This is a genomic window from Pseudarthrobacter sp. NPDC092424 (assembly GCF_044754925.1).
GTDB lineage: Bacteria > Actinomycetota > Actinomycetes > Actinomycetales > Micrococcaceae > Arthrobacter.
The window spans coordinates 168,027-223,795 of sequence record NZ_JBIVQC010000001.1 but is presented as its reverse complement, the minus strand read 5'-3'; the positions used below and the strand labels follow the sequence as shown (position 1 = coordinate 223,795).

Below are 55,769 nucleotides of genomic sequence, written 5' to 3'. Positions count from 1 at the left end.
ACGGCGAGCGTCGGCGTCTCGAGGTATCCGGGGTCCGCGCCCGCGGCGGTTTTGAGGGCGGCCGCGAAACCGGGCCACCGGGAGGAGGATTCCAGCATCAGCTCCAGGAGGGCTTCCTCCTGGTAGTGAAGTTCGCTGACGGGGGCGAGCATTCCGGCCGCCGCCCAGCTGGCGCCGGTTCCGGGGGCATCATCCACCAGCACCACGGATCGGCCGGAGCGGCGGGCCTCCCACGCGATGCTGTGGCCTATCACCCCGCCTCCGACGACTGCCACGTCGGCACGCATTACGCCGTCGTCGGCCGCGCCGGATCCGCTGGTGGGGTTGCCCATATGGTTCCTTCCCTACGCCGGTATTAGCCGGATCAGGTCAAGCGGTCGGCTCTGACGCCCTCTCAGCCCGGCGCTTTTGTGACAGCTGCCGCAGGCTCCCGCAGTACGAGGCCAGTTTAGAGGAACTAGGCTTGCAGCCATGAATGTGTCCCCCGCTGCCGCCCTGGCGTCCGCGCGCCTGTACCTTTGCACCGACGCCCGCCGCGCCCACGGCGATTTTGCCCGGTTTGTCGATGCCGCGTTCGCCGGCGGCGTGGACATCATCCAGCTCCGGGATAAGGCCCTGGAGGCCGCGGAGGAGTTGGAGCTGCTCGAGGTGCTGCGCGAGGCTGCCGTCCGGCACGGCCGGCTGTGGGCCGTCAACGACCGGGCGGACATCGCGTCCCTTTCCGGGGCGCCCGTTTTCCACATCGGGCAGAAGGACCTTCCCCTCAAGGCAGCGCGCAGCCTCCTGGACGGCGCCGCGATCGGGCTTTCCACGCATTCGCCGGACCAGGTTGACGCGGCGGTGGCCGCGGCGCCGGGGCCGGCGGGCCTGGACTACTTCTGCGTGGGTCCACTGTGGGCCACGCCCACCAAGCCGGGGCGCGCCGCCGTCGGGCTGGACCTGGTCAGGCACGCCGCGTCCGTGGCGCCGGCCGGCCTGCCCTGGTTTGCCATCGGCGGAATCGACCACGGCAACGTGGACCGGGTGGCCGCTGCGGGTGCCCGCCGGATCGTGGTGGTCCGCGCCATCACGGAGGCGCCGGACCCGGCCGAAGCCGCTGCGTCGCTGCTCGCCGCCCTCGACGCCGCGGGTTAGCCCGGCTGTTCCTCGTTCCGGGGGTTTCGGGCTAGGCTGATTTTCGTGTCGCATCATCGGTTGGCTCCCAATGTCCACGAGCACAGGAACGCGCTCGAGGAGGCGTTGAGCGCGCTGCGTACCGAGCTGGAATTGCCTGCCGGATTCCCTCAGGAGGTCCTGGCGGATGCCGAAGCGGCCGTGGCCTCGCTGGACATGCCGGACTATGACCTGACGGACGTCGGATTCATCACCATCGACCCGGAATCCTCCACGGACCTGGACCAGGCCCTCTTCATTGAACCCGACGGCGGCGGCTACAGGGTGCTGTATGCCATCGCCGACGTGCCCGCTTTCGTCCGGCCGGGAGGCCCGCTGGACGCCGAAACGCGGCGCCGCGGACAGACCTTTTACGCGCCGGACGGCCGGATTCCGCTGCACCCGCAGGTCATCAGCGAAGGTGCCGGCAGCCTGCTCCCGGACCAGGACTGCCCGGCGTTTGTCTGGGACTTCCGGCTCAACAGCGCCGCGGAAGTCACTGCCGTCAACGTGCGGCGGGCACGCATCCGCAGCCGCGACAAGCTCAGCTACAAGGGCGCCCAAAAGGAGCTCGACGCGGGCACGGCGCCGCCGGTTCTCCAGCTGCTCAAAGAGGTAGGCCTCAAGCGCGTGGCGCTGGAGCGTGAGCGCGGGGGCGCCAGCCTGAACATGCCGGACCAGGAAATCGTCCAGCTTCCCGACGGCGGCTACCGGATTGCCGCCGCACCGCAGCTTCCCGTGGAGGACTGGAACGCACAGATTTCCCTCATGACCGGCATGGCCGCGGCCCGGCTCATGCTGGACGGTAAGGTGGGGATCCTGCGCACCATGCCTGCGCCGGACAGCCGCTCCCTGGACCACTTCCGGCTCCAGACCGAAGTCCTGGGCAAGCCCTGGAACGGGAAGATCAGCTACGGCGAATACCTCCGCACCCTGGACCCCACGGAGCCGCGCCAACTGGCCATTCTGCATTCGGCCGGGATGCTGTTCCGCGGCGCCGCCTACACCGCTTTCGACGGCACTGTCCCTGCGGATGCGATCCAGTCGGCCATTGGTGCGTCCTACGCGCACACCACCGCTCCGCTGCGCCGCCTTGTGGACCGTTTTGTCCTGGTGATCTGTGAAGCGCTGTGCAGCGGCGGCGGCGTGCCGGTCTGGGCGCGCGAGGCGCTGCCGCTCCTGCCAGGAATAATGGCGGGCTCCGACCAGCTGGCCAGCCGGATGGAGCGCATGGCGCTGGACACCGTGGAAGCCGCCCTGCTGGTCAACCATGTGGGGCAGGAATTTGACGCCATTGTCATTTCAGGGTCCCGGCCGCCCAAAGACAACGGCGGGACGTCCAACGGCAGGGACGGGAACGGGAAAAACGGCAACGGCAACGGCACCTCCGGCATTATCCAGATCGCGGAGCCGGCGGTGACGGCGCGCTGCGCCGGGGAGCTCAAACCGGGCACCAAGGTCCGGGTCCGTCTGGTTTCCTCGGACATCGCTGCGCGCCACGTGCATTTCGAACTCGTCCGCCAGGAGTCCGCCACCAGGGAACACGGCTAAATCCGGGGTTCCGGGCGTTTACGGCTAGACTGGTGCCTGTAGAAATGGATGCCCGGTCGTTGATTTCCTTTTTGAAACCAACAAGCCCGCCCCTACGCGATCTTGAGATACACCCGCCGGTCCCCAGTGCCGGCATTAGATAGCCCGCGATCGGCTTCCACTGGACTTGCTTGTGCGCCTGAGCGTGCTCCGGCCCCGCCCCCGGCGGAACCGTTGAGCAGGCAGCGCCATTGCCCAAATGAATAAGGAAACTCCACGTGAGTGAATTGCACACCCACCAGCTCTTGACGGACGAGTCCGGCACCGAAACCATCGAGCCGGAAGAGACCATCATCTCGGACGAGAAACCGCACGAGATCGAGGAGAAGTCCTTCGCCGACTTCAACGTCCGGGAGGACATCGTCGCGTCCCTGGCTGACGCCGGGATCACGCATCCCTTCCCCATCCAGGCCATGACCCTGCCCGTGGCGCTCTCCGGCCACGACATCATCGGCCAGGCCAAGACCGGTACCGGCAAGACCCTCGGCTTCGGTATCCCGGCCCTCCAGCGCGTTGTGGGACAGGACGATCCCGGCTACGACAAGCTGGCTGTTCCGGGCGCCCCGCAGGCCCTGGTCATCGTCCCCACGCGCGAACTTGCCGTCCAGGTGGCCAATGACCTGCAGACCGCCTCCAGCAAGCGCAATGCCCGCATCGCAACGATCTATGGTGGCCGCGCCTACGAGCCGCAGGTGGAAGCGCTGAAGAACGGCGTCGAGGTCGTCGTCGGCACCCCGGGCCGCCTGATCGACCTGTACCGGCAGAAGCACCTGAGCCTGAAGAACGTGCGGATCGTGGTCCTGGACGAGGCAGACGAGATGCTGGACCTCGGCTTCCTGCCGGATGTGGAGACCATCATCGCCGGCACCCCGGCAGTACGCCAGACGCTGCTGTTCTCCGCCACGATGCCCGGACCGGTGATCGCCATGGCCCGCCGGTACATGACGCAGCCCACGCACATCCGTGCCGCCGACCCCGACGACGAGGGCCTGACCAAGCGCGACATCCGCCAGCTGATCTACCGTGCACACAGCATGGACAAGATCGAGGTAGTGGCCCGGATCCTGCAGGCCAGGGGCCGCGGCCGCACCATCATCTTCACCAAGACCAAGCGGACGGCCGCGAAGGTGTCCGAGGAGCTGGTGGACCGCGGGTTCGCCGCTGCCGCCATCCACGGCGACCTGGGCCAGGGCGCCCGCGAGCAGGCCCTGCGTGCCTTCCGCAACAACAAGGTGGACGTCCTGGTGGCCACGGACGTGGCCGCCCGCGGCATCGACGTTGAAGACGTTACCCACGTGATCAACTACCAGTGCGTTGAAGACGAGAAGATCTACCTGCACCGTGTGGGCCGCACCGGCCGCGCCGGAAACAAGGGCACGGCCGTCACCTTCGTGGACTGGGACGACGTCCCCCGCTGGGCGCTGATCAACAAGGCCCTGGGCCTGAACGTGCCCGAACCGGTGGAAACCTACTCCTCCTCGCCACACCTGTACACGGACCTTGACATTCCCGAGGGCACCAAGGGCCGCCTGCCCCGCGATAAGCGCACCCTGGCCGGCGTGGACGCAGAAGTCCTGGAGGACCTCGGCGAAACCGGCAAGAAGAACGGCCGCGGCGGCCGCGACTCCGGCGCACCCCGTGACCGCGACCGTGAGCGCACCCGTGGTGGCCGTGGCCGCCCGGCACGCAGCGGTGAGTCCCGCAGCACCGAAGGGGCGGGCCGCTCCGGTGAGCGCCGCCGTCGTACCTCCGATGCCGTGGAAGCAGCTGACAGCGGCGCGCAGGCGCCCCGCTCCGAGGATGCCCAGCCGTCCCGTGCCCGCCGCACCCGGACGCGCACCCGCCGCCGCAACGGCGAAGTGGTGGCCGGCGACAAGGGCATGCAGCCTGGCGCCGAGGGCTAACAGCGTCGATGACTGACGCTGTTTGGGCGCCGGACGGCGGCAGCCTGGTGGTACACGCGGACAACGCGGACTACCTCCCCACGCTGCCGGACGGCGCCTTCACCCTTATTTATGTGGACCCGCCGTTCAACACGGGCCGGGTGCAGCGCCGCCAGGAGACCCGGATGGTGGCCAACTCCGGTGGCAGCGGGGACCGCGTAGGCTTCAAGGGCCGCTCCTATGACACCATCAAGGGCGCGCTGCACCGCTACGACGACGCGTTCAGCGACTACTGGTCCTTCCTGGAACCGCGACTCGTGGAGGCCTGGCGCCTGCTGGCCGACGACGGCACGCTGTACCTGCACCTGGACTACCGCGAGGTCCACTACGCCAAGGTCATGCTGGATGCGATCTTCGGCCGGGAGTGCTTCCTGAACGAGATCATCTGGGCCTACGATTACGGCGCGCGTGCCAGGACCCGCTGGCCCACCAAGCACGACAACATCCTCGTCTACGTAAAGAACCCGGCGAAGTACCATTTCGACAGCGCCGAAGTGGACAGGGAACCGTACATGGCTCCCGGCCTGGTGACACCCGCCAAACGCGAGTTGGGAAAACTTCCCACGGACGTGTGGTGGCACACCATCGTCTCTCCGACGGGCAAGGAAAAAACGGGCTATCCCACGCAGAAGCCGGAGGGGCTGGTCCGCCGCGTGGTGGCTGCGTCCAGCCGGCCCGGGGACTGGTGCCTGGACTTCTTCGCAGGCTCCGGGACACTGGGCGCCGTGGCCGGCAAACTGGGGCGGAAGTTCGTGTGCGTGGACCAGAACCAGCCGGCCATCGAGATCATGGCCAAGCGCCTCGGGGCGCACGCCACGGTAGCGGCTTTCCCGCCCAGGTAGGCAGCGCCTGGTGCCCTTTCGGGCCCTGGAAGGACGCTTCGCGCTACCCGGTCGGGAGGGCGGGGCCGGGGCGGACGACGGCGGTCCCGGTCCCCAATTCCTCGATCCTCGCCAGCACCTCCGGTGCAGTCAGGTTCTCGCCGAGCAGGTTTGGCTTACCGGTCCCGTGGTAGTCGGAGGAGCCGGTGACCAGGAGACCATGCCGGGCCGCGAGCCGGCGCAGGTACTCCCGGCCCTCCTCCGGGTTGTCCCGGTGGTCGATCTCCAGGCCCGCCAGGCCGGCGTCGATCATCTCCTGGTAGACGCGCTCCCCCACGATGCGTCCCCGGGAAGACGCCACGGGATGGGCGAAAACCGGAACGCCCCCCGCAGCCCGCACAAGTTCGACGGCAGTGGTGGGGTCGGGAGCGTAGTGCTGGATGAAGTAGCGGGACCTGGAGGTCAGGATCGAGGCGAAGGCTTCCGAGCGGTCCTCCACCACGCCCGCAGCGACCAGCGCATCCGCGATGTGCGGGCGGCCGAGGGTAGCGCCCGGGGCGACATGGTGGATGACGTCGTCCCAGGTCAGCGGATAGTCCTCCGCGAGCAGGGTGACCATCCGCTCCGCGCGGGTGTGCCGCGCGTCCTTGGCCTTGGTGATTTCCTCGAGCAGGCCCGGGTGCTGCGGGTCGTGCAGGTAGCTCAGGAGGTGCACACTGATGCCCTCTTCCGTCCTGCAGGAAACTTCCATGCCCGGCACCAGAGCAACGCCAGACTCCTGCACGGCGGCGGTTGCCTCCGCCCAGCCGTCCGTGGAGTCGTGGTCGGTCAGTGCCACCACATCCAGGCCGGCCCGGGCAGCGGAGGCCATGACGTCGGCGGGTTTCTCCGTACCGTCGGAGACATTGGAGTGGGCATGCAGGTCGATCCTCACCTGTCCAGCCTAGTTGACCCCTCCCCCGCACGGACGCAAGCGCTGTCCACGCCGTTGTTCGCATTCGCCGTGGAGCTGGTGAGACGATGGTGCCGTGAACCATCCCGAAAACACTCCCGCCCCTGCCTCCCAGCCGCTGGATGAGCGCGTCAACAACCGCTCGCAACGGCCCAGTTCCGATGCGTTCAAGGCTTTCATGGCCAGCAACTGGGCCCCGTCCGGCCAGGAGCTGCCTGCGCGCGACGCCGTTGCCGCACATGCCGCGAACCGCCGCACCGCCATTTCCGCCCAGTTCAAGGGCGAACGCCTGGTCATCCCCGCCGGTCCGCTGAAGGTCCGCTCCAATGACTGCGACTACCGCTTCCGACCTCACTCCGCTTTCGCACACCTCACAGGCCTGGGCCTGGACCATGAACCGGACGCAGTCCTGATTTTGGACCCCGTGGCAGAAGGCACGGGCGACGGCGGCGCGCACCACAGTGCCACGCTGTACTTCCGGCCCCTTGCCGGCCGGGACACGGAGCAGTTCTACGCCGACTCCCGGTCCGGTGAGTTCTGGATCGGTGCCCGCCCCACGCTCGCCGGGTTCGCAGCCCGGCTGGGCCTGAAGACGGCGCACATCGACCAGCTGGAAACGGCCATCACCAAGGACGTCGGAGCGCCGGAAATCGGCGGCATCCCGGTCCGCCTGGTGCGCAAGGTGGACGAAAACATCGACGCCCTGGTGGACACAGCCCGTTACAACACCGCCAAGGACCCGGACAACCTGGATTTCGGGGTGTTCGACGCCCTGGACGAAAAGCTCAGCGAAGCCCTGTCCGAACTGCGTCTGATCAAGGATGAGTGGGAAATCGAGCAGATGAAGCTCGCCGTTTCCGCCACCGTGGAAGGTTTCGAGGAAGTTGTGCGGTCCCTGCCGCGGGCACTCACCCACAGCCGGGGCGAGCGCGTCGTCGAAGGCGCCTTCTTTGCCCGCGCGCGCGAAGTGGGCAATGAGCTGGGATATGACACCATCGCCGCCTCCGGCAACAACGCCACGGTGCTGCACTGGACCCGCAACACCGGCAGGATCAACGCCGGCGAACTGCTGCTGCTCGATGCCGGCGTGGAGGTGGACTCGCTGTACACCGCCGATATCACCCGGACCATCCCTGCCAACGGAGTATTCTCGGACATCCAGCGCAAGGTTTATGAGGCGGTCCTCGAAGCGGCCGACGCCGGCTTCGCCGCCGCGCAGCCCGGCGCCCGCTTCCGGGACATCCACACCGCGGCAACCACCGTGCTGGCGGAACGGCTGGCTGAATGGGGCCTCCTGCCGGTAAGCGTCGAGGAAGCCGTCAGCCCCGAGGGCCAGCAGCACCGGCGCTGGATGCCGCACGGCACCAGCCACCACCTGGGCCTGGACGTCCACGACTGCGCGCAGGCGAAGCGCGAACTCTACCTCGACGGAATCCTCACCGCGGGAATGGTGTTCACGATCGAGCCGGGCCTGTACTTCAAGCGGGAGGACCTGGCGATCCCGGAGGAGTACCGCGGCATCGGCATCAGGATTGAGGACGACATCCTCATGACCGCAGACGGACCGGTCAACCTCAGTGCGGCCCTCCCCCGTGAAGCCCAGGACGTGGAGGACTGGATGGCCGGAATCTACCGCGAGGCCGAAACCGCCTGACCGGTGCAGTTTTTGTCCATTTGGAGGCCGTAAGACAGCCATTCCAAATGGACAGAAACTCCGGGGACCGGGGGTTAGGGGCGGGGTTCGTCTTCAGGCTTGGTTGGAGCGGGCTCCTGCCCGGGCTGCTCGTCGCCTGCCTTGCCGGGTTCGGCGTGCTGCGGCAGCCTGATCCCGTACTGGGGACGTCCGTCCGGAAGGTCCGGGAACCTGACCTTCCGCACAGGTGCGGAAGGCTGCTGCTGCTGCGCGCCGCCGTCGTTCTGCGGCTGTGGCTGCTGCGGCGCCGGCGGTTCCGGCTGCTGGCGCTGGCCATAGGGGTCGTTCCAGCCCGAGGGCCGGACCGGGCCCTGCTGGGGGCCCTGCTGGTACGGTCCGGGCTGCTGGTACGGTCCGGGCTGCTGCCGCGGATCCGGGTGGCCGTACGGCTGGTACGGCTGGTTCTGGTGCCCGCCCTGCTGGAACGCGGCGTCCGAGCGGTTCATGGGCAGCTGCTGCAGGAGGCGGCGGGCCTCGTGCGCCGCCTCCGGGGAAACGATGACGTCATAACTGGTGGCCACCACCTGGCTGGTGGACGTGAAGTCGCGCTTGCCGCGCTGCATGGCGTAGGTGACGATTCCGAACAGCATGAAGAAGGCCGCACCCATGAGCACCGAGGTCAGGATGGAGAAGTAGCCGGGAGACGGTGCGAAGAAGGACAGCAGGACGCCCACGAAGAGACCGAACCACATGCCGCTCAAGGCCCCGGACAGGGCGACGCGGGGGTAGCTCAGCCGCCCCGTGACGCGCTCGACCATCTTTAGTTCGTTGCCCACGATGGAAACCATGTGAACCGGGAACTGCTGGTCCGCGAGGTAGTCCACGGCCTTTTGGGCATCAAGGTAGGAATTGTACGAACCCACCGTATCGCCGGTGGGAACCGCCCGGGCGTCGTCCATGCCGCCGGGGCCGCCGGCCTTGGGAGCACCAAAAATGTTTGCCATGGTTCCATTCTTGCCCATGGGGATGTGTGCTGCCTGTAAATTCAGCTAAAAGAGAGCAGACTCGGTAGCCTGTAGGAATGAGCACAACTCCCACACGCGTCTTCGTGGCCCGGCTCCTGGGCCTGGACGTCTTCGACCCCCTGGGTGACCGGCTGGGCCGCCTTCGGGACGTGGTTGTGCTCTCCCGCGGGGCCCAGGGAGCGCCGCACGTCGTCGGCATCGTGGTGGAAGTTCCCGGCAAGAAGCGCGTGTTCGTCCCCATGACGCGGATTACCTCCATCGACCAGACGCAGATCATTTGCACCGGCCTGGTCAACCTGCGCCGGTTTGAACAGCGCGGCGCGGAAACCCTGGTGGTGGCCGAGATGTTCGACCGCCGGGTCACCCTGCGCGACGGCAGCGGCGATGCCACCATCGAGGACCTCGCGATGGACCAGCACCGTTCGCGCGACTGGTTCGTGAGCAAGCTGTTCGTCCGCCGCGGCCACTCCCTGTCTCCCCTGAGCCGGCTGCGCCGCAACGAGACGCTGATCATCGACTGGGCTGACGCCCTCCAGGGGCCGCGCACGGAGCCGCAGGCCGCCACCCAGTTCGTGGCGAACCATGAGGACCTGAAGCCTGCGGACTTCGCCGAAGCGCTCCAGGAGATGAGCGACAAACGCCGGTTCGAGGTGGCCAGCGAGCTCCAGGACGAACGCCTGGCGGACGTCCTGCAGGAACTCCCCGAAGACGACCAGGTGGAGATCCTCTCCGCCTTGGACGTCCAGCGCGCCGCTGACGTGCTCGAGGAAATGGATCCGGACGACGCCGCAGACCTCCTGGGCGAGCTCCCCTCTGCCCAGGCGGAGGAGCTGCTCCAGCTGATGGAGCCTGAAGGCGCCGAGGACGTCCGCCGCCTCCTGGAGTACGACGAGGACACCGCCGGCGGCCTCATGACGCCCGTACCGGTGATCCTGCCGCCGGAGGCCACCGTGGCCGAGGCTTTGGCCCACGTCCGCCGCGAGGAACTGTCCCCGGCATTGGCCTCCTCCATCTTCATCGCCAGGCCCCCGCTGGAAACCCCCACGGGCAGGTTCCTGGGTGTGGTCCACATTCAGCAGCTGCTCCGCTTCCCGCCGTTCGAACCGCTGGGCAACCTGGTGGATAAGAACCTGGAACCGCTCTCGGACCAGGCCCACATCAGCGAAGTGGCCCGCACCCTGGCCACGTACAACCTGAACTCCTTGCCCGTGGTCAATGACGCCGGCCGGCTGGTGGGGGCGGTGACTGTTGATGACGTCCTGGACCACCTGTTGCCGGATGACTGGCGCGCCCATGATGGCGAAGCCCCGATAAGAAAGCTCGGTGGCCGCATTGGCTGACAACAGCGCTCCCAAGAACCCGAACCAGCGGCCGCACTCCCGCGCTTCAGGCAAGGGCAGCCTGGACACTCCGCTGGCTGGCCGTCAGCGGCTGTTGCCCAAGTTCTCCCCGGACCCGGATGCGTTCGGCCACGCCACTGAAGGCTTCGCCCGTTTTATGGGCACCCCGCAGTTCCTGGTCTACATGACGGTGTTCTGCATCTTCTGGCTGGCCTGGAATACCTGGGCGCCTCTGGAATGGCAGTTCGACTCCCGTGACCTGGGTTTCACCCTGCTGACCCTGATGTTGTCCCTGCAGGCCTCCTACGCCGCCCCGCTGCTGCTGTTGGCCCAGAACCGGCAGGATGACCGGGACCGCGTCTCACTCCAGCAGGACCGGCAGCGCGCTGAACGGAACCTCTCGGACACCGAGTACCTGACCCGCGAACTGGCATCACTGCGCATCGCCCTCCGCGAGGTTGCTACCCGCGACTACGTGCGGGCGGAGCTGCGTTCCCTCCTTGAGGACATGCTGGAGGCGCAGGAGGAACTCCGGACGCACGATCCCTCCGGCCCCGGCTCGCACGAGTCCCCCAAGGACAAGGTCAGGGAAAAGCTCAAGGAGCAGCGGGACCGGCAGCGCCAGCCGCGCACGCAGCAGATTCCACGGGTCAAACCCGGACATTCCGCCCAAGACCGTTAATTCCGCACGCTGCCCAATCCGCCGCGTCCACACCGTGAAAGCCGAGCCGCGAACCCCATGAGCTCCTCCGTGGATCCCGCCCCTTCCGAGGCCATCAGCCTGGCGGTCCAGGCCGCGCTGGCCACAGTGATCGACCCCGAGCTCCGCAAACCGATCACGGAACTCGGCATGGTGGAGTCGGTCTCAATTTCCGCCGACGGCCGCGTCTCCGTCGCTGTCCTGCTCACCATTGCCGGCTGCCCGCTCAAGGACACCATCACCGCCGATGCCGGAAAGGCGCTGTCCGCGGTACCGGGCGTGACCGCCGTCGACGTTGAACTGAAGGTGATGAGCCAGGCCCAGCGGGACGCCCTCAAGGAGCAGCTGCGGGGCCCGGGGGGACAGCGCGGCATCCCGTTCAACGCACCCGGATCCCTGACCAAGGTCTTTGCCGTCGCCAGCGGCAAGGGCGGCGTGGGCAAATCGTCGGTCACCGTGAACCTCGCGTGCGCGCTGGCAGCGCAGGGCCTCCGGGTGGGAATCGTGGATGCGGACGTCTACGGCTTTTCCGTGCCCGCCCTGATGGGCATCACCAACGCCCCTACCCGGGTGGACGACATGATCCTGCCGCCGGTCGCCTACGGGGTCAAGGTCATCTCCATCGGCATGTTCGTCAGCGGGAACCAGCCGGTCGCCTGGCGCGGTCCCATGCTCCACCGGGCACTGGAACAGTTCCTGACGGACGTCTACTTCGGCGACCTTGATGCGCTCTTCCTGGACCTGCCGCCCGGGACGGGGGACATAGCGATTTCCGTGGCGCAGCTCCTGCCCAAGGCTGAAATATTGGTGGTCACCACCCCGCAGGCCGCGGCTGCGGATGTCGCGGAGCGTGCCGGTGCGATCGCCACCCAGACGGGCCAGAAGATCGCCGGGGTGGTGGAGAACATGTCCTACCTGGAAATGCCCGACGGCGGCAGGATGGAATTGTTCGGCAGCGGCGGCGGCGCCGTGCTCGCCTCGCGGCTGGCCGGGATGGTGGGTACCGACGTGCCGCTGCTGGGCCAGATCCCGCTGGACATCCAGTTGCGTGAAGGGGGCGACGCCGGCGTCCCGATTGTGCTGGGGCAGCCTGCGACTCCCGCCGCCGCAGCCCTGACCGGGATTGCGGGCCGGCTGGCCGCTCGGCCGCGCGGCCTGGCGGGGCTGAACCTGGGGGTCCAGCCGCGCTGACGCGCGGAACCGTTCAGGTTGCTTCGGTGTCGAAGGGCGCTGCTTCCCCGGCTGCCAGCCGCTGGACCACGCGTTCAGGCCGCCGGGACGCGGCCTCGGCGGCTGCCACACCGGAGGCAGCCGCCACCGCGGCAGGCGCGCCTGCGCTCATGGGCTTGGAATCGTCCTCGAGCAGTGCTTCCTTGATGATGCGGCGGGGATCGTACTGGCGCGGATCGTACTTCTTCCAGTCGACGTCATCGATGTCGATGCCGACCTCGTCCTTGATCTGCTCCCGCGCGCCGGAGGCCATGCGCCGGACTTCCTTGACCACGTTCGCCAGCTTCTGGGTATATTCGGGCAGCCGCTGGGGGCCGATCACCAGGATGCCGATGAGCAGCAGGAGGATGAACTCCGGGCCGTTGATTCCAAACACCCTAGGAAGATTACCCTCTCCGGGCACCGGGCGGCGATTCGATTGCCGGGCGGCTGCCGGCAGCCTAGCGGGCGGGTGCCAGGAGTGCCGAGACCTTCGCCATTCCGCGCTGCAGCCGGGCACCCAGGGAGTCCTCCCCCGGGCCGCCGGGGGACGCATCCGAAGCCGCCCCGGCACCGCCTGAAGCCCGGGCATCCATGACCCTGAGGATGGGCACGGCGTCATCCGCGCGGTCCGCCGGAAGGTCCGACTCGTAGGTAAACGTCCGGCCGTCCGCACGGTAGGTGGCGGTCCACGGTGAGGAGTCCAGCACATGCAGCCTGGCAGTTGCCTGGCCGCCCTGCCCGAAGCCGCCCGGCCCGGGGCCGCGCTGCTCGGTGATCGCGGCATAGTGCGAGCCGTCGCTCAGGCGCAGTTCCACCGCGGGGCGGCCGTCAACGATGACTGCCCGGGCGGACTCCACGTGAAAGCCCATGGCTGCCAGGTCCGGGCAGGCCCAGCCGTCAGAGCGCAGCCGGGATAACTCGACGGCGCTGAGCGTCCGTCCGTCGGCGGGCGTCTGCGCGGAGGCGTGGGACAGCGCTGCAATTGCGGACTCATCGGCGGGCGGTTCTCCCGCCATGACGAACGCACCCGCGGCCAGGAGGCCCGACGCCGCCACGGTGCCCCCGGCGGCGATGGCAAGGACGCGGACCACCGGGCGCTGTGGCCGGGCGCGCTTCCTGGGTTCCGCGGCGAGTTCGTGGGTCCGCTCCAGCAGGCGCGCGGTCAGGTCATGGCTGGCGGGCGGGATGGGTGCCTGGCGCAGCCGTTCGAGGTACTGCCGTTCGCGGTGCACGGCAGCCGCACAGTCAGCGCATGCCGACAGGTGGCTGCTGGTGCGCTGGTGCCTGCCGAAGGGGAAACCGGGCTTCATGCGCCGTTCAGAGGATGCCGGCGATGCGCGGCATCGAGAGCTTGCGGCGGGCCTGCTGTGGACGCGGATCACGGTGCGCCAGCTTCTCCCGGAGCATGGTGCGCCCCCGGTGGATGCGGGAGCGGACCGTGCCAAGCTTCACGTCCAGGGCTTCCGCCACCTCGTCATAGGAGAGCCCTTCAAGATCGCAAAGTACGACGGCGGCACGGAAGTCCGGGGGGAGCTCCTCCAGCGCTGCCTGCACGTCGAGGTCCAGGTTGTTCAGCTCGAAGCTCAGTTCGGGGCCGGGTTCGCGGCCGGGCAGGCGGGACTCGGCGTCCTCGGCGAGTGCATCGAACCGGATGCGCGTCCTGCGTCGGGCCTGGTCCAGGAACAGGTTGGTGGTGATGCGGTGCAGCCAGCCATCCAGCGTGCCGGGCTTGAAGTTCTCCAGGGAGCGGAACACCCGGACGAAAACCTCCTGGGTGAGGTCCTCGGCGTCGTACTTGTTGCCGGTGAGGCGGTAGGCGAGCCGGTAGACCTTGGCGGAGTGGTTGGTCACCACTTCCTCCCAAGTGGGACGGACCCACTCGGTTTCATGTTGGTTTACTGCAGGGACAGGTGCCACAACTGATGATGACATCGTCCACTCCCCTCGTGGAATGCTTTCGCCCGGATACTGTTGACATCTCTGATTCGGCGCCGGCCACCTTTTGGATGAGCGGATATTCATCATGTCAAACCTGGCTGGGAATTTCCTGACCGCAGCAGGCACCGCGCCGCCGCCGGGACACCCTGCAGGTCCGAGGGTCCACGGCCGGAACCAGTAGGCTGTAGGAGACATTCCCCTGCCGCCCAGAAAGCGAATTCCCATGAGCGCCGACAAATCCACCAGCTGGTCCTTCGCAGAGAATCTGCCCGCTGAGGATGAGGTCATGCTGCGCGCCCGGGAACGGTCCTTCGAACTGGGCGTCAACGCCGTCAGCCCCGGCGTGGGTGCGGTCCTCACCGTCCTCGCGGCGGCGTCGAAAGCCCAGACCGCCGTCGAAATCGGCACCGGCGCCGGCGTTTCCGGCGTCTGCCTCCTGCGCGGCCTTGGCCCGCAGGCGGTCCTGACCACTATCGACGTTGACGTAGAGCACCTGAAGGCCGCCCGGGAAGCGTATGCGGAGGCCGGGAGCCCCGCCAACCGGACCCGCACCATCTCCGGCCGGGCCGGCGATGTGCTGCCCCGCCTCACGGACGGCGCCTACGATCTGGTGTTTATCGACGCGGACAAGCCGGGTGTTCCCGGCTATGTGGAGCAGGCCATCCGGCTGCTCAAACGCTCCGGCATGTTGATTATCAACGACGCCCTCGACAAGGACCGGGTGGCCAACCCCGCAGGCCGTGAGCCGAACACCGTGGTGCTGCGCCAGGTAGGAAAGGCCATCCGGGACGACGAGCGGCTGGCGTCGGCCATGCTTCCTACCGGCGACGGGCTGCTGGTGGCCGTCAAGAAGTAGCCTGGAAACAGGACAGGGCCCGCAGCCTGCTGGCCGCGGACCCTGTCCGGCATGATTATTCGGTAACGCCCACCAGGCATTCCTTCAGGTTCGCCGCTTCCGCAGCGTTGAGCTCGACCACGAGACGCCCGCCGCCTTCGAGCGGGACGCGCATGATCAGGCTGCGGCCCTCCTTGGTGACTTCCATTGGGCCGTCGCCGGTGCGTGGTTTCATAGCCGCCATGAGGAATTCCCTCCAATTAGTCCCAGGACTGATCAGCCCGGGCGGGCTGTGTCCGCATGTCGATCATGCTTGCTCCGGGGACGTGGTCGCCACGTGCCGGGGCTGCGCGTACTCTGAATGCTTTTTGTCCTTGCTTGCTTATCATTATCCCGGAATTACCCGCCCGTAGCTAATCGATGGATATTTTCGGGAGCACCGCACCGCGGCCTTGACACCGGCTCCCGCAGCGGTCCATGTGGCGGCCCTTACGGCGGATAGTCCCCCCCGCCGGGCAGTTGGGCCCATGCCCACAGCCACACGATCCAGACGGTCTGGAGCAGCACGAACATGAGGACCACCGTCCACCGGTACGCCCGGGACCGCGACACCAGGGCGGCGGCCAGCGCAAGCGGGAAAAGCGGCAGCAGCATGCGGAAAGTGCTGGTCTGCGGGTGCAGGAACACCAGCAGGTAGCCCATGTAGCAGGCGCACCAGAGCCGGAGTTCGGCGCCGAGCCGGACCACCGGAGCCAGGAACAGTGCTCCGCCAAAAAGGGCGGCGAAGACAAACGGCGCGGCCAGTCCCAACACGGGGCCAAAAAGGTCGACGCCGGTGTCGAACCAGGGCTTGAACGGCACCAGGTCGTGTCCGCGCCAGACTGTTTCGGTCTTGGTGTAGGCAACCGGGTCTCCGGTGGTCAGCCAAGCGATGGCGGGCCAGGCCAGAGCGGACACAGCCGCGACGGCGGCAAGCACCGCGAGCTCCGCCAGGCTGCGGAAGGTGCGGGGTGCTCCATCCCCGCCGCGCCGCCGTCGAACGTACTCAATGGCGCGGGCGGCGACGAGCAGCCCCAGCATGGCAGCAAAAGGAACCCCCACCGGCCGGGACAGGCAGAGCAGCACCACCACCGGCACCGCCCGCAGGTACTGCCCGCGGAGGACCAGGAGCAGGGCTCCTGCGAGCAGGAGCAGCGAGAGCGGCTCCGCGTAGGGAACCTGGAGCACCGCGGAGACCGGGAACGTTGCGAAGAACGCCACGCCCCACAGCGCCGCCCCGTGCTGCGCCCGTTGCCGGAACAGCGCGTAGGCCGTCAGCGCGGCACCCCAGCCGGCCAGCATGGCAACGAGCGTGAGGGAAGCCCCCGTGGCGAGGCCCGTGAGCTGGCTGAGGCCACCGGCCAGGAGCGGAAACAGGGGATAGAAAGCCCACGCATTTTCCTGGACGTTGCCGGACTCATCCGTGGGGAGGACTCGGGGGTAGCCGTTGGTGACCACTTCGCCGTACCAGCGGGCGTCCCAGATATTGATGAAGTTCCAGTAGTCCGGCCCGGCGGGAAACCAGGGGCTGGTCCCCTGCTGAAGGGCCGCTGCCATAAAAATGCAGGCGGAGGCCAGCCTGGCAGCCACATAGAGGACGGTGACCTGGAACCACCACGGCCAGCCCCGCGCCGCCTCCACCGCCCGCCGGGCGAAGTGGCGCAACGGGGCGGCCGGTACCGGCCGCCGTTCCTGGCCCTGTTCCACGGCGTCCTGCTCCACGGCTCTCACGCGGAATCCTGCTCCGCGGGGCGCCGGCTGCGGAGCTCTTCGATCTCGGCCTCCCTGGCGGCGAGCTGGTTCCGCAGGTCGTCCAGTACCTGGTCCACCTGGTCCATGCGGTAGCCGCGCAGGCCCACGGAGAACCGGACCCGGTCCACATCCTCCGGAGTGGCGTGGGACGGCAGCAACACCGGAGGGAGGTTGGCAGGCGGCTGGGGCAGGCCGCCATCCAGCAGCACGGGCAGGGGCCGGTCGGCAGCACGGCCGGCACCGGCCTCACCTACTGCGCCCGGCCGGCGGCCCAGGCCGGTCCACAGGACGGCGCCCACCAGCGCGATGGCCAGGAAAACCAGAAAGAAGCTCACGGCTCCATCGTGCCAGATGCTGCCCCCGCCCCCGCGTCCGCCGAAACCTACTCCGGGCGCTGTTCACCGTTCGGCGAGGGCGTGACGGCCTCGTTCAGCACGCGCTCCACGGCTTCTGCCGGATCGTCAACAAGCTGGATGAGATCCAGGTCCTTCTCGGAGACCATCCCTTCAGCCACCAGGGTTCCCCGGATCCACTCGATCATCGGCCCCCAGAAGTCGACGCCGAGGAGCACGATCGGGAAGGACGTGACCTTCCGTGTCTGGACCAGGACCATTGCCTCAAACAACTCGTCCAGCGTCCCCAGGCCGCCCGGGAGGACGATGAAGCCCTGCGCGTACTTGACGAACATGGTCTTGCGGGCGAAGAAGTACCGGAAGTTGATGCCCAGGTCCACCCACTGGTTGAGCCCTTGCTCGAAGGGAAGCTCGATCCCCAGCCCGACGGATACCCCGTTACCCTCCACCGCACCGCGGTTGGCAGCTTCCATGGACCCCGGACCTCCGCCGGTGATGACGGCAACGCCGGCCTCGGCAAGCTTGCGGCCCACCTCCACGCCCATCTCGTAGTAGGCACTGCCCGGTTTGGTCCGGGCGGAGCCGAACACACTGACCGCCTTGCCGACGTCCGCCAGCGCACCGAACCCTTCGACGAACTCGCTTTGGATGCGCAGGACCCGCCAAGGGTCGGTGTGCACGAACTGTCCCGGCCCCTTGGTATCGAGGAGATGCTGGTCCGACATTTCCACGGCGGCCTGTTTGCGTCGGAACTCCAAAGGGCCCTTGCGCCGGGGCTGGAAATTCCTCGTCGGATCTGCATCGATGCTCATTCCCCTAGGCTAGCCTCCCCCGGCAGGTATCTCTTGAATCACGATCCCCGCCAGGATGGGGTGATAGCCGTCATAAACGGCGAATGTTCGCTAGATTCGTCTTATGACTACTCATGTGCCCGGCGATTCCCTCGTCTCCCTGAACGCCGTAAACAAGCATTACGGCCAGCTGCACGTTTTGAAGGACATCAATCTTCAGGTCCGCAAGGGCGAAGTTGTTGTGGTCATCGGTCCTTCGGGATCCGGTAAGTCCACGCTTTGCCGCGCGATCAACCGTCTGGAGACCATCGAGGGCGGAACCATCAGCATCGATGGGAAGGTGCTTCCCGAGGAAGGCAAGGAACTCGCGCAGCTCCGGGCCGACGTCGGAATGGTCTTCCAGTCCTTCAACCTGTTCGCGCACAAGACCATCCTGGAAAACGTCACCCTTGGCCCCATCAAGGTCAAGGGCGTGTCCAAGGCCGAGGCGGAGAAGGACGCCATGGCCCTGCTGGAACGGGTGGGCGTGGGCCACCAGGCCCCCAAGCTCCCGGCCCAGCTCTCCGGCGGCCAGCAGCAGCGTGTTGCCATTGCCCGTGCACTGGCCATGAAGCCCAAGGTGATGCTTTTTGACGAGCCCACCTCGGCCCTGGACCCGGAAATGATCAACGAAGTCCTTGACGTGATGGTCCAGCTCGCCAAGGAAGGCATGACCATGATCGTGGTTACCCACGAGATGGGCTTCGCCCGCAAGGCCGCGGACCGCGTGGTCTTCATGGCAGACGGCCAGATCGTTGAGGACGACACCCCGGAAGAGTTCTTCACCAACCCGAAGAGCGACAGGGCCAAGGACTTCCTGTCCAAGCTCCTTACCCACTGATTCACCCAAGAACAACCACACTCCCGTTCGCATCACGGCCGTGACCCACGGCCACCAATGAAAGGAATGTCAATGAAGGCATTTATGAGCCGGCGCAAGTCGTTCATCGTGGCAGCCACCGCTGCCCTCGCCCTGTCCCTGAGCGCCTGTGGGGGCGGTGACTCCGGCAGCGCCCCCAAGGTTGAGGACAAGCCGAGCTTCGCCGCAGGCACCACCATGGAGAAGCTCTCCAAGGCCGGCACCATCAAGATCGGCACCAAGTTTGACCAGCCGCTGTTCGGCCAGGTCGGCCTGGACAACAAGCCGGTCGGTTTCGACGTTGAAATCGGCAAGCTGATCGCCGCCAAGCTGGGTATCCCGGCGGACAAGATCGAATGGTCCGAAACCGTCTCCGCCAACCGCGAACCGTTCATCGAACAGGGCAAGGTTGACCTGGTCATCGCCACCTACACGATCAACGACAAGCGCAAGAAGGTTGTCAGCTTCGCGGGCCCGTACTACGAAGCCGGCCAGGCCCTGATGGTGAACAAGGACAACGACTCCATCAAGAAGCCCGAGGACGTCAAGGGCAAGAAGGTCTGCTCGGTCACCGGCTCCACCCCGGCCGCCACGATCGTGGAGAAGTACGGCGCAGTGCTGGTTCCGGCCGCCACCTACTCCGCCTGCCTGGAGCCGCTGCGCAACAAGCAGGTTGAAGCCATCACCACCGACAACGTGATCCTCGCCGGTTTCGTTGATAAGGAGCCGGATGCCTTCAAGCTCGCTTCCGACGAGACCTTCACCAAGGAGCCCTACGGCATCGGCCTGAAGAAGGACGACACCGAGTTCCGCAACTGGATCAACGACCAGCTGGAAGGGTTCGAAGAGGACGGCTCGTACAAGAAGGCCTGGGAGGACACCGCGGGCGCTGTCATCAAGACTGCCCCCGAGCTGCCCGAGCTTGACCGTTACTAAGTCACCCTGGTCTTGCCGGGGCCGGTCCGCCGGCCCCGGCAACTTTCCGTCTCCACACCCGTCCACTCCCAGAGCCGAAGGATCCTATGGACGTCATCCTTGAAAACCTGCCCCTGTATTGGGAAGGTTTTCTCCGCACACTCTTCCTCTCCGCCGTCTCCGGCGTCATCGCCCTGGTACTCGGCACCCTGCTCGCAGCGGCCAGGGTCTCTCCCGTAGCGGCGCTCCGGGGCTTCAGCATGATCTACGTCGAGGTTCTGCGGAACACCCCGTTGACCATTGCCTTCTTCTTCGCTGCGATCGTCCTCCCCAGGCTCGGGGTCAAGTTTGAGCAGTTCGAAGTCGCCGCGATCATCGCACTGAGCACGTACACGGCAGCCTTCATCGCCGAAGCCGTGCGCTCCGGCGTCAACAGCGTGCCCGTTGGCCAGGCTGAGGCCGCCCGCAGCATCGGCATGAAGTTCGGCCAGGTACTGAACCTGATCATCCTGCCGCAGGCGCTGCGGACGGTGATCCCGCCGTTGATCAACATCCTGATCGCACTCGTCAAGAACTCCTCCGTTGCCGGCGCGTTCTTCGTCCTCGAACTGTTCGGCTACGGCCGCCAGCTGGCGAACGCCAACGGCGACGCCGTTATCGCGGTGCTCCTGGGCACGGCCTTCTTCTATCTGCTCCTCACCGTTCCGCTCGGCATCCTGGCCAGCACGGTGGAACGAAAGGTGGCGATCGCCCGATGAGCTCCGTCCTTTACGACGTTCCGGGTCCCAAGGCCCGCCGTGTTTCCCTGATCGGATCGATTGTTGGTTCGGTGCTGATCCTCGGCCTGCTGGCCTGGATCATCATGACCCTGGCACAGCAAGGCATCTTCGAGGGCCGCCGCTGGCAGATCTTCACGCGTGGCGATGTCTGGACCCTCCTGGCCAACGGCATGGGCGCCACGCTCAGTGCCGCCGCGCTTGCCGCTGTCATCGCCTTCCCCCTGGGTCTGGCGCTGACGCTGCTGCGGATCTCCGACGCGGCCTTCCTGCGGGTGCCCACCCGTATCGTGCTGGAATTCCTGCGCGGCATGCCCGTGGTCCTGATGATGCTGTTCGTCCTCCTGGGCTTCGGCACCTCGCCGTTCATCGCCGTCGTCACCGGCCTGGTGCTGTACAACTCGGCGGTGTTCTCCGAAATCATCCGCGCGGGCATCCAGTCGCTGCCCAAGGGGCAGCGTGAAGCGGGCCTGGCCATTGGCCTGACGAGCTTCAAGTCCCGCATGCTGATTGAACTCCCGCAGGCGATCCGGCGCATGATGCCCTCGCTCGTGGCACAGCTTGTAGTGCTCCTGAAGGACACCTCGCTCGGCTACATCGTGGCGTACGGCGAACTGCTCCGCGCCGTCCAGGTCATGGCGGACTTCCTGGGCACGCAGTACCTGTTCCCGGTCTTCTTCGTGGCCGCCGCGATTTACATCGCCATCAATATCGCCGTCTCGCGGCTGGCGGTATGGATCGAGCGCCGCGGCTCCAAGAAGGCGGCAGGCGGTACGGCTCCGGCCGAGCCTGAGGCCATCGAGGCAGCCGCGCCTTAGCGTTGCAGCGGAAAGGTCCGGAACCCTTCGGGGTTCCGGACCTTTTTCGTTGCCGGATCAGGCGGCGTTCCCGGCCGGGCGTTGGCCTAGGCTGCGAGCCACTTCCGCAGGGCGGCAAGGCAGGCGCGGATGGCATCCGCGTGGACGTGTTCGTTGTCCTTGTGGGCGAGCAGCGCATCGCCAGGTCCAAAATTCACCGCGGGGACGCCCAGTGCGCTGAAGCGCGCGACGTCGGTCCAGCCGTATTTGGGTTTAGGCTCAGCTCCCACGGCGTCCACGAAGGACGCGGCGGCAGGATGGTTCAGTCCCGGCCGGGCGCCGGCGGCGGCGTCGGTGCGTACCAGCTCGAACCCCTCCAGGAGTTCGCGCACGTGAGCCTCGGCCTGCTCCGGAGTTTTGTCCGGCGCGAACCGGTAGTTGATCTCCACTACGCAGCGGTCCGGGATGACGTTTCCGGCGGTGCCGCCCTTGATCCTCACGGCGTTCAGGCTTTCGCGATAGTCCAGCCCGTCCACGGCGACGGTCTTCGGCTGGTACTCCGCCAGCCGGGCGAGGATGGGGGCGGCCGCATGGATGGCATTGCTGCCCATCCAGGCGCGGGCCGAGTGGGCGGACTCGCCCACGGTGATGGCCTCGAACCGGCTGGTGCCGTTGCAGCCGCCCTCAACGGTTCCGTCCGTCGGCTCCAGGAGAATGGCAAAGTCGCCGTGCAGCAGGGCGCCATGGTTACGGACCAAGCGTCCCAGTCCGCTCTTCGAGCCTTCCACCTCCTCGTGGTCGTAGAAGACGAAGGTGACGTCCCGCCCCGGCTGCCTGCCGTCGTCGAACATTGTTGCTGCCAGCGCGAGCTGGACCGCAACGCCGCCCTTCATGTCCGTGGCGCCCCGCCCATAAAGGATGCCCTCCCCCGGTACACCTGACTCCCATGTGGATGGCACAGTGCCCTTGGACCCCGGGGCGAGCGGAAGGGGTACGGTGTCCAGGTGTCCGGCGAGGATGACCCGCTCGGAAAGCCCCAGTTCCGTGCGCGCGACGATGGCGTCACCGTCCCGGAGAACCGTCAGCTGCGGTATCTTCAGCAGCGCCGCCTCCACCGCATCGGCCAGCCGGCGCTCGTTGCCCGAGACACTCTCTATGTCCATCAGGGCCGCAGTCAGCAGCGACACATCCTGCCGCAGGTCCAGGGCAATGGAGCCGGAAAGGTCAGGAACGGGCTGGGGCGCAGTTTCGGCAGTCACGAAGCCAGTCTAGTTCGAACGGCGCCCCGGCCCATCGATAGACTGGAGAACATGACTGAGACCGCTTCCTCCGCCGTGCCCGAAACCTCGAACCCTGCTGCTGACCGCTCCGCCTGGGGCTTCGGTATTGCCACTATGGCCACCGCTGCCGGGGGCGCCACCATGCTGGATGCCTGGTTCCCCGCGCCGTCCCTTGGCGTGGCCGCCGATAACCTGCGCGACGTGGAACACGCCGACGAGGTGCTCACGCAGATCGCCGAGGGCGGCGCGGACGCGGACCGCGGGACCGAGCAGAAGGTGGTGTTTGTCCAGATCAACCTGGACGAGGCACCCGCTGACACCGCTGATGCCTACCTCCGCCTCCACCTGCTTTCGCACCGGCTGGTCCGGCCCAACACCATCAACCTGGACGGCATCTTCGGAAAGCTGCCCAACGTCGTCTGGACCAACTTCGGCCCCGCAGCGGTGGACGGTTTTGAACTGACGCGCGCCCGCCTCCGCCGCCGCGGCACCGTCACCGTCTACGGGGTGGACAAGTTCCCGCGCATGGTGGACTACGTGGTGCCCACCGGCGTGCGGATTGCCGACGCCGACCGGGTGCGCCTCGGTGCACACCTCGCCGAAGGCACAACCGTCATGCACGAAGGCTTCGTCAACTTCAATGCCGGCACCCTGGGCACCTCCATGGTGGAAGGCCGCATCTCGGCGGGCGTGGTCACCGGGGACGGCAGCGATGTCGGCGGCGGCGCCTCGATCATGGGCACCCTCTCGGGCGGCGGCAAGGAAAAGATCACCATCGGCGAGCGGGTCCTGCTCGGTGCCAACTCCGGCGTGGGCATCAGCATCGGCGATGACTCCGTGGTGGAAGCCGGGCTCTACGTCACCGCCGGCACCCGGGTCCGTGTGCCCGGTCCCAAGGACGAGGTGGGCGAGGACACCACCAAGATCGTCAAGGCCGCCGAGCTCTCGGGCGTTCCCAACCTGCTGTTCCGGCGCAATTCCACCACGGGCGCTGTTGAGGCGCTCCCCCGCAAGGGACAGACCGTGGAGCTGAACGACGCGCTCCACGCCAACTGATCCCGCGGTGGCACGAAGACGCGGTCTGCGCCGCCTGGCGGTACTGGTCCTGACGCTGGCCCTGGTGGCGGGCGGAATCTATGCAGCTGTGTTCTTCCTGCAGCGTTCCGAGACGCTCGTTTCGGAACGCTGCACCGCCGTCGTTGGCGATGTGTCCGGGGAACTGGCGCCGGACCAGGCCGCGAACGCCGCCCTGATCACCGCCGTAGCGGTCCGTCGTGGCCTGCCGCCGCGCGCGGCCACCATCGCGCTGGCCACGGCAATGCAGGAGTCCAAGCTCCGAAATATCGGGCACGGGGACCAGGCGGGACCGGATTCGCGCGGCCTGTTCCAGCAGAGGCCATCACAGGGCTGGGGCACCGAGGAACAGATCATGGACCCCTACTACGCCGCCGGTGCCTTCTACGATGCGCTCGAGAAGATCCCGGACTACGAATCCCTGGACATTACCCAGGCCGCGCAACGCGTGCAGCGCTCGGCCCACCCACTCGCTTATGCCCAGCACGAGAGCATGGGCCGGTCCTTCGCGTCCGGCCTGACGGGCCAGGCCCCCGGAGCAGTACAGTGCACGCTCCGCTCCCCTACCGGCGGCGGGGACGCTGCACGGGCGGCTGCAAGCCTGGACCAGGCATATGGCGGGCTCCCTGCGGCCGTTGACGGGGACGCCATCATGGTCGAAGCCTCCGGCAGCCTGGCCTGGTCCGTGGCCCAGTGGGCCGTGGCCAACGCCAAGGTCCTGGACGTGGTGCGGGTGGAAGTGGCCGGGCGCAGCTGGGACCGGGCAGCGCGGAACGGTTGGCAGGAGTCTCCGGGGAATGACGCCGGAGTGCGGATCGTGCTGGCCCCGGCGGAAGGCTGAGCAGGCCCCGGCCTGCTCAGCGGCTGGTCCTCCGGCTACACCATGATCTCCACCACCGGCTGGACATAGCTGCGGAACAGCTCGGGCTGGCTCATCAGGTGGTGGCTCATGATGATCTTGTCCGGCTCCAGGAACCAGGCGCGCTGTTCGTTCAACGGCAGTTCGATGATGGTCAGGTTGAAGTCGCGTGCGTCCCGGCCCACCTCCATCAGCCGGTCATCAACCATGTCTTCGAGCAGTTGGTCAGCCCCGGAAGCGGCCCGTTCCGCTTCCAGCTCGGCATATTCGCTCCGGCGTTCCCGCGCCCACATGAGCGCCGAACCAAAGTGGGCCTGGAGTACGCGCTGCAGCGCAGGCGAGTTGCCAAACGCCTCAAAGTCCGGTGGAGTCAGCTCCGTGGCAGTGTGCGGATGGGCTTTGAGCAGCTGGGCCCACCATGCCTCCCATTCGGTCTTCAGCGCAGCCTCTCCCCCGACATCGGCAGTCAGGTGTGAATGGTCCGCGGGCCTGACCTTGGGTTTAATGTGCGAGAGGGCTGGGTGGCCGGCGCCGTTGAGGCCGGCGGAGTCCCGAACATACAGTGCAATCATCATGGGCCCGGATGTGTCCGTAGTGATGTGCCACCCGGAACCGCCTGCGTGATGCATCCCAAGTCCTTCCCTGGCGCGCTCCGGCCGGGTCTGCTGATCCGGGCGGGTGCCCTCCGGTTACCAGTCTATTCCCGCCCTGTCCCTACGTTAACGGCCGCCCGGACCCCAGCCCGTCCAAGTGGCGGTCCAGCACGTCGCGGCACATGCCGGCAGTCAGCCACTCGGGCTGGAGCAGGGCGTGCAGGCAGAGTCCGTCCAGGGTGGCCAGCAGCCGTTCCGCTTCCACCACCATCCGTTCCTGGGGCTCGTCTTCCGGGAGGAGCTCCATGACAACCTGTCCTACAACGGCGGCCACTTCCCGGTAGCTGCGGTCCGCCTCCGCCGCAAGGAAGGGCCGGATCCGGGCGGCACTCCGGAATTCCAGCCAGGCACAGGCTTCCGCCGCTCGCTGGCCGTCCAGGGGAAGGATGGCACCCAGCAGGGTTAAAACAGCTTCCCTCCGCGCCGTGCTCCCTGGGTCGCTGGAGCGCACTGCCGGGATTCCGGCCTGCAGCCGGCCCACCATCCGGTCCACCACTGCAGCGAATGTATAGCTCAGCAGTTCCTCGCTGCCGGCGAAGTAGTGCCGGACCGAGCCGACGGCGAGCCCCGCCTCGTCCGCCACCTCCCGGAGGGAGGCCCGTTCCAGCCCGTCCACGGCGATGATGCGCAGCACCGCTTCCACTACATCCTGGCGGCGGGCATGGGCGTCGACGATTTTAGGCACCTCACTTATTTAGCACAGGCGTGCTCCAAAACCGAACCCACGCCCCGGGTAAGGCCTCAGGCACTGCCATTCGAATCGCGGCAGCGGCGGTGCCTGCTGCTGGGATAGCGTGGAAGCATGAAGATTCTGGTTACCGGGGGCACCGGTTACATCGGTTCCCACACTGTTTTGTCCCTGCAGGAAGCCGGCCACGAGGTGGTGGTCATCGACAACCTGGTCAATTCCAGCGAGGAGTCGCTGCGCCGCGTGGCCGGGCTGACCGGCAAGGCCGTCGAGTTCCACCACGTTGACCTGGTGGATGAGGCAGCCGTGGAAAAGGTCTTCGCCGGCGCCGGGATCGACGCCGTCATCCACTTCGCAGGCCTTAAGGCCGTGGGCGAGTCCGTTCGCGAACCGCTGATGTACTACCACAACAATCTGGTGGGCACCCTGAGCCTGATCCGCGTCATGGACCGGCACGACGTCCGCTCCATCGTCTTCAGCTCCTCCGCCACCGTCTACGGCGAACACAACCCCATCCCCTACGTCGAAAAAATGGAGATCGGGGCCAACAACCCCTACGGCCGCACCAAGGAACAGATCGAGGACATCCTCTCCGACCTCGGCGCCGCAGACCCCCGCTGGCACATCGCACTGCTGCGCTACTTCAACCCCGTCGGCGCGCACCCCTCCGGACGGATCGGCGAAGACCCGCAGGGCATCCCCAACAACCTCGTCCCGTTCATCGCCCAGGTCGCCGTGGGCCGGCGCGAGAAACTCATGGTGTTCGGCGGGGACTACGACACCCCGGACGGAACCTGCCTGCGCGACTACATCCACGTCGTGGACCTCGCCGACGGCCACGTCGCAGCCCTGAACCACATCGCAGAACGCACCGGCGTCTTCCGCTGGAACCTCGGCTCCGGCAAAGGCTCCTCCGTCCTGGAGGTCCTGCGGTCCTTCGAGAAGGCCGTGGGAAAGCCCATTCCCTACGAGATCACCGACCGCCGCGCCGGCGACCTGCCTGCATTCTGGGCGGACGCCTCATCTGCGCTGGCGGACCTTGGCTGGTCCACCACTAAGACCGTGGACCAGATGTGTGAGGACCACTGGCGCTGGCAGAAGAACAACCCCCAAGGCTACACCTCCTGACCGCCCGCATCGATTGCTCCGTACTTGTCGTTCTGACTCCCCAAAACGACAAGTACGGAGCACTGGATGATTAACGCAAACGGCCGCCCACCTGTGAGAGGGGGCGGCCGTCGTCGTACTAGCGGACCGGGTAATCGCGCTCCGGCTCGCCGATGTACAGCTGGCGCGGGCGGCCGATCTTGGTGTTGGGGTCGCTGATCATCTCCCGCCACTGGGCAATCCAGCCCGGCAGGCGGCCGATGGCGAACAGCACGGTGAACATCTTCTCGGGGAAGCCCATGGCCTTGTAGATCAGGCCGGTGTAGAAGTCCACGTTCGGGTAGAGCTTGCGCTCGATGAAGTAGTCATCATTGAGCGCCTTCTCCTCGAGGCGCAGCGCGATGTCCAGGAGCTCGTCGTTGCCGCCGAGCTTGGTGAGGATCTCGTGGGCCGTGGCCTTGACGATCTTGGCGCGCGGATCGTAGTTCTTGTAGACACGGTGCCCGAAGCCCATGAGGCGGACGCCGTCTTCTTTGTTCTTGACCTTCTCCATGTAGTCCTCGGGCTTGAGGCCCTCGGCCTGGATCTGCCGGAGCATCTTCAAAACCGCTTCGTTGGCGCCGCCATGGGCGGGACCGAAGAGCGCGTTAATGCCGGCGGAAACGGAGGCGAACAGGTTGGCGTTGGACGAGCCCACCAGGCGCACGGTGGAAGTGGAGCAGTTCTGCTCGTGGTCCGCGTGCAGGATGAGCAGCAGGTCCAGGGCCTTGACGATGACCGGGTCCAGCTCGTACTGCTCGGCGGGCAGACCGAAGCTGAGGCGCAGGAAGTTCTCCACCAGGTTCATGGAGTTGTCCGGGTACAGCATGGGCTGGCCGATGGACTTCTTGTGCGCGTAGGCGGCGATGACCGGAAGCTTGGCCATCAGGCGGATGGTGGAGACCTCCACCTGTTCGGCGTTGAACGGGTCCAGGGAGTCCTGGTAGAAGGTGGACAGCGCCGACACTGCCGAGGAGAGTACGGGCATCGGGTGCGCGTCCCTCGGGAACCCGCCGAAGAAGCCTTTGAGCTCCTCGTGCAGCAGGGTGTGGCGGCGGATCTTCTGGTCGAAGGCGTCCAGTTCGGTGGGGGTGGGCAGGTTGCCGTAAATCAGCAGGTAGGACACCTCAAGGAAGCTGGAGTGCTGCGCCAGCTGCTCGATGGGGTATCCGCGGTAGCGCAGGATGCCCGCATCGCCATCGATGTAGGTGATTGCCGAGGTAGTGGCAGCGGTGTTCATGAAGCCGGGGTCAAAGGTGACTGCGCCGGTCTGCTTCAGCAGCTTGGAAACGTCATAGCCTTCGTTTCCTTCAATAACCTGGATGCGCGGGAGCTTGAGCTCGCCACCTGCATGGAGCAGGGTCGCCGCGTTGTTGGTCTCAGTCATGGAGTCCCCTTCATGAGGCTCTTGGGCCTCTGTCGAAAGCTTGATCCAACATCAGGTGCGCCGCGCACTGACCCTGAGAAGACAGGTTCCAACACCCGGACTGCCTTCTTGTAGAAAGCCACCATTGATAGTCACTTAAAAAGTACCGCTCCTTGGCGGGTGTCACTAATCCGCGACGGCCAAAGGACCCCCAAACCGCGCCGGATGTGGCGCGAGTCACAGGATTATTACGGGGCGTGCCCCAACCTGGACACTGCCGCGTCAATGCGTTCGTCAGAACCGGTGAGCGCAACGCGGATATACCCGTTGCCGGCCTCGCCGTAGAACACCCCCGGTCCCACCACGATTCCGCGTTCGGCAAGCCTGGCCACCGTTGTCCAGGTGTCCTCCCCGGCCGTGGACCACAGGTAAAGCCCCGCGTCCGAGTCCTTGATCTCCAGGCCGAAGTCCTGCAGCGCCGGAAGCAGCCGTTCGCGGCGTCCACGGTAGAGGTCCTTCTGGGTCTCCACGTGCGCATCGTCGCCCAGCGCAACACGCATGGCCTCCTGGACCGGGTACGGCACGATCATGCCCGCATGCTTGCGGCTGTTCACCAGGTTGGACATGAGGTCCGGGTCGCCCGCCACGAAGGCCGCGCGGTAGCCGGCCACATTGGACTGCTTGCTCAGGGAGTACACGGCCAGCAGGCCGTGGTGCGAACCCCCCGCCACGCGCGGGTCCAGGATGCTGGGTACCGCCTCGCCTCCGCGCTGCACATCCCACGCGCCCCAGCCGAGTTCCGCATAACATTCATCGGACGCGACCACAGCGCCGAGGTTCCGCGCCTGGTCCACCACGGCCTTCAACGAGGCGGCGTCCCGCACGCTGCCCGTAGGGTTGCCTGGTGAGTTGACCCACACGAGGCGCACCCGGGCGAGCGTTTCGCCGTCGAGTTCTGCAAGGTTGTCCGTGGCCACCGAGGTGACGCCGGCCAGGGTGGCGCCAATATCGTAGGTGGGGTACGCCACCTTCGGGCGTATGACGACGTCACCCGGCTTGAGCCCCAAAAGCAACGGCAGCCAGGCCACCAGTTCCTTCGAGCCCACCGTTGGCATCACGTTGCGGGGGTCAAGGCCTGCCACGCCGCGGCGGCGCTCAAACCAGCCGGCCACCGCCTCCCGGAGTGCCGGGGTGCCATGGACCGTAGGGTAGCCCGGGGCGTCGGCGGCGGCCTTCAGCGCGTCCTGGACCAGCTGCGGCGTAGGGTCCACCGGCGTGCCGATGGACAGGTTGACGGCGCCGCCGGGGTGCTCCGAGGCCTTCGCCAGGTACGGAGCCATCGCCTCCCAGGGGTAATCGGGCAGGTCCAGGCCAAACCGCTTCACTGCTGCACTCACTGTTGCTGCGGTCAGTGGTCTTGGTTCTGCGGGGGCAGGGCGGCGATCATTGGGTGGTCCTTGCCGGTGTTGCCGATCTTTGCGGCACCGCCCGGGGAGCCCAAGTCATCGAAGAACTCGACGTTGGCCTTGTAGTAGTCAGCCCACTCGTCCGGGGTGTCATCCTCGTAGTAGATCGCCTCGACCGGGCAGACGGGCTCGCACGCGCCGCAGTCGACGCATTCGTCCGGATGGATGTACAGCGAACGCTCACCCTCATAGATGCAGTCGACCGGGCATTCTTCGATGCATGCCTTGTCCTTGACATCTACACACGGCTGCGCGATTACGTACGTCACGTCCCTGGCCTCTCCACGTTGGTTCCGGCGACCCGCCGGTTACTGCATCCGGCAACCTGGGCCGGACTCTTGACATCTGAGCCTATTATCTCCCAGCCGGTTCCCGCGAACCTAGCCGGCAGACCTAGTATGAACTGGTGAGTCTGCCCAGCCCCTCCCCCGCGGCTTTCCTGGCCGCCGCTGCTCCCGGCACCCGCGTGGTGGTGCGGTACCGGATCGAGGGCGGCCTCACGGATGCGCTGGGCCACCTGGTGGCGCGCGACGCCGGTGCGTGCACCATCCGCACGCGGCAGGCCGACGTCGTCATCCCTTTGGAACGCGTGGTGGCGGCCAAGGAGGTCCCGCCGGCGCCCCCTCGCCGCGCCCCGCGGGCCTGAACCCGACGCGCTGCCTGGGTGCGCCAATCCTCGTGCCGGCGCGGGCGCACCAAAGAAAAGCCGGAACGACGGCGGTTTCCCGCCTGTCGTCCCGGCTCCCCCGATGGAGTTCCTGCCCGCCTAGGAGCCTTATAGGCCTTCTAAGTGGACAAGACTCCTTAGGCCTTGGCGCGGGCGCGGTTGGCCTTGGCGCGCTCGTTCGTGTCCAGGATAACCTTGCGGATTCGGATGGATTCCGGGGTGACCTCGACGCACTCGTCCTCGCGGGCGAATTCAAGCGACTCTTCGAGGGTGAGCTCGCGCGGCGGCGTCAGGTTCTCGAAGCTGTCGGAGGAGGCCGCACGCATGTTGGTGAGCTTCTTTTCCTTGGTGATGTTCACGTCCATGTCGTCGGCACGGGAGTTCTCGCCGACGATCATGCCCTCGTAGACCTCTGCGGTGGGCTTGACGAAGAAGGAGCCACGCTCCTGCAGGTTGATCATGGCGAACGGGGTGACCACACCGGCGCGGTCGGCAACCATGGAGCCGTTGGTGCGGTACTCGATGGGGCCGGCCCACGGCTCGTAGCCCTCGGAGATGGACGCGGCGATACCGGCGCCACGGGTTTCCGTAAGGAACTTGGTGCGGAAGCCGATCAGGCCACGGGCGGGAACGATGAATTCCATGCGGACCCAGCCGGTGCCGTGGTTGGCCATGTTGGTCATGCGGCCCTTGCGGGCTGCCATGAGCTGGGTAACGGCGCCGAGGTATTCCTCGGGAACGTCGATGGTCATGTGCTCCATCGGCTCATGGATCTTGCCGTCGATGGTCTTGGTGACAACCTGCGGCTTGCCGACGGTCAGTTCGAAACCCTCACGGCGCATCTGCTCCACGAGGATGGCCAGGGCGAGCTCGCCACGGCCCTGGACTTCCCAGGCATCGGGGCGCTCGGTGGGGAGCACCTTGATGGAGACGTTACCGATCAGTTCCTTGTCCAGGCGGTCCTTCACCTGGCGCGCGGTCACCTTGGCACCCTTGACCTTGCCGGCCAGCGGGGAGGTGTTGATACCGATGGTCATGGAGATGGCGGGATCGTCCACGGTGATCAGCGGAAGCGGCTGAGGGTTTTCGACGTCGGTCAGGGTTTCACCGATGGTGATGTCTTCGATGCCGGCGACGGCGACGATCTCGCCCGGGCCTGCGGAGTCGGCCGGGACGCGCTCCAGGGCCTTGGTGGCCAGGAGTTCGGTGATCTTGACGGTCTTCAGTTCGCCGTTCTGGCGGGCCCAGGCAACCTGCTGGCCCTTGCGCAGGGTGCCGTTGTAGATGCGGAGCAGCGCGAGGCGGCCCAGGAACGGGGAGGCGTCCAGGTTGGTGACGTGCGCCTGCAGGACACCTTCCGGGTTGTAGGTGGGCGCCGGGATGTGCTCAATGATGGTCTTGAAGAGCGGTTCCAGGTCCTCGTTGTCCGGAGCGGAGCCGTTGGCGGGCTGCTCCAGGGAGGCGCGGCCAACCTTGGCAGCGGCGTAGACGACTGGAACCTCCAGGACCTTGTCCAGGTCCAGGTCCGGCACCTCGTCCGCGAGGTCGGAGGCGAGGCCCAGGAGCAGGTCCATGGACTCGTGCACGACCTCGTCGATGCGGGCGTCGGGGCGGTCCGTCTTATTGACCAGCAGGATCACCGGCAGGTGTGCAGCCAGGGCCTTGCGGAGCACGAAGCGCGTCTGCGGCAGCGGGCCCTCGGAGGAGTCAACCAGCAGGACGACGCCGTCAACCATGGACAGGCCGCGCTCCACCTCGCCGCCGAAGTCGGCGTGGCCAGGAGTGTCGATCACGTTGATGGTGATGGTCTCGCCGTTGGAGGACGGGCCGTTGTAGGCCACCGTGGTGTTCTTCGCCAGGATGGTGATGCCCTTTTCGCGCTCCAGGTCACCGGAGTCCATGACGCGGTCTTCAACCTCCCCGTGCGAGGCAAAGGAGTTGGTCTGCTTGAGCATGGCATCGACCAGGGTGGTCTTGCCGTGGTCAACGTGGGCCACGATCGCGACGTTGCGCAGGTCACTGCGCGATGCAGTGGCTACCGCTGTGTTGGTGGTGGTTTCAGACATGCGTAATGGCTCGATTCAGTGGAGTCAGCTGTTGTATCGCGCCATTTCCTACCGGAACGCACGAAGGATTCGGCCCTTTACACAGGGCACCTGTTCCTATTCTAGCGCCACTGCCATTTATTGGCCTAAAACGGGGGCGGGCGGTTGGGCCCCGGTTGGCGGTTTTCCGTTGCCAAGATGTCACCAAATCAGGACGGGATGGCTCTGGATTTATGCCCGGCCATGCCCCATTATTGCTGGGAACGCAGCGATAATCCCGGAGAAACCACATGAGCCACACCCCGGCCCTGACCCGATTTATTGTGCTGGGGATCACGGCAGGGTTACTGCTTACGACGCCGGGACAGCCCTTGGGAGGGATACCTTCCGCGCCGGCGATGGCGGCCGCGTCCCCATCGGCCGCCGGCGGCAGGCCGGCCGCCAATGCCCCGGCAGTTCCGCCTGCGCCCGGCGAGCCGGCAGCAGCCCCTTACTCGCCGCAGCTGGATGCTGCGCCCGGTTTGTACGTGGCCGGCGGGCAGGCCCTTAACACAGTGGCGCCGGGATCCGTCGTTTTCAACCCGGTGTTCGGCCGCGACGAGGTGGTGGTCGCTGACCCCCACCGCACCGCACTGCTGATTGGTGATTCGCAGTCTTCGCCGGCCAACGGCTGGCCGCGCCAGGCTCTTTCTGCACTCGGCTACAGCGTGCATTTCTGCGGCTTTGGCGGAACGGGGTTCGTCGCGTCCGGACGAGCAGTTGGAAACTACATCGATGCGCTGGAGCGGGGCGACTGGCTGCTGCCCGCCCAGGCTCCGGCGCTGATCGTCGTGGAGGGCGGCGGCAATGACGCAGCACAGGGAGCGGCCGACGCCGACATCAGGACGAACGCGGACCGCCTCCTGATCGCGCTGAAGTCCCGCTTCCCTACTGCCAGGATCGTGATGGTGGGTACCCTCGCCCGCGGGGAACGCGACGGAGGCGGCCGGCGCACCGAAGTGGACGCCCTGGTGGGTGATACCGCCGCCGCGCACGGCCTGGAATTCGTCAGTGTCGGCGACTGGTTGACGCGGTACAACCTGGAACGGCGGCTCATGGACTCCGTGCACATGGACGACGAGGGCCGGCGGATCCTGGGGAACCTCTTGGCCCGCCGGTTCAGGGACATGGGCATTCCGGACCTGAAATCCCCGGCAGGACCGGCTGCGCAGGATCGCGCTGCAGGGCGCCAACTCGGCTGACCTGGGCCCGCCGTGGCCGGCACGCGAAAGGGCCGGTACCGGCGCTCCCCCAGGGGCGGCCCGGTACCGGCCCTTCACTGCCGGCTGTTTCGCGACTAGGCAACCTCGGGCGGCAGCATCAGGCGCGCACCGGGAATCGCGTTCAGCAGGGCCTTGGTGTAGTCCTGCTGCGGCGAGTCGAAGACCTCGTCCGTTGAGCCAGTCTCCACCAGCTTGCCCTTTTCCATGACGCAGACGTGGTCTGCGATCTGCCGGACCACGGCAAGGTCATGGGTGATGAACAGGTAGGTCAGGCCAAGGTTGGACTGCAGCTCGGCCAGGAGGTTCAGGACCTGCGCCTGCACCAGGACGTCCAGCGCGCTGACAGCCTCGTCACAGATGATGACCTCGGGATCCAGCGCCAGTGCACGGGCGATCGCCACGCGCTGGCGCTGGCCGCCGGAGAGCTCGTTCGGGAAGCGCTGCATTGTGGACTGCGGCAGTGCCACCTGGTCCAGCAGCTCCCTGACCTTCTTCTCCCGGCTGGCCCTGTCGCCGATCCTGTGCACCCGCAGCGGCTCCTCGATGGTCCGGTAGATGTTGTACATCGGATCGAGGGAACCATACGGATCCTGGAAGATGGGCTGGACCCGGCGCCTGAACTTGAACAATTCGGCGGGTTTCAGCGTGGATGTGTCCACCCCATCGAACACGATGGTTCCATCCGTGGGCTTTTCCAGCTGCAGCACCATGTTGGCCACGGTGGACTTGCCGGAGCCCGACTCCCCCACAATGGCCGTCGTGGTTCCGCGCTTCACGGCGAAGCTTACGGAATCCACAGCCTTGAAATCGGTGGACTTCCCCAGGCCCTGGCGCAGCTTGTAGACCTTGGTCAGGTCCCTGATCTGCAGGACCTCGGCGGTCTTGTCCGGCACCGCTGCGGCCGCGGTGGGGGCCAGGAGGTCTTCCGCGGCAACACCGGCTTCCTTGCTCGCCTGGATGCGGCGCGAGGCCAGCGACGGGGCCGAAGCAACCAGCCGCTGGGTGTAGGGGTGCTGCGGGTTACGCAGGAGTTCCAGGGACGGTCCGGACTCGACCACCTGTCCGCGGTACATGACCACCACCTGGTCCGCACGTTCGGCGGCGAGACCCAGGTCATGCGTGATCAGGAGTACAGCGGTGCCCAGTTCCGACGTCATGCTTTCCAGGTGGTCCAGGATCTGCCGCTGCACCGTGACGTCCAGTGCCGATGTCGGTTCATCCGCGATCAGCAGGCGCGGCTGGCAGGACAGGCCGATGGCAATCAGGGCCCGCTGGCGCATGCCGCCGGAAAACTCGTGCGGGTACTGGCCGGCACGGCGGTGCGCATCAGGCAGGCCGGCCTGGGACAGCACTTCGGCAATGTCCGCCGGCCCGCTGGGCCGGCCGTTTGCGCGCAGTGTCTCCTTGACCTGGTAGCCGATTTTCCACACTGGATTCAGGTTGGACATGGGGTCCTGGGGGACCATGCCGATGGTGTTGCCGCGCAGTTCGATCATCCGCTTTTCGCCTGCGTGGGCGATGTCCTCGCCGTCGAGCAGGATCTGCCCGCCGGAGACGCGCCCGTTGGCCGGGAGCAGGCCGATCGCTGCCAGTGCCGTAGTGGACTTGCCGGATCCGGACTCGCCCACGATTGCCACCGTTTCGCCGGGCATGATGGTCAGGTGTGCGTTGCGCACGGCCTTCACCTCGCCGCCCCCGGTGGCGAATGTGATGGCGAGGTCCTTGATTTCCAGCAGTGGCCGGTCGGCCGGCCGGCCGGCTTCCTCGATGATGACGTCCGACGTGTTCATGTATGCCTCTTTCATCGCTGCCGGCTCTTCGGGTCAAGGGCATCGCGCAGGGCATCGCCGAGCATGATGAAACTCAACACGGTGATTGACAGGGCTGCTGCGGGGTAGAGCAGCACTGCCGGGTTGGTGCGGATACTGGACTGGGCCGCGGAAATGTCATTGCCCCAGGACATGATGCTGCCCGGAAGGCCGATGCCCAGGAAGGACAGCGTGGCTTCCAGAACGATGAATACGCCCAGTTCCATCGTTGCCAGGACGATGATCGGGGCGGCCGCGTTGGGCAGCACGTGCCGGATCAGGGTCTTGATGGGCGAAACCCCCAGCGAACGCGCCGCCGTGATGAAGTCAGCGTTCCGCACTTCGATCACCGCGCCGCGGGTCAGGCGGGCCATCTGCGGCCACGCCAGCAGGAGGATCACCGCGATCACGGTCCACACGCTCTTGTTTTCCCGGAAGAACGGAAGCTGCGTCACCACGAGCGCTCCGAGGACCAGGGGAAGGGCAAAGAAGATGTCGCCAAGGCGGGCGATGACAGTGTCAATCCAGCCTCCGAAGAAGCCTGCCAGCGCACCCAGGGTGACACCTACCAGCAGGACACCGAGGACCGAGAACACTCCCACCATGACAGACGCCTGCGTACCGTAGATGACGCGCGCGTAAACGTCGCAGCCCTGGAACGTGAAGCCCAGCGGATGGCCGGGAGCGGGCGGGCCGTCAGAATTGGCCAAGAGGCAGTTCTCATTCGGCGGAGTCTGGGTGAACAGTCCCGGGAAGGCCGCGATCACTACGATCATGAAGATCATGATCGCCGCTGCGATGAACAGCGGGCGGCGGCGGAGCTTCTTCCAGGCATCCGCCCACAGGCTCAACGGGGCTTCGTCAGTCTTGACCGCGTCCGTGGCCAGCAGCGGGGTCTCCTCCAGCGGCGCGACGAAGTGGGTGATTTCTCGGTTACTTTTCATAGCGAATCCTCGGATCAAGCCAGGCGTAGAGCAAATCCACCAGCAGATTGGAGATAACGAAGACCAGCACGAGCACGCTCACGATGGCCACGATGGTGGGGCCCTCGCCGCGAAGGATCGACTGGTAGAGTTTCTGGCCCACGCCGGGGACATTGAAAATGCCTTCGGTCACGATGGCGCCGCCCATCAGGCCGCCGAGGTTCGCACCGAGGTAGGTGACCACCGGAATCATGGAGTTGCGGAGGATGTGGGTCATGACCACGCGCGGCCGGGACAGGCCCTTGGCCGTGGCAGTACGGACGTAGTCGGCCGTGGCGTTTTCGATCACAGATGCCCGGGTGAGGCGGAGGACGTAGGCGAAGGACACCAGTGCCAGCGCAAACGCCGGCAGGAGCAGCGTGCCCCAGTCGGCGTTTGTTCCAACGGTGGGTTTTGCCCAGCCGAGGTAAACACCGAAGACCAGTTGCAGCACGAAGCCGAGCACGAACACCGGGATGGCGATGACGACGAGAGAGGCCAGGAGCACGGTGGAATCGAAGATCCCGCCCTTGCGCAGGCCTGCGACCAGACCGAACCCGATGCCGAAGACCGCCTGGATGACCAGGGCCTCCACGGCGAGCATCGCCGTCACGGGGAACACCCGGCCCAGCGTGGCCGCGATGGGCTGGCCGGTGAAGTCGACGCCCAGATTGAACGTCACGAGGTTCTTGATGAAGAGGCCGTACTGGACCCAGAACGGCTGGTCGAGGTTGTATTGCTGCCGCACGGCGGCGATCACTGCCTCGCTTGGTGCGCGGTCGCCGAAGAGCGCCCGGACGGGGTCCCCCGGCAGCGCGAACACCATGAAGTAAACCAGGAGCGTGGTGCCCAGGAACACCGGAATGACCTGGAGCAGTCGACGGAGGATAAACCGGATCACAGCGGACCCTCCGAAGCGTGGCGGATAAGTGAAATATTCATTGGGGACAAGCTTCCTGCCGGTATCAAGGCTATGGGGGCCCGGCTGTTGGCCGGACCCCCACTAGCTATTTGAGTTGGACGGTCTCAGTACTACTTTGCAGTGATGTTGTAGTACTGGATGACGCCGTTCCAGCCGGTGTCCACGTTGGCAACGTTCTCGCTCCAGACAACCTGGCGTGCGGCGTACCACAGGGGAATGTTCGGCAGGTCCTGGAACAGGATTTCCTGGGCCTGGGTGAACTTGGCATTTGCGTCGTCGGTGGACTTGGCGCCAAGGCCCTCCTTGAGGAGCTTGTCGAACTCGGGGTTGGAGTAGCCCTCGTAGTTGGAGCTGGCACCGGTGCCGAGCAGCGGGCCGAGGAAGTTGTAGAGCGACGGGTAGTCAGCCTGCCAGCCGGCGCGTGCCAGGCCCGGGAGGGTCTTGGACTTGCGCAGGTCAAGAAGTTCGGCGAACTTGGCGAAGGCCTGGCCTTCGGCCTTGATGCCGAGGTTGTTCTTGAGGTTGTTTGCTACGGCGTCGATCCATTCCTTGTTGCCGCCGTCGGTGTTGTAGGCGAGCTGCAGCACCTTGTTGGCGGGCCAGGGGCTGATCTCGTTTGCCTTGTCCCAGGCTTCCTTGGCCTTCGCGGCATCGAACTTGGTGACCTCTGAACCTGCAACGTTGTCGTTGTAGCCGCCTACCGACGGCGAGGTGAAGTCGTTCGCCGGAATGCGGGTGCCGCTGTAGATGACCTTGGTGATCTCTTCGCGGTCAATGGCCATGGAGATTGCCTGGCGGCGCAGCTTGCCGGCCTCACCCTGGAACTCCTTCAGGTAACCGGGGATGTTCAGGGTGGAGTTGCCTGCGTACGGCTTGTTGAGGTGGTTCTCCGGGAAGTCCGTGGTGTAGGTCTTCAGGGCGTTCGTGGGCAGGACGTCGGTGACGTCCAGGTTGTTGCCCTGGATGTCCGTGTAGGCCGGTGCCGGGTCGGTGTAGAACTTGAAGGTTACGCCGCCGTTCTTGGCTTCACGGCTGCCCTTGTAGTCCGGGTTCTTGACCAGTTCAATCTGGCTGTCGTGCTGCCAGGCACCTTCCTTGGCCATCTTGTACGGGCCGTTGCCGATCGGGTTTTCGCCAAAGGCTTTCGGGTCCTTGATGGCCTCTGACGGCAGCGGCATGAAGGCGGAGTAGCCCAGGCGCAGCGGCCAGTCAGCCTCGGGCTGGCTCAGCTTGACCTCGATGGTGTAGTCGTCCTTGAGGACCAGGCCGGACAGGGTTTCCGCGGTGGGCGCGGGAACCTCGGTCTCACCCTGCTTCTTCACGGCGCTGACGGCGTCATAGCCCTCGATCGACTCGAAGAAGCTGCTGTTGGTCTGTGCGTTGGTGCTCAGCGCTGCAAAGTTCCAGGCATCCACGAAGCTCTTGGCGGTGACTTCCTCGCCGTTGGTGAACTTGGTGCCGCTCTTGACCTTGATGGTGTAGTTCTGGCCATCGGGGGATTCGATGGATTCGGCGAGTGCGTTCTCGGACTCTCCATTGGGGTTGTACACGGTGAGCCCCTCGAAGAGGAGTTCCACCACGCGGCCGCCGTAAACTTCGCCGGTGTCAGCCGGCAGCAACGGGTTCTGTGGTTCGTTGCTGTACGCGGTGATGATCTTGTTCGGATCTCCGGCAGCGTCTCCGCCGCCGTTGTTGCTGCCGCCACCGGCACCGCATCCGGTCAGGGCAAGTGCGGCGATTGCCACGATGCCCAGTGCTTTGGAAGTGCGCGTAAAACGCATTCCGCCTCCTATGAGTAGTGGAAGTGAGGCGGGGAATCGAATGTTTCCCCCCGCAGGCCCGGCACAGGTTTCTGTGACGCAGCCTACATATGCCTGTAGCCTAACCGCGCAAAGTCCGGATACTGGTACACCGTTGCCAAACCGTAATAGTGAAGGCGGGGCGCCATGCCCAGCCCGTGAAAGTTGCGCAAGTCACATGCTACTCCCCGGTAGCTCCATTCTTGCCTAGCTCGTCGTGTCGTTTTAGACGAGCCGCCACTCCCAGGCATTCCACCACACGCCAAGGGGGCCCGGGCTTGTCTTGACGCCGGTGATCCTGGCGCTGAATGCCGTAGTGCCCACGGTCTGGTAGAGCGGCAGCCCGTAGGCGTTTTCCCACACCCGCCGGTCGATATCCGCGAGAAGCTCGTCCTGCCGCGCCAGGTCGGAGGTGCCTGCGAGCTCTTCCATCAGCCGGTCGGCGCCGGCGTCGGAAAATCCGTTGAAGTTGCTGCCTGCGCCGGTTCGGAAAATCTGCGGGACCCGGCTGACGCCCAGTCCGCTGCCGATCCAGCCGAGCAGGGCGGCGTCGTGCCCGTTCCCGGCAAGTGCCTCGGCCCAGTCTGAGCTCCCGCGGCCGGCGTCCACCACGGTGAATCCGGCCCTTTCCGCTGAATCACGGATCAAGGCGAATGCCTTGGTCCGATTGGGGTTGTCACGGTTGTAAAGGATCCGGATGGCCGGCCGGGCCCCTTCCAGGAGCTCCTTCGCGCCCTCAATGTCCACGCCGCCGTATCCCGTGGATCCGTTGTCCTGAGCGGTCTCGTCGTACTTGGGCTGGCCCGGCAGGAAGACGTGCGAGTTGAGCGGCGCGGCCCCGGGCACCAGCCCGCCCACAACTGCGTCGACGATCTCCTGCCGCGGTACGGTCTTCAGGAATGCCTCGCGAACGTCCCGGTCCGCGAATGGCCCGGAAAATTCAAGGTCCAGGTGGTCGTAGCCGGACTGGCTGTACCGTTCCACCGTGTTGCCCTGCCGCTCGAGGCCGGCGAACAGTTCCTGGAGACCGGCGGCCGGCTGCGGAGAGATGATGTCCGCGCGTCCGTTGCGGAGGGCCTGCACGGCTTCCTCCGCATTGCCGGTGTAGCGGACGTTGATCTCGTCCAGCCACGGTTCCGGACCCCAGGTATAGTCCCGGTTCCGGACCAGCCGGAGCGATACGCCGGGCACCATGTCCTGCACGATATATGGGCCGTTGGACAGGTAGAGCGCCGGGTCCTCCGGCAGCGATCCGGCGTCGAATCCCGTGTTCCAGAAGTCGGCGACGCGCTTGAGTTCGGGATTCGGCCTGGGGTTCCCGGGATTCCCGCGGGGCGAGTCCCGGATGAGGTCCACGAGGTCCTCTTCGTCGTTCAGTCCGCTTTTCGCGGCCACCACGTGGGCGGGAAGCCCGACGTCGAACGCCACTTCCCAGTCCGCGTACGGCCGGGTGTATTCCAGGGTGATAGAACGCCCGTCGTCGCCCAGTTCGGGCAGCATGGTGCCGGCGAGCCCGCTGGTGTCCGACGCCGGCGAAAAGTACCTGGTACCGGTCCCGGCGGCGGCGTCAGCGTCGTCGAAATAACCGGACCCTGCCGCCCAGGCCAGAAGAAGGTCCCCCGCGTCGACCGGCGCACCGTCTGACCAGCTAACGCCCTCGTTGACGGTGTACCGGACCCTCAGCGGATCGTCGGAGACCTTCTCGAACTTGCCGAACTTGTCGTTCCGCACCACCACGGAGTTGTTGTCGAGGTAGAAGAACCCCGAGTGCGTGATGTAGCCGATCTTGGAATTGATGTCGGTGTTGCCCGCAGTGCTGTACGGGTTAAAGGAGGAAAATGCATTGGCCTCGGCAACGGTGGCGGTGCCGCCACGGGCTGTCTCACCGACCACCACAGGGACGCTGCCATCGCCGCCGGAGCAGCCTGTCAGGACCAGCAGTGCGCACAGCGCCGCCGCGAAAAACTGCCTTATGCGCCTGGCCGGCATGCCGCCTCCTAGGGTTGGTGCTCCCGGCTAGACGTTGAAGCGGAACTCCACCACGTCGCCGTCAGCCATGACATATTCCTTGCCCTCAATGCGGACCTTGCCGCGGGACTTGGCCTCGGCCATGGAACCCGCTTCCACCAGATCCTCGAAGGAGACCACTTCGGCCTTGATGAACCCGCGCTGGAAGTCCGAATGGATGACGCCCGCTGCCTGCGGCGCGGTGTCACCCTGCCTGATGGTCCAGGCGCGCGCTTCCTTGGGCCCTGCCGTGAGGTAGGTCTGCAGGCCCAGGGTGTGGAAGCCGACCCGCGCCAGCTGGTCGAGGCCGGACTCGTCCTGGCCGTTCATTTCCAGCATCTCGCGGGCTTCTTCCTCGTCCAGTTCCACGAGGTCGGCCTCAAGCTTGGCGTCCAGGAAAATGCAGTCTGCGGGGGCAACCAGGGCGCGGAGTTCCTCCTGCTTTTCCGGGCTGCCCAGGATTGCCTCATCCGCGTTGAAGACGTAGATGAAGGGCTTGGCCGTCAGCAGGCCGAGCTCCTTGAGGTGTTCCATCTCCAACTTGTCGCTCTTGATAGAGGAGTAGATGGTGTCGCCACGTTCCAGGACCGCCTGCGCAGCCTTGATGGCCGCCAGCTCCGCAGCCTCCCGCTTCTTGATCTTGACCTCTTTTTCGATCCGGGGGATGGCCTTCTCGATGGTCTGCAGGTCGGCGAGGATGAGCTCGGTGTTGATGGTCTCCATGTCAGAACGGGGATCCACCTTGCCGTCGACGTGGACGACATCGGGATCGTCGAAGACGCGGACCACTTCGGCGATGGCTTCGGCTTCACGGATGTTGGCAAGGAACTGGTTGCCGAGCCCTTCGCCTTCGGATGCGCCCTTGACGATGCCGGCGATGTCCACGAAGGAGACCGCTGCGGGCAGGATGCGCTGCGAACCGAAGATTCCAGCCAGCTTGTCGAGGCGGGGGTCGGGCAGGTTCACGACGCCGACGTTAGGTTCGATGGTGGCGAACGGATAGTTCGCGGCCAGGACCTGGTTGCGGGTAAGCGCGTTGAAGAGGGTTGATTTGCCGACGTTGGGCAGTCCGACGATGCCAATAGTAAGAGCCACGAGCATTGATTCTACCCGCAGGGCGTCCCCCGGCTGTACCCGTGGATGTCACTGCCCTCGATTGTCAGACCCCCGTGCAAAAGTGGGGGCATGGATGCTTTTGCCTTGATTCTGGCTTTGTTCATGCTGCTGCTCGGCGCATTTGCCGGCGCCGCGGCCACCTTTGTTGCGTTCCGCCGAAAGTCCCATGCGCTGGAGCAGGACTTTGACGCGGTCTCCTCCCGCCTGGCGGAGGTCAGTTCGCAATTTGCGGCGGCCGACGCCGAGCGGCGGCTTTTGGCTGCGCAGAACCGCGAGCTGGGCCAGGCCCGGGCACAGGACGGCAGCGTGCTGCGGGCGCTGGCACCCGTCGCTGAGAAGCTCACCGCCGTACAGCAGCAGGTGGCCCTGCTGGAACGTGACCGTGTGGAGCAGTACGGCCAACTGGCCCAGCAACTCCAGGAGGCCAGGCTTTCGGACGAGCAGCTGATCCGCTCCACCCACGCACTGGAGTCGGCCCTACGGTCCAACAGCGCACGCGGCCAGTGGGGTGAAGTCCAGCTCCGCCGGGTGGTGGAGGCTTCCGGAATGATCCGGCACGTGGATTTCGTCGAGCAGCTGCACAGCTCCGGAGGGGACTCTGCGGTGCGCCCGGACCTGGTGGTTCAGCTTCCCGGCGAAAAGCAGCTGGTGGTGGACGCCAAGGTCCCGCTGACCGCCTACCTTGAAGCCCAGGAACTTGGCGGGGTTCCGGATGCGCGCGGCGGGCAGCCCGGCGGCGCCGTGTCCGGCCTGGACCGGAGGCACCAGCAGACTCTCCTCACCGCCCATGCCAAGGCGCTGCGGGTGCATGTGGATGCCCTCAGCAATAAGAAGTACTGGGATATCCCCGGAAACTCCCCGGAGTTGGTGGTCTGCTTTATCCCGGCCGAATCCATCCTGGCCGCGGCACTGAATGCCGATCCGGAACTGCTGGACCACGCCCTTTCACGGAACGTGGTCCTGGCTTCCCCCAGCACACTGCTCGCCGTGCTGAAATCGGTGGCGTTCACCTGGCGCCAGGATGTGCTGACGGACAGCGCGCGGGAGCTGTTCGAACTGGCCCGGCAGCTCTACGACCGCATGGGAACCCTCGGCGAAAATGTCACCAAACTGGGCTCGTCGCTGAAGTCCTCGGTGGACCGCTACAACGCCATGGTGGGAACACTCGAGGCGCGGGTACTGCCCACTGCCCGGAAACTGAACACGCTGGACGAATCGGGCCTGGTGGCCCCTCCCCCGGTGGAAGCCACGCCGCGTGCCCTGGCCGCGCCGGAATTGCAGGAGGACGGGGCCGCCGCATGAGGCAGGCCGGCCCGGTACCGGGCGGTCAGTCGCGCGGCCTGCGTCCGCCCAGTGCGCGGCTGACGTCCCCGGCCTGCTTCAGGGTTGCCCGGAGTTCCTTTGGCAGGGAGAACAGGAGGTCCTCCTCGGCCGTGACCACCTCTTCGACGGTGCCGTAGCCGTACTCCGCCAGCAGCCGGAGCACGTCCTGGACCAGCACCTCCGGTACGGAAGCGCCGGAGGTCACGCCCACGGTCGCCACTCCTTCGAACCAGGACTCGTCCACCTCGTTGGCAAAGTCCACCCGGTAGGAGGCCTTGGCGCCGTATTCCAGTGCCACCTCCACCAGCCGGACGGAGTTGGACGAATTGGCTGATCCCACCACGATCACCAGATCGGCCTGCGGGGAAATCTTCTTGATGGCCACCTGGCGGTTGGTGGTGGCGTAGCAGATGTCGTCGCTGGGCGGGTCCTGCAGCGTCGGGAAGCGTTCCTTCAGGAGCCGCACGGTTTCCATGGTTTCATCGACGCTGAGCGTGGTCTGCGAAAGCCAAATGACCTTTTCCGGATCCCGGACCGTGACCTTGTCCACCTCGTGCGGGCCGTTGATGATCTGGATGTGCTGCGGTGCTTCGCCGGCCGTTCCTTCAACTTCCTCATGGCCGTCGTGGCCAATCAGCAGGATGTCGAAGTCGTCCTTGGCGAACCGGACCGCTTCCTTGTGCACCTTGGTCACCAGCGGGCAGGTGGCATCGATGGTCCGCAGCCCGCGGTCCTCTGCGGACTGCACCACCGCAGGGGAAACGCCGTGCGCAGAGAATATGACCAGGGCACCCTCGGGCACCTCATCCGTCTCGTCGACGAACACCGCGCCCTTTTCCTCGAGGGAGGTGACCACATGGACGTTGTGCACGATTTGTTTGCGCACATATACCGGTGGACCGTAGTGCTCCAGGGCTTTCTCCACTGCGATGACAGCGCGGTCCACTCCCGCGCAGTACCCACGGGGGGCAGCCAGCAGGACCTTCTTGGCCCCTGCCACCGGTGCTGCGGCAGCGACTTCCTCAGGAGAGCGGCGCCTCCGCGGGACAGTTGGCATCGAAAGGGAAACAGCTGAGGAGGTCATTTCTCCATGCTACCGGTTGCCCGTTCGCGCTTCCGCGCCGCCGAGCGGCCCAGGAGGCCCGCTGCCAGGGCCACCGCTCCGGCAACGGCGGCGGCCAGCGTCCACGGCTGGAAGTCCCGGGATGCCGCCGCCACGAACTCATCGCGGAACATGTTGGCCACTTCACTTCCGGCGTCAGTGCCCAGGGCACGGTCCCGGCCGATCCGGCCCGCCGCGGTCCAGCACCCTGCCGCCAGGAGGGCACCCAGGCCGACTCCGGCCAGCAGGGTCCAGCGCCGCCGGGCAGCCACCACAGCGAGGAGAAGAGCGACGGCGGATCCCGCCGCCAGCAGGTAGCCCGCCGGAGCGTAGGCGGCAAGGCGTTCGGCCCATTCCTTCTGTTCCGGACCCCCGGCGTTCAACAGGGTCCGGGCGGGCGGATCCAGGGGAAGACCGGTGGCGCGGGAGATTTCCCCGGCGCCCAGTGCCACAAGCGGTGAGACGTCCAGGGTCAGCGACGACGCCGACGCTCCTTCCGCTTCGGCCTCGCCTTCTGCCGCGAGGCTTAGCCGGTGGCTCTTCCGGAGGGTGTCCTCCCATGCCTGCCGGTATTCGGGCAGGCCGGTCAGCGATGCCGCCGCATCCTCCAGCACGGGCTGGACCAGGTCCGCCAGGAAGCCCGGCACAGCGCTGGTGTCGATGGTGCCTACAGCCGCCGCCGCAAGGCGTTCCTGGAATGCCGGGTCATTGCCCAGGGGTCCGGCCAGCGCGACGAAGCCGTCTTCCCGGACGATGGCGCGGTCCAGCCAGATGGCCGGAACCGCGGCGGCGGCCAGCAGCATGCCGAGGATGGCGGCAGCCGCGGAAACAACAGTGCGCACAGTGGATCCTTCACATTGGGGGCGTCCATCCATCCTAGGCAGGATCTCCGCGGCCGGTCCTGTCGGACCGCGGGGGTAGACCTTATGGATAAGGTTGAAACACCGCCCCGCCCGGCCCCGGACCGGCCTTGGATCAGTAGACGAAGGACACCATGCCCGCAGCTTCATCCCCGCAGGAGCCGTGCCATGTCTGAGCAGGCGCTGCCCGGCACGGCACCCACCACCCTTCCCGCCACGGCCGCGGAGACCACTCCGGACAATCCCTGGCCGCTGCAGCTGCTGTCCCGGAAGCTCAAGGCCCATATCGACCGGACCCCGTCGGCCTGGGTGGAGGGCCAGGTCATCGAGCTGAACCGCAGAGGCACCAACGCCTACCTCACGCTGCGCGATGTGGACGCCGAAGTGTCGCTTCCCGCCTCGGTCTGGACCAAGGTCCTGGAACGCCAAGACCTCCCACTGGAGCGCGGGTCCCGGGTGGTTGCGCTGCTAAAACCGGAATTCTGGCTGAAGACCGGGCGCTTGAACATGCAGGTCCGGGACATCCGGCCGGTGGGCCTGGGCGACCTCCTGGCCCGCATCGAGCGCCTGCGCCAGGCACTGTCCGCGGAAGGTCTGTTCGCAGATTCCCGTAAGAAGCCCCTGCCCCTGCTCCCCCACCGCATCGGGCTCATCACGGGCCGGGACTCGGATGCCAAAAAGGACGTCCTGCGGAACGCCGCGCTGCGGTGGCCGGCTGTGGAATTCGAGATCCGCGAAGTGGCAGTGCAGGGCAATACTGCCGTCACCCAGGTGGTGCGCGCCCTGCGGGAGCTGGACGGCCGGGCAGATGTGGATGTCATCGTTATTGCCCGCGGCGGCGGTGCCCTGGAGGACCTCCTGCCGTTCAACAGCGAAGAACTTATCCGGGCCGTGGCCGCCGCGGTAACTCCCGTGGTCAGCGCGATCGGCCATGAGGCGGACCGGCCACTCCTGGACGATGTGGCGGACCTTCGCGCTTCCACCCCGACGGATGCTGCCAAGCGGATCGTTCCGGAAGTCTCCGAAGAGCTGGCCGGAGTGCGGCAGGCGCGCGAACAGCTGGAGCGCTGCATCGGGCGCCTGGTGGACCGCGAGTCCGACCGGCTGGCCTCCCTGCGCTCCCGGCCAGTGCTGGCTGCCCCCGAGGGCCTGGTGACCGTCCGCGAGGACGAAGTCGAGCGCCTGCTCCGCCGTTCGTCGGCCGCCATCGGGTCCACCGTGGTCCGTGCGGCAGACCAGCTTCAGCACCTCAAGGCCCAGGTCCGCGCGCTCTCACCGCAGAAGACCCTGGACCGGGGCTACGCCGTCGTCGAACTTGTCCGGGAGTCCCCTGCCGCCGCCCACGCCGTGGTCCGGCGCCCGGCGGAAGCCCCCGCGGGGGCTCCGCTTTCCATCCGCGTGGCCGAGGGCCGTTTTGGAGCCACGTCCACCGGCACAACCACCACCGCCAAGGAGAACTGAATGACCGAGCAGGAAACCACCGGGCAGGCCACCGCGCAGCCGGCCGATGTCGCGGCCATGAGCTACGAGGAAGCCAGGGAACAGCTGGTGGCCGTCGTCGGCCGGCTGGAAGCAGGTGGCGCCAGCCTCGAGGAGTCGCTGGCCCTTTGGGAACGCGGCGAAGCATTGGCGGCCCGCTGCGAGGAATGGCTCGAGGGTGCCCGGAAGCGGCTCGCCGCCGCCCGCGACCAGCCGCTGTAGCTAGGTCTTCAGGATCAGCTGGCGCTCCACGTCCACGTCGAACTCCGCCTTGGGCCAGGCCAGGTCCAGCTCGTTCAGGGCGTTGAGCAGCAGCTGCTGGACAGCAATCCTCGCGTACCACTTCTTGTTCGCCGGAACCACGTGCCACGGCGCGGATGCGGTGTTGGTCGCCTCGATGGCGGCCTGGAAGGCGCCCATGTAGTCTGACCAGAACGCCCGCTCGTCCCGGTCGCCCTTGCTGTACTTCCAGTGCTTGGCCGGGTTGTCCAGCCGGGCCAGGAGCCGTTCCTTCTGTTCATCGCCGCTGATGTGGAGCATCACCTTGACCAGTTTGGTCCCGGATTCCGTGAGACGCTCTTCGAATTCATTGATAGCCAGGTACCGGCGCTGGATTTCATCCGGGCTTGCCCAGCCATGCACCCTGTGGATGAGCACGTCTTCATAATGGGAGCGGTCGAAGACCCCCACCATGCCCGCTGCCGGAACGGCCTTCTCGATCCGCCAAAGGAAGTCGTAGGACTTTTCCTCATCCGTAGGGGCCTTGAACGCCTTGAACTGGACGCCCTGCGGATCCATGGCTGCCATCACGTGGTTCACCACGCCGCCCTTGCCCGCCGTGTCCATACCCTGGAGGATCAGCAGGACCCGCTTGCGGCCGCCGAACCGGGATTCGGCGAAGAGCTTTTCCTGCAGTTCCGCCAGTTCGTCGTCCATCTCGGCCAGCAGTGTCTGGCCGTCCTCCTTGGTGCCGTTGTAGCCGGGCGTGGAGTCCGGATCCACGCTGTCCAGCGAAAAGCCCTTCCCCACACGCAGGGTGTCAACCGGATGCTGTTCGAACTCGACGACGTCGGTCATGGGGCGTCCTTTCCGGAGCAGTCAGCGGGCACACAACCCGTGAACCACAGGCTAGTTCCCCTGGTACCTGCTAAGGAAGTCCCCCATCCGGCCGATGGCCTCTTCGATGTCCTTCACGCTGGGCAGCGTGACCATGCGGAAGTGGTCCGGACGGACCCAGTTGAATGCCCGGCCATGGGAGACCAGGATCTTTTGCTCGCGCAGGAGGTCCAGGACGAACTTCTCGTCATCACGGATATGGAAGACCTCCGGGTCCAGTTTGGGAAACAGGTACAGGGCTCCCCTGGCCTGCTGTGTGCTGACGCCGGGAATGGCATTAAGCAAGTCGTAGGCCTTGTTCCGCTGCTCCAGCAGGCGGCCGCCCGGAAGAATGAGGTCGTTGATGCTCTGGTAGCCGCCCAGGGCAGTCTGGATGGCATGCTGCGCCGGAACGTTGGCGCACAGGCGCATGTTCGCCAGGAGGCTGATGCCCTCGAGGTAGTCCGCGGCGTCCTTCTTGGGACCCGAGATGGCCATCCAGCCGGCGCGGTAGCCGCACACGCGGTAGGCCTTTGAGAGGCCGCTGAATGTCAGGCAGAGGACGTCGTCCCCGGTCAGGCCGGCCATGTTGATGTGGACGGCGTCCTCGTACAGGATCTTCTCGTAGATCTCGTCCGCGAAGATGACCAGGCCGTGCTTCTCGGCGAGCGCCACGATCTTCTTCAGCGTCTCCTCCGGGTACACGGCACCGGTGGGGTTGTTCGGGTTGATCACCACGATGCCCTTGGTCCGCGGGGTGATCTTGGCTTCCATGTCCTCAAGGTCCGGCTGCCATCCGGTGTCCTCGTCGCACAGGTAATGGACGGGCCTGCCGCCGGCCAGCGCCACGGAGGCGGTCCACAGCGGGTAGTCAGGGGTGGGGATGAGGACCTCGTCGCCGTCGTCAAGGAGTGCCATGAGGGACATGGTGATGAGTTCGCTGACGCCGTTGCCCAGGTAGATGTCGTCCACGTGGATGTTCTGGATGCCGCGGGTCTGGTAGTACTGCGAGACCGCGGTCCGGGCAGAAAATATGCCGCGCGAGTCGCTGTAGCCCTGGGCGTGCGGCAGGTGCCGGATCATGTCCACCAGGATGGCGTCGGGGGCTTCAAAGCCGAACGGCGCCGGGTTGCCGATGTTCAGCTTAAGGATGCGGTGCCCTTCCGCCTCCATTTGCTGGGCGGCCTGCAGGATAGGTCCACGGATGTCGTAAAGGACGTTATTGAGTTTGGTGGACTGCCTGAATTCTGCCATTCATCAAATATGCCACATGAGGGATAGGTCACCGTTGAGACTTCGGACACACGGACGACGGCGGCCGCCGGACTCCGCAAAGTCCGGCAGCCGCCGTCGTGGTCACCTGCGTGCGCGGGCTTCCGCCCGCGGGTTTCCTACTTCAGGATGCCCTTGTCCTTGAGCCAGGCTTCGGCAGCTTCCTTGGCGCCCTGCTTCTGGCTGCCGCTGACCGCACGGTTGAGGTTGATGAGGTCCTCGGTGGTGAGGATGCTGGAGACGTTGTCCAGCGCTTCCTTGGCCTTGTCGGTCATTTTCGCCGTGTTGTACAGCGGGATGACCTGCTGGGCGATGAAGTTGTTCTTAGGGTCCTCGAGGACCACCAGGTCGTTGTCGGCGATGGAGGGGGTGGTGGTGTAGATGTCAGCCACCTGGACCTTGTCCTCCAGCAGCGCCTTCAGGGTCACCGGACCGCCGCCGTCGCTGAACGGTTCCAGTTTCTTGGGCTCGCAGTTGTAGTTCTCCTTCAGCCCGGGCAGGCCGTACGCACGCTCGGCGAAGGTGGCCGGGGCCCCCACTACGATCTCGCTGCAGACCTTGGCGAGGTCCTCGATGGACTTCAACTGGTATTTTTCCGCCGTGGCCTTGGTGACCACCATCGCGTCCTTGTTCTCTGCCTTGGACGGGGCCAGGACCGCCAGGCCTTCCGGCAGCTTCTCCGGCAGAGCAGCGGCGATGTCCTCGGCGGACTCCTCCTTGGCTCCCTTGTCCACATGCAGCAGCAGGTTGCCGGAGTAGTCCGGAACCACATCCACCGAGCCGTCCTGGACAGCCTTGATGTACACCTCGCGGGAGCCGATGTTCGGCTTGGTTGTGGCCGTGATGCCGGCGGCGTTCAGCGCCCCGGCGTATACCTCCGCCAGGATCTGGCTTTCGGGGAAGTCCGCGGAACCCACCACCAGCGAAGTTGCGCCGCCGGACGCTCCGCCGGTGGGTGCCTGCGACTTGCTGAGCGGATCGGAGGACCCGCCGCAGGCAGAGAGCGCCATGGCCAGGCCGAGGCCTGCCGCCAGGCCGCTGAACGTGCGCCGGGCCAGGCGCTGGGGACGGCTATTTTTCATGACTTTCCTCCTTGTGACACAGCTTCCGCCACGGCGGGGTCTGTGAGATCGACCGCGGCCGGCCGGCCGCGGCGGGACTGTTGCGAGGCGCCCCGGGACAGGAACAGCCTCTGGATCAGGGACAGGACTAGGTCGACCGCGATGGCAAGGGCGGCGATCAGCAGGGACCCGCCAAGCATCTGCGGGAAGTCGCTGAGGACCAGCCCGTCGAACAGGTACCGGCCCAGGCCACCAAGGTTGATGTAGGCCACCACCGAGACGGTGGCTATCACCTGCAGCACACCGGTGCGGAAGCCGCCGAACATCACTGTGAGGGCGTTGGGCAGCTCGGCCCGGAACAGCACCTGAAGCTCAGTCATGCCCATGGCCCGGGCGGCGTCCACCACGTTACGGTCCACGCTGGAGATGCCCGCGTAGGTTCCTGCCAGCAGCGGCGGGATGGTCAGGATGACCAGCGCCCATACCGGCGGCATCAGCCCGATGCCGGCCAGCAGCACGAACAGCGTCAGCAGCCCCAGCGTTGGCAGGGCCCGCAGAGCCCCGGCGAGCGCAACGATGGCCACCTTGCCCTTGCCGGTGTGGCCGACGAACATCCCGATGGGAACCGCGATGGCTGCGGCGATGGCCATGACCAGCCCCGTGTACTGCAGGTGTTCGGCAAGCCTGGCGGGGATGCCTGCGGACCCGGTCCAGTGCAGGGGGTCGCCCAGCCAGGCGAAGGTATCGGAGAAGATGCTCATGCCGCTGCCGCCCGTCCGGCGGCCGGCGTTTTCCTGCCGGCCCGTTCCCACGGTGTGAGGATCCGTTCCAGGAGGACCAGGAGCGCGTCCATGAACAGCGCCAGGACCAGGATCGCCACGATGCCAACGAGCACCTCGGTGATGAAGCCACGCTGGAGACCGGAGGTGAAGAGCATCCCCAGGTTGCCCACGCCCAGCAGGGCAGCGACGCTCACCAGTGAAATGTTGCTGACGGAGACCACCCGCAGTCCGGCGAACAGGACCGGCAGGGAAAGCGGAAGGTCCACCCGCAGGAACCTCGCCACAGGTTTGAATCCCATGGCGACGGCGGCCTGGCTGACATCCGCCGGCACCGAATCAAACGCATCCAGCGCCGCACGGACCAGCAGCGCCACGGCATACAGCGTCAGGGCCACCACCACATTGAGGGGGTCCAGGATCCGGGTGGCGAGGATGGTGGGAAGGATGATGAACAATGCCAGCGACGGGATGGTGTAGAGGAGCGAGGAAGCGGTCAGCACCACGGACCGCAGTGCGCGGTGCCGGCGGGCAAGCTGCGCCAGCGGCACGGCAACCAGCAGTCCCAGGACCATGGGAATGATGGCCAGGACCATATGCTGGCCGGCCCGCTCCAGGACCATGCTGCTGTTGGCCAGGAACCACTCCATCAGCGTGCGGCCTGGCGAACGGCGGCCTGGCGGGCCTGCCGGGACTCTTCGATGAGGGCCAGGACCTCCCGGCCGCGGATGGCGCCCAGCACCCGTCCTTCAGCGTCCACCGCCACGCCAAGGCCCGATGGCGAGGACAGCGCCGCGTCGAGGGCGCGGCGGAGGCTGTCGCCGGGGTGGAACAGCGAACCGCCGGGGATCAGGTCGGCGTCAGTCCCGGGCGTTGCCCAGCCGAGCGGGCGCATGTCGCCGTCCACCACCAGTTGCCAGCCGTCCGCGGCGTCCGGGTCCGAGCTGCGCCCGTCCGCGCCCCGGATGACCGTGGGCACGGGATGGAAGGTGACGCCGTCGGACGCGGTGAAACCGAGGTGGCGGAAGCCCCGGTCCCTGCCCACGAAGGCGGCAACGAAGTCGTTGGCCGGAGCCCGCAGGATCTCCTCCGGCGTGGCGTACTGGGCCAGTTTCCCGCCCACGGCAAACACGGCGACCCGGTCCCCCAGGACGGTGGCCTCATCGATGTCATGGGTGACGAACACGATGGTCTTGGCCAGGTCCTTCTGCAGCCGCAGGAGTTCCTGCTGCAGCTCGTCGCGGACCACGGGGTCGACGGCGCTGAACGGCTCATCCATGAGGAGGACCGGCGGATCGGCGGCGAGCGCCCGCGCCACCCCCACGCGCTGCTGCTGCCCGCCGGAAAGCTGCGACGGATAGCGGTTGCCCAGGGCCCGCGCCATGCCCACCACGTCCAGCAGCTCTTCCGCGCGTTTGCGGGCTTCCCGCTTGGACATCCCGTTTAATCGCGGAACGGTCGCGATGTTGTCCAGGACTGAGCGGTGCGGGAGGAGGCCGGCGGACTGCATGACGTAGCCCATGGATCGCCGCAGCTCGGCGGCGGGAACCGAGGTGACGTCCTTGCCCGCCACCGTGATGGTGCCGGAGGTGGGCTCCACCATGCGGTTGATCATGCGAAGCGTGGTGGTCTTGCCGCATCCTGATGGCCCCACCAGGACGGTGATGGTGCCCTCGGCGATGGACATGGTCAGGGCGTCCACGGCAGGCTGTCCGCCCTGGTACTGCTTGGTTACCTCGTGGAACTCGATCATCGCCTGGCCCATGGTGCGGACATACCCTCTTCTGTTGGACAGCTTCTGGAGCACCGCGACTTTGTCATCAGCACGCTGCTTGTTAACGTAGCCCAAACCTTTGCCGCGTTCACCAGGAGCGCTCCCAATGCGGGCAAAGGAATCCCTACCGTAACCATTCGGCGCCGGCACCCGGGCCGGATGGGTCGGGACGGGAATAGAGTGTTGAGATGACCAACCTGGAAGTCTCGCCCCAACAGGAAGTCTGTCCTGCTGCCGCTGCGGGGGGAACCGCAGGCCCGTGCCTGGAACTGTGGCCCGAACGCGAGGTGCCGTTGGGCGGAGTTCGCGCCATGAACGTCCGCCGCACGCTCCCGCAGCGCGGCCTGCCCACCGTCGGGGCGTGGTGTTTCCTGGACAGTTTCGGCCCGGACCGGACCGCGATGTCAGTCCTTCCGCACCCGCACATCGGCCTGCAGACGGTCACCTGGCCTCTGGCGGGCGACATCCGGCACCGTGACAGCGTGGGCAGCGATGTGGTGGTGCGGCCGGGCGAACTGAACATCATGACCGCGGGGCTTGGCGTGTCGCATTCGGAATTTGCCGTCCTTCCAGGGGGTGGCGAACTGCCGGTGCAGCGAGGGCTCCAGCTGTGGGTGGCCCTGCCGGACAGTGAGCGGCGCCGCCCGCCTGCCTTTGAGCAGCACCGTGAACTGCCCCGCGCCGCCGGGGACGGTTTTACCGCCACGGTCATGGTGGGCACCTTCGCCGGGGCCGCTTCCCCGGCCACCATGTACACGCCCATCGTGGGCGCCGATATTGCCTGCGGCGGTCCGGCTGTGCTGCCGCTGGACCCGGCCTTTGAGCACGGCATCCTGGTGCTCGACGGCGGCCTGGCGGTGGATGGGCACGATCTCGGCCCGGGGCCGCTGGGTTACCTGGGGACCGGCCGCAGCGAACTGGCCGTCACCGCGGAGCCCGGCACTCGTTTCCTCCTGATCGGGGGCGAACCGTTCCGGGAGGAGCTGCTGATGTGGTGGAACTTCGTGGGGCGGACCCACGACGAGGTTGCCGCCGCACGCGCCGATTGGGAGGCGCAGGCGGAACTGCCGGACACGGCCGCCGCCGGGGCGCGCTACGGGCTGGTACCCGGGCATGGCCCCGACGCCGGAGCGGAGGCCGGGCGCATCCCGGCTCCGCCGCTGCCGACAGTACGGCTCACTCCGCGCAAACGTGCCGCCGGAGGCTAAGCCGGGATCCAGGTCGTCGTAAAGCGTCCCGGTGCCCTTGAAGGTGGCCTAGGTGTCCTCCGCCAGCAGCTGAAGGACGCCGAAAACCGGTTCCCGGTCCAGGATCCGGACATCCGTAACGCCGCCATCCGCCAGGTGGCCGCGGAAGGAGTCCTGCAGCGCGGACACATGCATGCCCAGCCCGCCGCCCAGGATCACCGGGCCATTGATGCCCAACTGCCCCAGCACCTCCAGCGCCAGTGCGGCGAGGTCGGCCCCCGCCTGGTCCAGCAGGGCGCGGCTTTCCTGGTGGCCGGCAGTGGCTGCCTCCACCACCAGCCGGGCCTGTTGCGCCCAGAAGCGGCGCCCCGTCTCCGGCGAGTGGAACAACGCGATGAGCCTGTTGGGGTGGTCAACGCCGCAGGCCTGCAACAGGGAAACGGTCAGCCGGTCCGGCTGCAGGCCCTGGTTCATCCGGCGCAGGCTGTGCCGCACCGCTTCCCGTCCCAGCCAGTAGCCGCTGCCTTCATCCCCCAGGAGGTAACCCCAACCGCCCGAACGGGCCTCGCCGCCGTCGCGGTTCCTGCCCCAGGCGGCCGAGCCGGTCCCCGCGATCACCGCCACCCCCGTGTCCGCGCCGCCGGCGGCGAGCAGGAGGCGCGAATCATGCACCACCGTCACCCTGGCGCCTGGAACGTGCGGCTGGATCAGCGCGGCCAGGGCAGCCGCATCCTCCACGGTGTCTATGCCGCCCGAGCCGGCATAGACCCGGACCACCGAAGCTCCGCCGATCCTGGCGAAGAGGTCTGCAAGGTTGGCCGCCGCGGTTTCCCGGGAGACGTTCTGGACGTTCGAGCTGCCGGCGGAGTGGTCCGCCACCGCTTTGCCGTCCTCGAAGCGGACCCCGTGCGTCTTGGTGCCGCCGATGTCCAGGCCGACCACCGTCCCGCGAAGGGCATTGGCCATGGATGCTGGGGCTGCTGGGTTTTCGGCGTTGTTCACGTCACAAGATTACTGAAGGTTCCGGCGGACCACGCACGGAAAACCCGGGCAGGGCCGCCGGTGGCGCTAGGCTTGCCGGGTGCCCCATGATGACCGCCCGCCCGGCGACGATGATCCGCTGAACGGGGAGGATGCACCCCACTGGGAGGGGCACTCCAAGGGTTCGCGGGCCTATGGCAGGATCCTGGCGGGACTGTCCTTTGCGGGAGTGGCCACGTTCGCGCAGCTCTATTCCACCCAGGCGGTACTGCCC

55 protein-coding genes and 1 riboswitch (2 of these 56 cut by a window edge) are annotated in these 55,769 nt (G+C 66.5%); of the genes, 23 read left to right on the top strand and 32 right to left on the bottom strand.

Going from position 1 to position 55,769, the window contains the following annotated elements; translation table 11 throughout:
* A protein-coding gene (gene thiO / locus ACIQCN_RS01125; protein ID WP_400608965.1) for a glycine oxidase ThiO crosses the window boundary here: on the bottom strand, positions 1–332 show its 5' portion. The gene continues 976 nt to the left of window position 1, outside the view; the window shows 332 of its 1,308 coding nt (coding positions 1–332); its start codon is at positions 330–332; its stop codon lies off the left edge, out of view.
* A riboswitch (TPP riboswitch) is annotated at positions 325–444 on the bottom strand. It overlaps the preceding gene by 8 nt.
* 27 nt (positions 445–471) lie before the next feature.
* Here thiO and thiE point away from each other — a divergent pair.
* From thiE to ACIQCN_RS01105, 4 genes are all read left to right on the top strand, one after another.
* Positions 472–1,134 carry a thiamine phosphate synthase gene (thiE, locus tag ACIQCN_RS01120; protein WP_400608963.1) on the top strand — a complete coding sequence of 221 codons (663 nt, stop codon included), beginning with the start codon at positions 472–474 and terminating at the stop codon, positions 1,132–1,134.
* A 45-nt stretch (positions 1,135–1,179) separates the two neighbouring features.
* Positions 1,180–2,703 (top strand): RNB domain-containing ribonuclease, encoded by a 1,524-nt coding sequence (locus tag ACIQCN_RS01115; protein WP_400603162.1) that lies wholly within the window; start codon positions 1,180–1,182, stop codon positions 2,701–2,703.
* A gap of 257 nt (positions 2,704–2,960) precedes the next feature.
* Complete coding sequence (locus ACIQCN_RS01110) at positions 2,961–4,646, top strand: DEAD/DEAH box helicase (RefSeq protein WP_400608961.1); 1,686 nt, start codon at positions 2,961–2,963, stop codon at positions 4,644–4,646.
* Between the two features lie 8 nt (positions 4,647–4,654).
* Positions 4,655–5,527: a DNA-methyltransferase gene (locus ACIQCN_RS01105; protein WP_400608959.1), complete on the top strand. Its 873-nt coding sequence runs from the start codon at positions 4,655–4,657 to the stop codon at positions 5,525–5,527.
* Between the two features lie 43 nt (positions 5,528–5,570).
* Here the strand turns inward: ACIQCN_RS01105 and ACIQCN_RS01100 are convergent, their stop codons facing one another.
* The gene (locus ACIQCN_RS01100) at positions 5,571–6,440 is read right to left on the bottom strand and encodes a PHP domain-containing protein (protein WP_400608957.1); all 870 of its coding nucleotides are present in this window, start codon (positions 6,438–6,440) and stop codon (positions 5,571–5,573) included.
* A gap of 94 nt (positions 6,441–6,534) precedes the next feature.
* On the opposite strand from ACIQCN_RS01100, the gene ACIQCN_RS01095 reads away from it, so the two are divergent.
* Complete coding sequence (locus ACIQCN_RS01095; RefSeq protein WP_400603158.1) at positions 6,535–8,112, top strand: aminopeptidase P family protein; 1,578 nt, start codon at positions 6,535–6,537, stop codon at positions 8,110–8,112.
* 74 nt (positions 8,113–8,186) lie between these two features.
* Here ACIQCN_RS01095 and ACIQCN_RS01090 read toward each other — a convergent pair whose 3' ends face one another.
* On the bottom strand, positions 8,187–9,095 hold the full coding sequence (locus tag ACIQCN_RS01090) for a general stress protein (protein WP_400608955.1): 909 nt from the start codon (positions 9,093–9,095) through the stop codon (positions 8,187–8,189).
* Positions 9,096–9,172: 77 nt separating this feature from the next.
* Between ACIQCN_RS01090 and ACIQCN_RS01085 the strand changes: the two genes are divergently transcribed.
* From ACIQCN_RS01085 to ACIQCN_RS01075, 3 genes are read left to right on the top strand one after another with little or no spacing between them, the layout of a single operon-like run.
* Positions 9,173–10,456 carry a magnesium transporter MgtE N-terminal domain-containing protein gene (locus ACIQCN_RS01085; RefSeq protein ID WP_400603156.1) on the top strand — a complete coding sequence of 428 codons (1,284 nt, stop codon included), beginning with the start codon at positions 9,173–9,175 and terminating at the stop codon, positions 10,454–10,456.
* Positions 10,440–11,138 carry a DUF1003 domain-containing protein gene (locus ACIQCN_RS01080; RefSeq protein WP_400603155.1) on the top strand — a complete coding sequence of 233 codons (699 nt, stop codon included), beginning with the start codon at positions 10,440–10,442 and terminating at the stop codon, positions 11,136–11,138. Before ACIQCN_RS01085 ends, ACIQCN_RS01080 begins: the two co-directional genes overlap by 17 nt.
* A gap of 57 nt (positions 11,139–11,195) precedes the next feature.
* On the top strand, positions 11,196–12,347 hold the full coding sequence (locus tag ACIQCN_RS01075) for an Mrp/NBP35 family ATP-binding protein (RefSeq protein ID WP_400603154.1): 1,152 nt from the start codon (positions 11,196–11,198) through the stop codon (positions 12,345–12,347).
* A gap of 13 nt (positions 12,348–12,360) precedes the next feature.
* Here ACIQCN_RS01075 and ACIQCN_RS01070 read toward each other — a convergent pair whose 3' ends face one another.
* The 3 genes from ACIQCN_RS01070 to sigE form a co-directional block, all read right to left on the bottom strand.
* A complete protein-coding gene (locus tag ACIQCN_RS01070; protein ID WP_400603153.1) occupies positions 12,361–12,762 on the bottom strand; it encodes a Sec-independent protein translocase TatB in 402 nt (133 codons plus the stop codon).
* Between the two features lie 64 nt (positions 12,763–12,826).
* Positions 12,827–13,678, bottom strand: coding sequence for an anti-sigma factor (locus tag ACIQCN_RS01065; protein ID WP_400608954.1), 852 nt, complete (start codon positions 13,676–13,678; stop codon positions 12,827–12,829).
* A gap of 7 nt (positions 13,679–13,685) precedes the next feature.
* Positions 13,686–14,300 (bottom strand): RNA polymerase sigma factor SigE, encoded by a 615-nt coding sequence (gene sigE / locus ACIQCN_RS01060; protein ID WP_400603151.1) that lies wholly within the window; start codon positions 14,298–14,300, stop codon positions 13,686–13,688.
* Between the two features lie 229 nt (positions 14,301–14,529).
* Here sigE and ACIQCN_RS01055 point away from each other — a divergent pair, with 229 nt between their 5' ends.
* Complete coding sequence (locus ACIQCN_RS01055; RefSeq protein ID WP_400608953.1) at positions 14,530–15,162, top strand: O-methyltransferase; 633 nt, start codon at positions 14,530–14,532, stop codon at positions 15,160–15,162.
* 55 nt (positions 15,163–15,217) lie between these two features.
* Here the strand turns inward: ACIQCN_RS01055 and ACIQCN_RS01050 are convergent, their stop codons facing one another.
* From ACIQCN_RS01050 to ACIQCN_RS01035, 4 genes are all read right to left on the bottom strand, one after another.
* Positions 15,218–15,385 carry a DUF3117 domain-containing protein gene (locus ACIQCN_RS01050; protein ID WP_009357720.1) on the bottom strand — a complete coding sequence of 56 codons (168 nt, stop codon included), beginning with the start codon at positions 15,383–15,385 and terminating at the stop codon, positions 15,218–15,220.
* A 245-nt stretch (positions 15,386–15,630) separates the two neighbouring features.
* Positions 15,631–16,902: a hypothetical protein gene (locus ACIQCN_RS01045; RefSeq protein ID WP_400609325.1), complete on the bottom strand. Its 1,272-nt coding sequence runs from the start codon at positions 16,900–16,902 to the stop codon at positions 15,631–15,633.
* A 5-nt stretch (positions 16,903–16,907) separates the two neighbouring features.
* A complete protein-coding gene (locus ACIQCN_RS01040; protein ID WP_400603149.1) occupies positions 16,908–17,267 on the bottom strand; it encodes a DivIVA domain-containing protein in 360 nt (119 codons plus the stop codon).
* A gap of 47 nt (positions 17,268–17,314) precedes the next feature.
* Positions 17,315–18,097, bottom strand: coding sequence for a TIGR00730 family Rossman fold protein (locus ACIQCN_RS01035; RefSeq protein ID WP_400603148.1), 783 nt, complete (start codon positions 18,095–18,097; stop codon positions 17,315–17,317).
* Positions 18,098–18,200: 103 nt separating this feature from the next.
* On the opposite strand from ACIQCN_RS01035, the gene ACIQCN_RS01030 reads away from it, so the two are divergent.
* From ACIQCN_RS01030 to ACIQCN_RS01015, 4 genes are all read left to right on the top strand, one after another.
* The gene (locus ACIQCN_RS01030; RefSeq protein WP_377214789.1) at positions 18,201–18,956 is read left to right on the top strand and encodes an amino acid ABC transporter ATP-binding protein; all 756 of its coding nucleotides are present in this window, start codon (positions 18,201–18,203) and stop codon (positions 18,954–18,956) included.
* A 72-nt stretch (positions 18,957–19,028) separates the two neighbouring features.
* Complete coding sequence (locus tag ACIQCN_RS01025; RefSeq protein WP_400603147.1) at positions 19,029–19,910, top strand: glutamate ABC transporter substrate-binding protein; 882 nt, start codon at positions 19,029–19,031, stop codon at positions 19,908–19,910.
* 86 nt (positions 19,911–19,996) lie between these two features.
* On the top strand, positions 19,997–20,647 hold the full coding sequence (locus tag ACIQCN_RS01020) for an amino acid ABC transporter permease (RefSeq protein ID WP_400603146.1): 651 nt from the start codon (positions 19,997–19,999) through the stop codon (positions 20,645–20,647).
* Positions 20,644–21,483 (top strand): amino acid ABC transporter permease, encoded by an 840-nt coding sequence (locus ACIQCN_RS01015; protein ID WP_400603145.1) that lies wholly within the window; start codon positions 20,644–20,646, stop codon positions 21,481–21,483. Before ACIQCN_RS01020 ends, ACIQCN_RS01015 begins: the two co-directional genes overlap by 4 nt.
* Positions 21,484–21,569: 86 nt before the next feature.
* Here the strand turns inward: ACIQCN_RS01015 and dapE are convergent, their stop codons facing one another.
* On the bottom strand, positions 21,570–22,721 hold the full coding sequence (dapE, locus tag ACIQCN_RS01010) for a succinyl-diaminopimelate desuccinylase (RefSeq protein WP_400608951.1): 1,152 nt from the start codon (positions 22,719–22,721) through the stop codon (positions 21,570–21,572).
* 51 nt (positions 22,722–22,772) lie between these two features.
* Here dapE and dapD point away from each other — a divergent pair, with 51 nt between their 5' ends.
* A complete protein-coding gene (gene dapD / locus ACIQCN_RS01005; RefSeq protein ID WP_400603143.1) occupies positions 22,773–23,798 on the top strand; it encodes a 2,3,4,5-tetrahydropyridine-2,6-dicarboxylate N-succinyltransferase in 1,026 nt (341 codons plus the stop codon).
* 7 nt (positions 23,799–23,805) lie between these two features.
* On the top strand, positions 23,806–24,657 hold the full coding sequence (locus ACIQCN_RS01000; protein WP_400603142.1) for a hypothetical protein: 852 nt from the start codon (positions 23,806–23,808) through the stop codon (positions 24,655–24,657).
* A gap of 35 nt (positions 24,658–24,692) precedes the next feature.
* Here ACIQCN_RS01000 and ACIQCN_RS00995 read toward each other — a convergent pair whose 3' ends face one another.
* Together ACIQCN_RS00995 and ACIQCN_RS00990 are read right to left on the bottom strand one after the other, a co-directional pair.
* A complete protein-coding gene (locus ACIQCN_RS00995) occupies positions 24,693–25,304 on the bottom strand; it encodes a hypothetical protein (protein ID WP_400603141.1) in 612 nt (203 codons plus the stop codon).
* A gap of 85 nt (positions 25,305–25,389) precedes the next feature.
* Entirely contained in the window at positions 25,390–26,013 is a 624-nt protein-coding gene (locus ACIQCN_RS00990) for a TetR/AcrR family transcriptional regulator (protein WP_400608949.1), read from the bottom strand.
* 117 nt (positions 26,014–26,130) lie between these two features.
* On the opposite strand from ACIQCN_RS00990, the gene galE reads away from it, so the two are divergent.
* Positions 26,131–27,144: a UDP-glucose 4-epimerase GalE gene (galE, locus tag ACIQCN_RS00985; RefSeq protein ID WP_400608947.1), complete on the top strand. Its 1,014-nt coding sequence runs from the start codon at positions 26,131–26,133 to the stop codon at positions 27,142–27,144.
* 118 nt (positions 27,145–27,262) lie between these two features.
* Here galE and ACIQCN_RS00980 read toward each other — a convergent pair whose 3' ends face one another.
* The 3 genes from ACIQCN_RS00980 to fdxA all read right to left on the bottom strand — a co-directional run bounded on the left by ACIQCN_RS00980 (position 27,263) and on the right by fdxA (position 30,263).
* Entirely contained in the window at positions 27,263–28,549 is a 1,287-nt protein-coding gene (locus ACIQCN_RS00980; protein ID WP_400603138.1) for a citrate synthase, read from the bottom strand.
* A 227-nt stretch (positions 28,550–28,776) separates the two neighbouring features.
* Positions 28,777–29,925 (bottom strand): succinyldiaminopimelate transaminase, encoded by a 1,149-nt coding sequence (gene dapC, locus ACIQCN_RS00975; protein ID WP_400608945.1) that lies wholly within the window; start codon positions 29,923–29,925, stop codon positions 28,777–28,779.
* A gap of 11 nt (positions 29,926–29,936) precedes the next feature.
* The gene (gene fdxA / locus ACIQCN_RS00970; protein ID WP_009356972.1) at positions 29,937–30,263 is read right to left on the bottom strand and encodes a ferredoxin; all 327 of its coding nucleotides are present in this window, start codon (positions 30,261–30,263) and stop codon (positions 29,937–29,939) included.
* Between the two features lie 137 nt (positions 30,264–30,400).
* On the opposite strand from fdxA, the gene ACIQCN_RS00965 reads away from it, so the two are divergent.
* Positions 30,401–30,640: a hypothetical protein gene (locus ACIQCN_RS00965; protein WP_400603136.1), complete on the top strand. Its 240-nt coding sequence runs from the start codon at positions 30,401–30,403 to the stop codon at positions 30,638–30,640.
* A gap of 158 nt (positions 30,641–30,798) precedes the next feature.
* On the opposite strand, the gene typA is transcribed toward ACIQCN_RS00965, so the two are convergent.
* Complete coding sequence (gene typA / locus ACIQCN_RS00960; RefSeq protein ID WP_400603135.1) at positions 30,799–32,727, bottom strand: translational GTPase TypA; 1,929 nt, start codon at positions 32,725–32,727, stop codon at positions 30,799–30,801.
* A 269-nt stretch (positions 32,728–32,996) separates the two neighbouring features.
* Here typA and ACIQCN_RS00955 point away from each other — a divergent pair, with 269 nt between their 5' ends.
* The gene (locus ACIQCN_RS00955; protein ID WP_400608943.1) at positions 32,997–33,947 is read left to right on the top strand and encodes an SGNH/GDSL hydrolase family protein; all 951 of its coding nucleotides are present in this window, start codon (positions 32,997–32,999) and stop codon (positions 33,945–33,947) included.
* Positions 33,948–34,042: 95 nt separating this feature from the next.
* Here ACIQCN_RS00955 and ACIQCN_RS00950 read toward each other — a convergent pair whose 3' ends face one another.
* From ACIQCN_RS00950 to ychF, 6 genes are all read right to left on the bottom strand, one after another.
* Positions 34,043–35,758, bottom strand: a complete 1,716-nt coding sequence (locus ACIQCN_RS00950) for a dipeptide ABC transporter ATP-binding protein (RefSeq protein WP_400603133.1) — start codon at positions 35,756–35,758, stop codon at positions 34,043–34,045.
* 11 nt (positions 35,759–35,769) lie between these two features.
* Positions 35,770–36,720 carry an ABC transporter permease gene (locus ACIQCN_RS00945; protein ID WP_400603132.1) on the bottom strand — a complete coding sequence of 317 codons (951 nt, stop codon included), beginning with the start codon at positions 36,718–36,720 and terminating at the stop codon, positions 35,770–35,772.
* Positions 36,710–37,639, bottom strand: a complete 930-nt coding sequence (locus tag ACIQCN_RS00940) for an ABC transporter permease (protein WP_400603131.1) — start codon at positions 37,637–37,639, stop codon at positions 36,710–36,712. The genes ACIQCN_RS00945 and ACIQCN_RS00940 overlap by 11 nt, the downstream gene beginning before the upstream one ends.
* Before the next feature lie 131 nt (positions 37,640–37,770).
* Positions 37,771–39,441, bottom strand: coding sequence for an ABC transporter substrate-binding protein (locus ACIQCN_RS00935; RefSeq protein WP_400608941.1), 1,671 nt, complete (start codon positions 39,439–39,441; stop codon positions 37,771–37,773).
* Positions 39,442–39,684: 243 nt separating this feature from the next.
* The gene (locus ACIQCN_RS00930) at positions 39,685–41,448 is read right to left on the bottom strand and encodes an ABC transporter family substrate-binding protein (protein WP_400608940.1); all 1,764 of its coding nucleotides are present in this window, start codon (positions 41,446–41,448) and stop codon (positions 39,685–39,687) included.
* A 27-nt stretch (positions 41,449–41,475) separates the two neighbouring features.
* Positions 41,476–42,561 (bottom strand): redox-regulated ATPase YchF, encoded by a 1,086-nt coding sequence (ychF, locus tag ACIQCN_RS00925; protein WP_400603128.1) that lies wholly within the window; start codon positions 42,559–42,561, stop codon positions 41,476–41,478.
* Between the two features lie 90 nt (positions 42,562–42,651).
* Here ychF and ACIQCN_RS00920 point away from each other — a divergent pair, with 90 nt between their 5' ends.
* Positions 42,652–43,884 (top strand): DNA recombination protein RmuC, encoded by a 1,233-nt coding sequence (locus ACIQCN_RS00920; protein ID WP_400603127.1) that lies wholly within the window; start codon positions 42,652–42,654, stop codon positions 43,882–43,884.
* A gap of 25 nt (positions 43,885–43,909) precedes the next feature.
* Here the strand turns inward: ACIQCN_RS00920 and ACIQCN_RS00915 are convergent, their stop codons facing one another.
* Together ACIQCN_RS00915 and ACIQCN_RS00910 are read right to left on the bottom strand one after the other, a co-directional pair.
* On the bottom strand, positions 43,910–44,989 hold the full coding sequence (locus ACIQCN_RS00915) for a 4-hydroxy-3-methylbut-2-enyl diphosphate reductase (protein ID WP_400603126.1): 1,080 nt from the start codon (positions 44,987–44,989) through the stop codon (positions 43,910–43,912).
* Positions 44,986–45,849, bottom strand: a complete 864-nt coding sequence (locus ACIQCN_RS00910; RefSeq protein WP_400608938.1) for a hypothetical protein — start codon at positions 45,847–45,849, stop codon at positions 44,986–44,988. Before ACIQCN_RS00910 ends, ACIQCN_RS00915 begins: the two co-directional genes overlap by 4 nt.
* A gap of 186 nt (positions 45,850–46,035) precedes the next feature.
* Here ACIQCN_RS00910 and xseA point away from each other — a divergent pair, with 186 nt between their 5' ends.
* Together xseA and ACIQCN_RS00900 are read left to right on the top strand one after the other, a co-directional pair.
* Positions 46,036–47,328, top strand: coding sequence for an exodeoxyribonuclease VII large subunit (gene xseA / locus ACIQCN_RS00905; RefSeq protein WP_400603124.1), 1,293 nt, complete (start codon positions 46,036–46,038; stop codon positions 47,326–47,328).
* Positions 47,329–47,568, top strand: coding sequence for an exodeoxyribonuclease VII small subunit (locus ACIQCN_RS00900; RefSeq protein WP_400603123.1), 240 nt, complete (start codon positions 47,329–47,331; stop codon positions 47,566–47,568).
* On the opposite strand, the gene ACIQCN_RS00895 is transcribed toward ACIQCN_RS00900, so the two are convergent.
* From ACIQCN_RS00895 to ACIQCN_RS00870, 6 genes are all read right to left on the bottom strand, one after another.
* A complete protein-coding gene (locus ACIQCN_RS00895; protein WP_400603122.1) occupies positions 47,569–48,423 on the bottom strand; it encodes a polyphosphate kinase 2 family protein in 855 nt (284 codons plus the stop codon).
* A 51-nt stretch (positions 48,424–48,474) separates the two neighbouring features.
* Positions 48,475–49,695 carry a pyridoxal phosphate-dependent aminotransferase gene (locus ACIQCN_RS00890; RefSeq protein WP_400603121.1) on the bottom strand — a complete coding sequence of 407 codons (1,221 nt, stop codon included), beginning with the start codon at positions 49,693–49,695 and terminating at the stop codon, positions 48,475–48,477.
* A 137-nt stretch (positions 49,696–49,832) separates the two neighbouring features.
* Entirely contained in the window at positions 49,833–50,795 is a 963-nt protein-coding gene (locus ACIQCN_RS00885) for an ABC transporter substrate-binding protein (RefSeq protein ID WP_400608936.1), read from the bottom strand.
* Positions 50,792–51,535: an ABC transporter permease gene (locus tag ACIQCN_RS00880; RefSeq protein ID WP_400608934.1), complete on the bottom strand. Its 744-nt coding sequence runs from the start codon at positions 51,533–51,535 to the stop codon at positions 50,792–50,794. The genes ACIQCN_RS00885 and ACIQCN_RS00880 overlap by 4 nt, the downstream gene beginning before the upstream one ends.
* Positions 51,532–52,203, bottom strand: a complete 672-nt coding sequence (locus ACIQCN_RS00875; RefSeq protein WP_400603118.1) for an ABC transporter permease — start codon at positions 52,201–52,203, stop codon at positions 51,532–51,534. Before ACIQCN_RS00875 ends, ACIQCN_RS00880 begins: the two co-directional genes overlap by 4 nt.
* On the bottom strand, positions 52,203–53,318 hold the full coding sequence (locus tag ACIQCN_RS00870; protein WP_400604235.1) for an ABC transporter ATP-binding protein: 1,116 nt from the start codon (positions 53,316–53,318) through the stop codon (positions 52,203–52,205). Before ACIQCN_RS00870 ends, ACIQCN_RS00875 begins: the two co-directional genes overlap by 1 nt.
* A gap of 197 nt (positions 53,319–53,515) precedes the next feature.
* Here ACIQCN_RS00870 and ACIQCN_RS00865 point away from each other — a divergent pair, with 197 nt between their 5' ends.
* Positions 53,516–54,535: a pirin family protein gene (locus ACIQCN_RS00865; protein ID WP_400603117.1), complete on the top strand. Its 1,020-nt coding sequence runs from the start codon at positions 53,516–53,518 to the stop codon at positions 54,533–54,535.
* A 48-nt stretch (positions 54,536–54,583) separates the two neighbouring features.
* On the opposite strand, the gene ACIQCN_RS00860 is transcribed toward ACIQCN_RS00865, so the two are convergent.
* Positions 54,584–55,516 (bottom strand): N-acetylglucosamine kinase, encoded by a 933-nt coding sequence (locus ACIQCN_RS00860; protein ID WP_400608932.1) that lies wholly within the window; start codon positions 55,514–55,516, stop codon positions 54,584–54,586.
* A 118-nt stretch (positions 55,517–55,634) separates the two neighbouring features.
* Between ACIQCN_RS00860 and ACIQCN_RS00855 the strand changes: the two genes are divergently transcribed.
* Positions 55,635–55,769, top strand: the 5' portion of a protein-coding gene (locus tag ACIQCN_RS00855; protein ID WP_400604233.1) for an MFS transporter. 1,107 nt of this gene lie beyond the right edge of the window; the window shows 135 of its 1,242 coding nt (coding positions 1–135); it begins with the start codon at positions 55,635–55,637; the stop codon falls past the right edge of the window.

What these genes read in the sequence shown, in the direction of transcription:
- ACIQCN_RS01050 (WP_009357720.1), bottom strand. Translation starts at nt 15,385, where the DNA reads ATGGCGGCTATGAAACCACGCACCGGCGACGGCCCAATGGAAGTCACC.
- ACIQCN_RS01030 (WP_377214789.1), top strand. Translation starts at nt 18,201, where the DNA reads ATGACTACTCATGTGCCCGGCGATTCCCTCGTCTCCCTGAACGCCGTA.
- ACIQCN_RS01090 (WP_400608955.1), bottom strand. Translation starts at nt 9,095, where the DNA reads ATGGCAAACATTTTTGGTGCTCCCAAGGCCGGCGGCCCCGGCGGCATG.
- ACIQCN_RS01065 (WP_400608954.1), bottom strand. Translation starts at nt 13,678, where the DNA reads ATGAAGCCCGGTTTCCCCTTCGGCAGGCACCAGCGCACCAGCAGCCAC.
- ACIQCN_RS00880 (WP_400608934.1), bottom strand. Translation starts at nt 51,535, where the DNA reads ATGAGCATCTTCTCCGATACCTTCGCCTGGCTGGGCGACCCCCTGCAC.
- ACIQCN_RS00935 (WP_400608941.1), bottom strand. Translation starts at nt 39,441, where the DNA reads ATGCGTTTTACGCGCACTTCCAAAGCACTGGGCATCGTGGCAATCGCC.
- typA (WP_400603135.1), bottom strand. Translation starts at nt 32,727, where the DNA reads ATGTCTGAAACCACCACCAACACAGCGGTAGCCACTGCATCGCGCAGT.
- thiE (WP_400608963.1), top strand. Translation starts at nt 472, where the DNA reads ATGAATGTGTCCCCCGCTGCCGCCCTGGCGTCCGCGCGCCTGTACCTT.
- xseA (WP_400603124.1), top strand. Translation starts at nt 46,036, where the DNA reads ATGTCTGAGCAGGCGCTGCCCGGCACGGCACCCACCACCCTTCCCGCC.
- ACIQCN_RS00945 (WP_400603132.1), bottom strand. Translation starts at nt 36,720, where the DNA reads ATGAAAAGTAACCGAGAAATCACCCACTTCGTCGCGCCGCTGGAGGAG.
- ACIQCN_RS01015 (WP_400603145.1), top strand. Translation starts at nt 20,644, where the DNA reads ATGAGCTCCGTCCTTTACGACGTTCCGGGTCCCAAGGCCCGCCGTGTT.
- ACIQCN_RS00870 (WP_400604235.1), bottom strand. Translation starts at nt 53,318, where the DNA reads ATGGGCCAGGCGATGATCGAGTTCCACGAGGTAACCAAGCAGTACCAG.
- ACIQCN_RS00980 (WP_400603138.1), bottom strand. Translation starts at nt 28,549, where the DNA reads ATGACTGAGACCAACAACGCGGCGACCCTGCTCCATGCAGGTGGCGAG.
- ACIQCN_RS01035 (WP_400603148.1), bottom strand. Translation starts at nt 18,097, where the DNA reads ATGAGCATCGATGCAGATCCGACGAGGAATTTCCAGCCCCGGCGCAAG.
- ACIQCN_RS00895 (WP_400603122.1), bottom strand. Translation starts at nt 48,423, where the DNA reads ATGACCGACGTCGTCGAGTTCGAACAGCATCCGGTTGACACCCTGCGT.
- ACIQCN_RS01020 (WP_400603146.1), top strand. Translation starts at nt 19,997, where the DNA reads ATGGACGTCATCCTTGAAAACCTGCCCCTGTATTGGGAAGGTTTTCTC.
- dapD (WP_400603143.1), top strand. Translation starts at nt 22,773, where the DNA reads ATGACTGAGACCGCTTCCTCCGCCGTGCCCGAAACCTCGAACCCTGCT.
- ACIQCN_RS00900 (WP_400603123.1), top strand. Translation starts at nt 47,329, where the DNA reads ATGACCGAGCAGGAAACCACCGGGCAGGCCACCGCGCAGCCGGCCGAT.
- ACIQCN_RS01085 (WP_400603156.1), top strand. Translation starts at nt 9,173, where the DNA reads ATGAGCACAACTCCCACACGCGTCTTCGTGGCCCGGCTCCTGGGCCTG.
- ACIQCN_RS00865 (WP_400603117.1), top strand. Translation starts at nt 53,516, where the DNA reads ATGACCAACCTGGAAGTCTCGCCCCAACAGGAAGTCTGTCCTGCTGCC.
- ACIQCN_RS00920 (WP_400603127.1), top strand. Translation starts at nt 42,652, where the DNA reads ATGGATGCTTTTGCCTTGATTCTGGCTTTGTTCATGCTGCTGCTCGGC.
- ACIQCN_RS01025 (WP_400603147.1), top strand. Translation starts at nt 19,029, where the DNA reads ATGAAGGCATTTATGAGCCGGCGCAAGTCGTTCATCGTGGCAGCCACC.
- sigE (WP_400603151.1), bottom strand. Translation starts at nt 14,300, where the DNA reads ATGTCATCATCAGTTGTGGCACCTGTCCCTGCAGTAAACCAACATGAA.
- ACIQCN_RS00995 (WP_400603141.1), bottom strand. Translation starts at nt 25,304, where the DNA reads ATGCATCACGCAGGCGGTTCCGGGTGGCACATCACTACGGACACATCC.
- ACIQCN_RS01075 (WP_400603154.1), top strand. Translation starts at nt 11,196, where the DNA reads ATGAGCTCCTCCGTGGATCCCGCCCCTTCCGAGGCCATCAGCCTGGCG.
- ACIQCN_RS00885 (WP_400608936.1), bottom strand. Translation starts at nt 50,795, where the DNA reads ATGAAAAATAGCCGTCCCCAGCGCCTGGCCCGGCGCACGTTCAGCGGC.
- ACIQCN_RS01055 (WP_400608953.1), top strand. Translation starts at nt 14,530, where the DNA reads ATGAGCGCCGACAAATCCACCAGCTGGTCCTTCGCAGAGAATCTGCCC.
- ACIQCN_RS01105 (WP_400608959.1), top strand. Translation starts at nt 4,655, where the DNA reads ATGACTGACGCTGTTTGGGCGCCGGACGGCGGCAGCCTGGTGGTACAC.
- ACIQCN_RS00950 (WP_400603133.1), bottom strand. Translation starts at nt 35,758, where the DNA reads ATGAACACGTCGGACGTCATCATCGAGGAAGCCGGCCGGCCGGCCGAC.
- ACIQCN_RS00875 (WP_400603118.1), bottom strand. Translation starts at nt 52,203, where the DNA reads ATGGAGTGGTTCCTGGCCAACAGCAGCATGGTCCTGGAGCGGGCCGGC.
- ACIQCN_RS00890 (WP_400603121.1), bottom strand. Translation starts at nt 49,695, where the DNA reads ATGGCAGAATTCAGGCAGTCCACCAAACTCAATAACGTCCTTTACGAC.
- ACIQCN_RS00955 (WP_400608943.1), top strand. Translation starts at nt 32,997, where the DNA reads ATGAGCCACACCCCGGCCCTGACCCGATTTATTGTGCTGGGGATCACG.
- ACIQCN_RS00930 (WP_400608940.1), bottom strand. Translation starts at nt 41,448, where the DNA reads ATGCCGGCCAGGCGCATAAGGCAGTTTTTCGCGGCGGCGCTGTGCGCA.
- galE (WP_400608947.1), top strand. Translation starts at nt 26,131, where the DNA reads ATGAAGATTCTGGTTACCGGGGGCACCGGTTACATCGGTTCCCACACT.
- ACIQCN_RS00915 (WP_400603126.1), bottom strand. Translation starts at nt 44,989, where the DNA reads ATGACCTCCTCAGCTGTTTCCCTTTCGATGCCAACTGTCCCGCGGAGG.